The organism is Sphingomonas oligophenolica, from assembly GCF_006438955.1.
GTDB lineage: Bacteria > Pseudomonadota > Alphaproteobacteria > Sphingomonadales > Sphingomonadaceae > Sphingomonas > Sphingomonas oligophenolica_A.
In genome coordinates, this window is sequence record NZ_RCZK01000005.1 from 113,402 (window position 1) to 169,507 (window position 56,106).

Sequence of the window (56,106 nt, forward strand, 5' to 3'; positions counted from 1 at the left end):
TCTCGTACCCGAAATAGCCGACCAGGCACGACAGCGCGCGTGGCAGCTCGGCGGGAACGTCGCCGCGGCATTCGGCGACGAGCGCGCGCAGCGCGGCGAGCGTCGGTGCGCCCGCGGCCGCGAAGGCGGTGCGGTCGGTCGCCCAGTCGCGGTTGATCTCGGCGGCATCGCCGTGCGCGCGCAGCACGAGATCGGGGGCGAGCCCGATCAGGCTGTGGCGGCCCCGCGTCTCCCCCCCTTCGACCGATTCGAGCAGGAAATCGCCGCGCCCCGGCTCGATCAGTTTCAAGGCGGCGGCGACCGGGGTTTCGGTATCCGCGACCTGGACCCGCCACACGAAGCCCGGCCGCCCCGCCGCCAGGCTGGCGCGCGCGTCGATCATGCCGGCGTCAATTGGCGACGCCCCCCGCGAGATCGGCCTTCACCTTGGCGACCGCCGCCGGGTCGGTCTTGACCCCGACCGCATCGCGCATCGCCTTGGCGAACTGCTGCGCATATTCGCGTCCGACCGTGCGCGCGATGTCGCTGCGCGCCGCGCTGATGACGTTCGCCTTGCCGCGCGCGTCGCCCGGGGTGACATCGTCGAGCTTGATGACGAACCAGCCGGTGTTGTTCGGCGCTTCGAGCATCTTCGCCGATCCGCGTGCCATGCTGAACATCAGCACGAGCGGCGGCGGCGCGCCGCGCGGGTTGGCGGCAAGCTGCGCGCGAGTCGCCTCGATCGGGCGAACCGGGGGCAAGGGCTTGCCCGCGCCGTTCATCGCGGCAGCGAGCGCAGCGCCCTTGTCGACCTTGGCGACGACCGCCTTGGCCACCGCGCGCGCCGCCTTCATGCTGCGATCGGTTCGCACATCGGCCACGACCTGATCGCGGATCGCGGCGAGCGGGCGCGGCGCGGCGGGGACGATCCGCGCGAGACCGACCAGCGCGAAGCTGTTGTCCTCACCCAGCGGCACGATTTGCGGGGCGTCGCCCTCTTCGGCCTGGAACCCCGCCTGGACGACTGGCGCGAGCTTGGGGTCGAGCTTTTGATCGGGGTGTTCGGGATCGATTCCCTGCGCGGTGAGCGTGGGGGTCGCCATCGGGGAGAGCTTTTGATCCTTCACGATCTCGTCGAAGGTGCCGTTCGACGACAGCGCGTTATCGACCGAGTCGCGCGCGGCACTCAGCGCCGCGCTGAGCTTGGTCTTGGCCAGCGCGTCGCGAATTTCCGTCGTTGCCTGCGCCAGCGTCTTGCCGGGGACCGCGGTGACCGCGTCCACCTTCGCCACCGCCCAGCCCAGCGGCGTCCTGATCGGACCCACGACCGCGCCCTGCGTCGCGGCAAAGGCGGCATCGGCGAGCGGTTGCGAGGTTGTGGCGGCGAGCCCCGCCTTGTCGAGATCCTTCGACTGGCGCGATTCGAGACCCGCGGCCTTGGCGGCATCGGCGATTCCGGTTCCCGCCTTCGCCTTGGCGGCGATCGCGGTGGCGCCGGCCTGATCCGCGACGATGACGCTGGTCACGCTGCGGTGTTCGGTGGCGGCGTAGCGATTGCCTGAATCCTTATACGCCTGCGCGATGTCGGCGTCGGTAGGGACCGCCTTGGTTCCCATCATGTCGGGCGTGACGACCGCGTAGCGCATCACCCGCCGTTCCGGCAGCGTGTAGCGCGCGACGTTCCGCTTGTAGAAATCGGCGATCTCGGCATCGGTCGGCGCCTTCGCATCGTCGAACGCGCGGGTCGGGACGAAGCCGATCTGGCCCTTGCGATGTTCGAGCAGCAGCGAGGCATAGGGGAGCGCGAGTTGTTCGGGCACCTGGCGTGCACTGATAACCGGCGCCAGCAGGAACTGCCCGATCGTCTCGCTGGCGATATCGCCGCGGACCTGCGCGTCGGTCAGGTGGCGCTGGGCGAGCAGGCGCTGATAGATCGCGGGATCGAATTTGCCGGTGGGGCCTTGAAGCCCGGGAATGCCCGCGATCTGGCCATCGACCGACCGTTTGCTGGCCGCCATGCCGGCGTCATGCCCGAACTTGTCGAGCGCGATCGAATTGGTGATCTGTTCGAGGATGCTCTCGAGGCCGTTCTGTTCGAGGAATGACGCCATCGTCAGCGTCGGATCGCGCTGGCGGGCGGATTCGATCGCGCTGTTGGCGCGCTGTTTCAGGTCGGCGGTCGTGATCTTTCGCCCATCGACCGACGCGACGTCGCCGCTGCCGACCGTGCTGCCGCCGCCACCGACCCGCGATATATCCGTCCCGGCGAAGGCGAGCGCGATGATGCCGAGCACGATGAACGTGACGACGATGCCGACCTTCGAATTGATCATCCGGCGAAAGAAACTGAGCATGGGGCGAGTGGGTCCGACGATGAGGCCCGTGCGGGCTGATGGCGGGAGGCTTTAAGCGGCGGGCGGCTTGCCTTCAAGCGCGGTCGGCGGCATCGCGGCTGCGAACACCCGAAGGGAGAGAGCATGACGCGACGCAAGTTCGTGGCGGGCAACTGGAAAATGAACGGATCGCGCGCGACGCTGGGGGAGCTGGACGCGATCGCGGCGGCGGCGCGGGAGGCGTCCGCGGTCGACGTGGCGGTCGCGGTGCCGTTTACGCTGATCGATCCTGCCGCGACGCGGGTGCCGGGCTTGGCGATCGGTGCGGAAGACGTCCACGCGGCGGCGAGCGGCGCGCACACTGGCTGCGTCTCCGCCGCGATGGTGAAGGAGGCTGGCGCGCGCTTCACGATCGTCGGCCATTCGGAGCGCCGCGCCGACCAGCACGAAACCAGCCACGACGCCTGGGCGAAGGCCACCGCGGCGCATGCGGCGGGACTGACCGTCATCCTGTGCTGCGGCGAAACCGAGGCGGAGCGCGACGCCGGGCGCGCCGAGCGCGTGGTGCAGGCGCAGATCGAAAAATCGGTGCCCGATCATGCGGCGGGCGACTGGTTCACGCTGGCGTACGAGCCGCGCTGGGCGATCGGCACCGGGCGAACCCCGACGATCGACGAGATCGAGGCCATCCATGCGATCGCCCGCGCCAAGCTGCGCCAGATGGTGGGGGATGCCGCGGATCAGATCCGAATCCTGTATGGCGGATCGGTGACGGGCACCAACGCCGCCAGCATCCTCGGCGCGGCCAATGTCGATGGCGCGCTGGTCGGCGGGGCGAGCCTGACCGCGGCGAAGTTCGTCCCGATCATCGATGCCGCCGCGTCGCTGGCGCCCAATGAGCGCGGGCCGATGAGCGCGGGTCGATGAAGGTCGCCGCGAACGGGATCGAGATCGAGGTCGAAAGCTTCGGCGCGGACGATGCGCCCGCGATGCTGCTGATCATGGGGCTCGGCGCGCAGCTGACGCGGTGGTCGATCCCGTTCGTCGAGGCGCTGGTCGCACGCGGCTATCGTGTGATCCGTTACGACAATCGCGATGTCGGGCTGTCGACCAAGTTCGACGCGGCGGGTGCGCCCAAGCTGGCGCGAATCATGGGGCTCGCGATGATCGGGGTGAAGGCGCGGGTGCCCTATACGCTCGACGATATGGCGGCGGATGCAATCGGGGTGCTCGATGCGCTGGGGATCGATCGCGCGCATATCGTCGGCGCATCGATGGGCGGGATGATCGCGCAACTCGTCGCGGCGCACTATCCCGAACGGACGCTGTCGCTGACCTCGATCATGTCGACCACGGGGAACCGATCGCTGCCGCGCGCAACCAAGGAGGCGACCGCGGTGCTGATGGATCGGCCCAAGACACGCGACCGCGAGACCATCATCGCGCATGCGGTGCGCGCGGCGGCGGTGATCGGCAGCCCTGGCTATCGAGTCGAGGCCGGGGAATTGCGCGCGAAAGTGGTCCGGGATTTCGAGCGGATGCACTATCCTGCGGGGTTCGCACGGCAGATCGCGGCGATTACGGTCGGGGGCGACCGCCGCAAGCGCCTCGCCGCAATCACCGCGCCGACGCTGGTGATCCACGGGACCGACGATCCGCTGGTGCCGATCGCGGGCGGACGCGATACCGCGGCCAGCATTCCGGGTGCGGTGCTCCACGAAATGCCCGGGATGGGCCACGACCTGCCCGAACCGCTGATCCCGACGGTGTGCGACCTGATCGACGGGATCGCGCGGCAGGCTGAGGCGATTCGTTAGGCGATCTCGTTACATGGCCCGTTCGTGCTGAGCTTGTCGAAGCACGGTGAGACTGACCGCCCTTCGACAGGCTCAGGGCGAACGGGATCGGTGCGTTCAGCGGGCGGGGTAGCGGGCTTTGAGCATCTGATACACCGCGCGCAGGCCGAGCGCTTCGCCACCCTTGGGGCGACCGGGCTTGGCGGACGGACGCCACGCGAAGGTGTCGATGTGGACCCAAGGCGTGTCCTTGGGGACGAAGCGGCGGAGGAACAGCGCGGCGGTGACCGCGCCTGCGAACCCGCCGTCGGGGGCGTTGACGAGATCGGCGATGTCGGATGTGAGCATCTCGTCATAGCCGTCCCACAGCGGCAGTCGCCACATCGGGTCACCGACTTCACTTGCTGCGGCGAGGAGATCGGCGGCGAGCGCGTCGTCGTCGGTGAACAGCGGGGGCAGATCGGGGCCGAGCGCGACCCGCGCCGCGCCGGTGAGGGTCGCGAAATCGATGATGAGCGCAGGTTTGTCCTCGCCCGCCTTGGCGAGCGCGTCGCCGAGGATCAGCCGACCCTCGGCATCGGTGTTGGTGTTCTCGACGGTGAGGCCGAGGCGGGTCTGGAGCACGTCGCCGGGGCGGAAGGCGTTGCCCGCGATCGCGTTCTCGACCGCGGGGATCAGCAGGTGGAGCCGGACCGGGAGCCGCGCGGCCATCACGAGCCCGGCGAGCGCGAGCGCGTGCGCCGCCCCGCCCATGTCCTTCTTCATCAGCCGCATTCCCGCGCCCGGCTTGATGTTGAGTCCGCCTGAATCGAAGACGACGCCCTTGCCGACGATTGCGACGCGGGGATGCGCGGGATCGCCCCATTCGAGTTCGATCAGGCGGGGCGCGCGGTCGCGGGTGGCGGCCTGGCCGACCGCGTGGATCATCGGATAGCCGGTCGCGAGCGCGTCGCCGCGGGTGACGGTGAGCGTCGCGCCGTGGCGCTTGGCGAGCAGTTCCGCCTCCGCCTCGAGCTCGGCGGGGCCGAGATCTGACGCACCGGTGTTGACGAGATCGCGGACCAGCGCGGTCGCGGCGGCGAGCCGGACGGTGTCGTCGATCCGCGCGGCGTCGTCGGTCAGGAGGACGCGGGGGCCGACCGGATCGCCCTTGGTGTAGCGATCGAAGCTATGTTGCGCGAGCAGCCAGCCGAGCCCGGCGCGACCGACCTCGCCGGTGGCGAGCCGGTACGTGCCCTCGGGCAGCGACGCGCCGAGCGAGGCAATCCGCCACGGCGAGGCGACAGGGTCGTTGCAAACCAGCAACATCGCCCAGTCGTCGGCGGTGTCGCCGGGCAGGATCGCGCGGTCGCCGGGCTTGCCGCGGAGGCGGTGCGCGGCGACCGCGGTGCGGACGCGGGGCGGCTGGGCGGCGAGCCACGCGTCAAAGCCGTCGGGACGGACGACATGGATCGCGCGCGCGGGCTGGCCGCGATCGGGCAGGAGGCGGTCGGTGAAGTCGATCATTGTGCGGGGGCCACCAGATATTGTTCGAACGCGCCGTCTGCGCCGGGCAGGGCATAGGTGCTGATCGCGAGCGTTTGCGACGGGTAGGTCGCGCGATAGGTGCGGTTGACGAAGCCGCCGCGCAGCCGGGTCTTGCCGACCTGTTCGAAGCTGGTCGGCACCCCGAGTTTGGCGAGGCTGGCGCGATAATCGGTGAGCGCGGTGGGGGTGAAGTAGAATCTGGCATCCTCGGTCAACTGGGTGCGATCGAGCGTGCCGCGACGGAGTTGGGCGAAGACGGTTCGCGCCCTGGCGAGCGCGGCGGTGTCCGCGGTGTCGGTGGGCGCGGCGGGGAGGACGATCGCGGTGATGCCCTTGGTGATGCGCTGGAAGGCATCGCTGAACCAGCTGTTGGTGAGCACGACGATCGCGACATGATCGTCGGGGAAGACGACATTTTCGCTGAGGAAGCCGACCGCCTCGCCGCTGTGTTCGATATAGCGGTGGCCACCCGACGCGCCGGTCGAGACGCCGAGGCCGTAGCCGTTGGTCGATCCGTCGGCGAGCTTGACCGGGGTTTCCTGAAGCCGCCAGTCGGCGGCAGGAAGGACGCTGCGGGTGAGGCGCGCGACGTCCCATTTGGCGAGATCGGCAGCGCTCATCGACAATTCGCCTGCGGCGAACAGCCAGCCGTGCGCCGCGGGGGTTTCGACGCGGACCGGGCCGAGCGCGAACCGTTTGTACCCCGAGGGATAGTTGGGGCCGATCGCAAGATCCTGGTCGATCGCCTTGATGTCGAGCGGCGTGAAGATGCGTTGCTGGAGGAAGGCGAGGAGCGGCATCCCGGCCACCTTCTCGACGATCAGCCCGGCGACGACATAGCCGGTGTTGGAATATTGCCACTGGGTGCCGGGGGCGAAATCGAGCGGCTTCTTGGCCCAGCGATCGACGATCTGCTGCGGGGTGACCGGGGTCGCCATCGCCTTGAAGCTGTAATCCTGCGGCCAGTAATCCTGCAGCCCCGAGGTGTGGCTGAGCAGCTGGCGGATCGTGATTTTGTCGCCGTCGGTGATCCCGGGGACGTATTGCGAGACGGTGTCGTCGAGGCTCAATTTGCGCTCGTCCTGGAGCAGCAGGATCGCGGCGGCGGTGAATTGCTTGGAGATCGAGGCGATCTGGTACGGGGCCTTGGCGTCCGCGACCGCGCGGGTTTCGGATTGCTTGCCATAGGCCTTGGCGAGGACGATCCGGTCGCCGCGGACCACCGCGATCGACGCGGAGGGGACGCCGGTGTCGGCGAGCGACTTGGCGACGATCGCGTCGATCCGCGCGGTTTCGGCAGGGGTCAGCGCCTGGGCGAGGAGGGGGGTGGGCAGGACGAGCAGCGCGGCGGCGACGAAGCGGATCAACATGGCGGCACCGTCCCAGAATCCGCGCGCGCGCGCAACCGCGGGGTCAGCGAAAGCGGAGGAGGGGAAGCTTGCCGGGGCGTTGGCCGGCGCACATCGCGAGACTGTGGTCGATCATCCACGTCAGCCGGTCGCGGCCGCTGGCGAGGTCGGCAGGGTCGTCGCCCAGATTGCGCGTTTCGAAGTTGAGATAGGCGAGATGATGGGTCACCGCATAGTTGGAGAGCGAGCCGTCGCTGCCGACGACGCGTTCGAAGACGATGTTGTAATCCGCCGCTTTCATCTGGGGGGCGCAGAAGGCGTCGTCGGGCTGCTGAGTGGCGAGGTAGGTCGCGAAGGCGACGCTGTCATCGTCGTCGAACGGGTAGGCGCGCGACACCGAGGCGCGAGGGCGGAGCACCGTATCGCAGTAGCGGATCGAGATGATCCCGGTGCCCGAGGTGTCGCCCTCCTTCGGGCACAGGCTGTCGGTGGAGTCGTAGCCGGGGGCGTTGGTGTGGAGCGCGATGATCGGCCAGCCGCCGTGGTTGATGCTGGCGAGCACCTGGCTGGGATAGCGCGGCAGGCCGTCGTGGAAATTGCGGTTGGGGTCGATCGCCGGGCCGAACGCGACCGCGGCGTTACGCCGCCGCGCGTCGCTGTCGACCACGATCATCGTGCCGCCGTAACGGCGCAAAGCGACCAGCCCAGCCTCGAATCCGGCGTTCTCGTTGTCATGGGGGACGAACCAGAGCGGGCCGTTGCGGTGCCCGGGCTTGGTGATGCGGAACAGGTGCCAGCGCGCGCGCTCCTCGTCGAACGCGATGTCGTCGACGCTAAGGCCGGTCCAGTCGGCGGGATCGCGGTGGCGGGCGAAATCGTCGTCGTCGACGGTGAGCGGATCGACGCGGGTGACGACGATCGGGCCGGGGTTGTAGGCGCTCAACAGGAGCGGCGCGGCGAGCACGGCGAGGGCCATAAAACACCCGAACCGCCGTTCGTGCTGAGCCTGTCGAAGCACCGGATGTTCCTTGTCAGCCACGCCCTTCGACCAGCTCAGGGCGAACGGGTTAGGGGGGGGGCACACCGAACAGATCATGCTCGTCGGCATCCTCGATCTGGACCGGCACGATGTCGCCGAGTTTGAGGCCGGGGGCGTCGCGTAGGAAGACTTCGCCGTCGATCTCGGGGGCGTCGGCGTAGCTACGCCCGGTCGCGCCACCGTCATCGTCGACCGCGTCGATGATGACATCGAGCGTCCGCCCGATCTTCGCGGCGAGCTTGGCGGTGCTGATCGCGGCGGTCTTTTCCATGATCCGGGCGTAGCGCTCCTCCTTTACCTCCTCGGGGACGTGATCGGGGAGCGCGTTGGCGGCGGCACCTTCGACGGGTTCGAAACGGAACGCGCCGACCCGGTCGAGTTGTGCCTCGTCGAGCCAGTCGAGCAGATAGTCGAAATCCGCTTCGGTCTCGCCGGGGAAGCCGACGACGAAGGTCGAGCGGATCGCGATGTCGGGGCAGATGTCGCGCCACGCGTGGATGCGTTGCAGGACCTTGGCGTCGTTGGCGGGGCGCTTCATGCGTTTCAGGACCGAAGGCGCGGCGTGCTGGAACGGGATGTCGAGATAGGGGAGGATCAGCCCGTCGGCCATCAGCGGGATGACCTGATCGACATGCGGATAGGGGTAGACATAGTGGAGGCGGACCCACGGCGCGATCTTGCCCAGCTCGCGGGCGAGATCAGTCATATGGGGCACGACCTCGCGGCCATGCCACATCCGGGTCTCGCGGCGGATATCGACGCCATAGGCTGAAGTATCCTGGCTGATGACCAGGATTTCCTTGGTCCCCGCGGCGACGAGCTTTTCGGCCTCGCGCAGGATGGCGTCGGGGCGGCGGCTGACGAGATCGCCGCGCAGGCTGGGGATGATGCAGAAGGCGCAGCGGTGGTTGCAGCCCTCCGAAATCTTGAGATAGCTGTAGTGGCGCGGGGTGAGTTTCAGTCCGGCGTCGGGGACGAGGTCGAGATAGGGTGACAGGTTCGCGGGCGCGGCCTCGTGGACCGCGGTGACGACCTGTTCATATTCATGCGCGCCGGTGATCGCGAGCACCTGCGGGAATCGCGCGCGGATGACGTCGGCTTCCTTGCCGAAACAGCCCGTCACGATGACGCGGCCATTCTCCGCGATCGCCTCGCCGATCGCCTCGAGCGATTCCTCCTTGGCGGAATCGAGGAAGCCGCAGGTGTTGACGAGTACGACGTCGGCGCCCGCATAATCGGCTGACATCTGATAGCCGTCGGCACGCAGCTGCGTGAGAATGCGTTCGCTGTCGACCAAGTTTTTGGGACAGCCGAGCGACACCATGCCGATTTTCGGCGGGGAGGGGAGAATGGTTGCCATGGGGAAGCCGCGCACATAGGCGGATCGGCGGTATTTTACCAGCATGTGTAATGGAGGGGAATGATGCTCGCGATCGGCCTGATGTCCGGAACCTCGCTCGACGGGATCGATGCCGCGCTGATCGAGACCGACGGCGAGAGCCTGACGCGAGCGATCGCGTTTCGCGGCGAGGCCTATTCAGATGTGGCACGCGGCGAACTGGCGGCGGCGACCGCGCTGGCGCTGACGTTCGACAAGCCGCGCGCGAGCCCGACGATCGTCGCGGCGGGCGAACTGATCGTGCGGACGCATGTGTTCGCGGTCCACAAGCTGCTCGCCGAGGCCGGAGTGTCGGCTGGCGATGTCGACGTCATCGGCTTCCACGGCCAGACGATCGCGCATCGCCCCGATCGCGGCTGGACATGGCAGATCGGTGACGGCGCGGCGCTGGCCAGCGCGACCGGGATCACGACGGTGGCGGACATGCGTTCCGCCGACGTCGCGGCGGGCGGGCAGGGCGCACCGCTGCTGCCGATCTATCATGCCGCGCTGGTCGCGGGGCTCGACAAGCCGGTTGCGGTGCTCAACCTCGGCGGGGTCGCCAACGTCACCTATATCGGCGTCGACGGCGCGCTGGTCGCGTTCGACACCGGGCCGGCCAACGGGCTGATCGATAGCTGGGTCGAGGCGGAGACGGGCGCGCGGTTCGATGCGGGGGGCGCGCTCGCGGCGCAGGGGCGGGTCGACGAGACGGTGCTGACCGCGATGCTCGACCATCCGTATTTCGCAAGCCCGCCGCCCAAGTCGCTCGACCGGAGCGATTTCACGATCCAGCCCGCGCGGGGGCTGTCGGCGGCGGATGGGGCGGCAACGCTGACCGCGTTCACCGCGGCGAGCGTGGCGGAGGGGATCGAGCGATTGCCGATGCGCCCCACGCGGCTGCTGGTGGTTGGCGGGGGGCGACACAACCCGACGATGCTGGCGATGATCGCGGCGCGGACCAAGCTGACGCCGGAGCCTGCCGACGCGCTGGGCTGGAACGCCGATTCGGTTGAGGCGGAGGGCTGGGCGTACATGGCGGTGCGCGCGCTCAAAGGGCTGCCGATCAGCTTTCCCAGAACGACCGGGTCACCCGAACCGATGACCGGCGGCGTCATCCACCGCATCTGAGGCACATTAGCGTGATGGCCCGGTATCTTGTTGAGACCGGGCGCTTTGACACACATCAAGTGCACGCGCATGTTTTGCCCAGCATCGGCTGAAACGACTCGGACCGATCGATCGTTCTTGGGGTGGGACTGTATGGAATCCGATCGACGCTATTACGAGCGACGCTTGAAAGCCGAAGCACTCGCGGCCGGTCGCGCCTTGACCGACGCGGCGCGCCAACGACGGTTGCAGCTGGTAGAGAGTTATCAGCAAAAGCTCGAGGCGGTGTGCGCCTGAACCGCGCCTAGCGGTGGACGCCAGGCCCGCGGCGTAGGACGACCGGGACAGGGCATCCATCGAGCGTACGCAATACCGCCAGATATTGGTGCGCCGGAGGTTCTTCTCCGAGCTTATGAATACCGATTTGCGGCTTTTTGCCGTCTATCACCGTGGCATTCGGCGTTGCACATGACTTGGTGATCGGTGCTTTGTTGGCCTGAGCAACAGCCACGCTCGCAATTGGCATTAGTCCGGCGGACAGGATGACGATCAGGCGGGTCATGATGGTTCTCCAACTAGGAGCGTAGCAAAACCCGCCCGAATCGGCAACGTTCAGGCCTTGGCGGCGGGCTTCTTCGCCACGGGTTTCTTCTTGGCGGGCTTTTTGGCGAACGGCGCCGCGATCGCGGCGGCACCGGCGGCCAACACCGCGACGCCGACCGCGGCTGCCGTCTTCGGGTTGTTCTTTACCGCCTTGGTTGCCTTGCCCGCCGCCTTTTCTGCGGCATCGCCAACCGCCTTGGCCTGGGTCTTGGCGCGTTTCGTGAACGATTCGGGCTTGTCGGCCTTGTCGGTCGTGGTCTTGGCGTGGGGCATGGCGGACGTGGGGATGCTGGACATCGATATTCTCCGAGTGGGTAAAGGGTTGCACATCAACCGTATCGCAGCCGAAATAGTTCCCGCTCGCGGTCCCGCCGCGGTTCGCCCGATCAGCGTTTGCGGGTCAGTTCGCGCATCGCATCGTCGAGCCCCGCAAGCGTCAGTGGGTACATCCGGTCGTTGAGCAAATCGCGGATGATCTTGGCCGATTGCGAATACCCCCATTGCTCCTCGCGAACCGGGTTGAGCCACACCGCGGCGGGGTAGGTGGTGGTGAGGCGATGCAGCCAGACCGCGCCCGATTCCTCGTTGAAATGTTCGACCGATCCGCCCGGATGCGTGATCTCGTACGGGCTCATCGCGGCGTCGCCGACGAACACGAGTTTATAGTCGTGGCCGAATTTGTGAAGCACGTCCCACATCGGGGTGCGTTCGGCGAAGCGGCGACGGTTGTCCTTCCAGACGCCCTCGTATGGGCAATTGTGAAAGTAGAAGAATTCGAGGTTTTTGAATTCGCTGGTCGCCGCACTGAACAGCTCTTCGCAAAGCTTGACCCACGGATCCATCGAGCCGCCGACGTCGAGGAACAGCAACAGTTTGACCGCATTGCGGCGCTCGGCGCGCATGAAGACGTCGAGCCAGCCCTGGCGCGCGGTGCCGTCGATCGTGGCGTCGATGTCGAGTTCGTCCGCCGCGCCCTCGCGCGCGAAACGGCGCAGGCGGCGCAGCGCGATCTTGATGTTGCGGGTGCCGAGTTCCTTGGTGTTGTCGAGATTCTTGAATTCGCGCTGGTCCCACACTTTCAGCGCGCGCCCGTGTTTCGATTCGCCGCCGATCCTGACGCCCTCGGGATTGTAGCCCGAATTGCCGTAGGGGCTGGTGCCGCCGGTGCCGATCCATTTGTTGCCGCCCTGATGCCGCTTTTCCTGCTCGGCGAGCCGTTGCTTGAGCGTCTCCATGATCTCGTCCCACGAGCCGAGCGATTCGATCGCCGCCATCTCCTCGGGCGTCAGATATTTCTCGGCGACCGCCTTCAGCCAGTCGAGCGGGACGTCGGCATTATCGGTACCGAACGTCGTCGAGATCCCGCGGAATACCTTGGCGAAGACCTGATCGAACTTGTCGAGCAGCCCTTCGTCCTTCACGTACACCGCGCGGCTGAGGTAGTAGAATTGTTCGGGGGTGCGATCGATCACGTCGGCGTCGAGCGCCTCGAGCAGGAGCAAATGCTCCTTCAGGCTGGCGGGAATCCCGGCACCGCGGAGCTCGTCAAGGAAGTTCAGGAACATACAAAGGTAACGAAGGTAACGCGACGTGGCAGCGAAACTGCGACGAACCGAGCCCGATCGAGCGGGGTGTCGGCGGGGTGGCGGTCAACAGGCATCGTCATCGGCGCGATTGTGGCAGATCGCCGCGGAGTAGGACAGCCCCGGCGTGGCGACCCGGCCCGCGCCGGTCAGGATCCCAGCCCGTAGCGTTTGGCGCGGTCGGCGACCCGCGGGTCGATTGCGAGTGCGGCGGCTTTGTCGGCATCGGCTTGCGCGACGTTGCCAGCTCTCCGCGCGGCGATGCTGCGGACGTAACGCGACCACGCGTTCCCCGGTTCGATCGCGAGAGCGGCATTATAATCGGCAAGCGCCCTGGCGAGCTCGCCGCGACGCAGCCGGACGAGCGCGCGGCTGTCGAGATAGGCGGCGGTGCCAGGGCGAAGCCGGATCGCGGCGTCGCAATCGGCCAACGCCTGATCGAGATCGCGGTTCAGCTTCGCGCGCGCCCAGCAGCGGCCGTTGAAGGCGCTGGCGCGGTCATGATCTTCGGGATGCGTCTTCAACCAGCTATCGTAGCTGGCGAGCGCGGCGTCGGGCACCTCCGCGGTGTCGTACAGGCCAGCGAGGCCCAGCCGAGCGTCGGAGGACGGCGCGAGCGCGGCGTCGGCAGCCTTCAGGTCGACTAGCGCGCCGGTCGGATCATCGGCCCCGAGCTGCATCTGCGCGCGAGTAATGCGCGCCCGCGCGTTGGTCGGTTCGAGCGCGAGCGCTTTGTCGAGATCTTGGGTCGCCAGCAGCGGCTGGGCGTTGCCGAGATGCGCGAGCGCGCGCTGATAGACGAAGTCGGATACGGTCGGCGCCATCGCCACCGCTTTGTCGAGATCGGCGAGCGCTTCGGCGAACTTGTCGTGCGCGGCGAGCAGCGCGCCGCGGCGGCTGTAGCCTGCGGCATCGGTGGGCGCGGCGGCCTTGTCGGTGAGGTCGAGCCGCTTGCCGGTGTGATCGATCGCGCCGGTGGGCGTCAGCCCGAACAGCGGCCCGCCCTCATACGTCACGAACATGCGGTGATTGCGGTTGTCGACATAGATATGGTGGGTGAGGAAGAAATCGATCCCCACCAGTAGATCGGCATCACCGACCTGCTGGTCAGCAAAGGCAATCCAGGGATTGCGGATCGCTTCCCCGCCGATATCGATCGACTTGAAGCGCGCGCGCCAGGCCTGCGACTGGCCCTGGCCCAAGCCGTAGGCGAAACCCTCACCGACGACACCAGGGTCGTTGGGCTTCACCCCGAGCCGCCGCGCCGCGGACAAGGTGAGAAGGGATGTCATCGCGCCGGTATCGAACACGGTCTCGATCTTCTTGCCATCGATCAGCACGGTGCCGATGGTGTGGCGCTGGGTGTCGCTCATCGATTGAAGCGGGACGATCGTGAACGGTTTGGTCCCCGCCCAATAGGCCATGCTGGCACCCTTGCAGTCGGTGCCTTTCATGATCCGGACGATGCCGTGCGGCAGATCATATTCGACATCGGCGAGTCCGAGAATGTTCTGGCCGAGCAGACCCGCAAAGCCGGTGTCGCTGCCGCCGACCGCGAATTCGACGTGGGAGATCGCATTGCCGTCGATCCGCACCTCCTTGGCGGTCGCAACCCCCAGCGAGGTGTCGCCGCCGATGCCCTGCAACCGCGCGCCGGACAGGTCACTGATTTTGAGTCCGTATTCGAGCGCATTGGCCTTGGCGATGGTGCTGAAGAAGGCACCGCTGTCGAGCATGAACCGTGCGTCGCGGCCGTTGATCTGGATCGTCACGATCGGCTGCTTGCCGACCATCGTCACCGGCAATTCGAGATATTTGCCGATTTGGCATGCTGCGACCGCGGGCGTCGGCGCCGCTACAAGAGCCAAGCCCATTATCGCTACGCCGCGCCACCGAATCATCATTTGCCCCATCCCCGTTCGACCGATGGTGGCGATGATCACAATAATTCTTCACGGTGCCAAGCCGAATACTGGTGCGGTTATGACGAATAGTGCGTCGTATCGGAGGTCCCCGACCTACGCGCGACGAAGACGTGTAATGATGGTGGTTTTATCAGACCTACAACCGTTCGCCCTGAGCTTGGCGAAGGGCCTGCTTCTAACCGTGCTTCGACAAGCTCAGCACGAGCGGGTCCTTCCGCACGTTACCGCGTCGAACCCGCCCCCGGGACATAGGCGTCGATCAGCGCGCCGACATAGTCGGGGTTGCGTGAACTGATCCCCGACGCGGGTGCGCCGGCGGGGTAGATGAAACCATCGACCGGGTAGATGCTGCCGCCGAGGCCATCGACGTCGCGATACCAGACCTTCACCTCGCTCCAGTCGTTGTCGCGTGACACGTCGTAGAGCGTGACATCCTGTTCGGCGTGGCCGCGTTCGCCGTTGACGCGCGACCAATTGGCGTGGGTGAGCATGACGACGCGATCGTCGACGATCCGGCTGACCACCGCGACATGGCCGAGCCGCAGCTTGGCACTTTTGGCGAAGACGATGACCGAACCGGCTTTCGGGGCGTGGCCGCGATTATATTTGCCGTTCGCGCCGTCCCACCACGTCCATGCGTCGCCATAGATCTCGATGCCCGAAGCTTCGCGCGCGAAGGGCACGCACTGGCCGACGTAATCGAGGAGCGGGGTGGCGGCACGGGCGGGAGTCGGGGCCATCGCGGCGAGGGAAATAACCAAGGCGGCGAGTCCGATGCGCATGGCCTCGGCGTAGCCGCGAAGCGCTACCAGAGGATTGCGGGCAATAGTTAACGGTCTGTGACGGCAAGTTTTTAACGCGGTGCGCGGGTGATCTCGGCGAGCGCGGCAAGGAGCAGGTCGACCTCGTCGATCGTGTTGTAGTGGCAGAAGCCGACGCGGACGAGCCCGGTCGCGTCGGCGAGATCGAGTCGCGCCAGCGTCTCGACCGCGTAGAAATGGCCCGACCAGACGAAGATGCCGCGCGCCGCCAACGCCTGCGCGACAGCGCTCGACGCGACCCCTTCGATGACGAACGCGAAGGTGGGGACGCGATCCGCCATGGTGGCGGGGCCGACGAGGGTGATCGCATTGCTCTGGGCGATACCTGCGAGGAAGCGCTCGCCGAGCGCGTGTTCGTAGCGCGTGCAGCCGTCGAGCGCGGCGCGCAACCGACCGCGGCGGTCGGGCTGGTCAGGAGCGACCTCGCCGCCCAACCAGTCGAGATAGTCGACCATGCCGACCACCCCCGCCTGCGCTTCGAACGACGGGGTGCCGGTTTCGAAGCGACGCACGCCTACATTGCCCGCGGGACGGACCTTGTACGCGTCGATCCGGTCGGCGAGCGCGCGCCGGACCCAGAGCACGCCGGCGTGGGGGCCGAACATCTTGTAGGGCGAAAAGGCGACGAGGTCGCAGCCGAGCGTGCCGACGTCGATCGGCAGGTGCGGCGCGGACTGGACCGCGTCGAGGTAGATCAGCGCATCGGGCGCGGCGGCGCGCACGATCTCGACGACGCGGGGGATGTCGTTGACCGTGCCGAGCGCGTTGCTCGCGCCGCCGACCGCGACGAGGCGGGTGCGCTCGCCCAGGAGCGTGGCCAGCGAATCGACACGGAGGCGACCGTCGGCGGAGTCGAAATCGAGCCAGCGCACGGTCATGCCGCGATCCGCCGCCACCGCGAGCCACGGCGCGACGTTGGCATCGTGATCGAGCCGGGTGACGACGAGTTCGTCTCCTTCGCGCCAATCGCGGGAAAGCGCGCGCGACGCGGCGAAGGTGAGCGAGGTCATGTTGGGGCCGAACGCAATCTCGTCGGGGTCCGCGCCGATCAGGTCGGCGATCGCCTCATGCGCGGCGCGGCTGGTCGAGTCGGTCGCGATCGAGGTCGCGAACGCGCCGCCGGCGTTGGCAGTGCCGTGCGTAAGGTGGCGCGTCATCGCATCGATCGCGGGGGCGCACGCCTGAGTGCCGCCGGGGGCGTCGAGGTAGATGCGCGCGCGACCGTCGTCGGTGACGTGGAGCGCGGGAAAGCGCGCGCGGACCGCGTCGATCGGGAAGCTCATCGCGGGCGCGCTCAGCCCTTGTTCGCCTGGCGCTTGGCCATGAAGGCGAGGCGTTCGAACAGCATCACGTCCTGTTCGTTTTTGAGCAGTGCGCCGTGGAGGGGTGGAATCGCCTTGGTGGGATCGCGGTTCTGGAGGATCTCGAGCGGCATGTCCTCGTGCAGTAGCAGTTTCAGCCAGTCGAGCAGTTCGCTGGTCGAGGGTTTTTTCTTGAGGCCGGGGACATCGCGGACGTCGTAGAAGATGTCCATTGCCTTGCTGACCAGGATCTTCTGGATCCCGGGGAAGTGGACGTCGACGATCGCCTGCATCGTGCCGCGATCGGGGAATTTGATATAGTGGAAGAAGCAGCGGCGCAGGAACGCGTCGGGCAGTTCCTTTTCGTTGTTGCTGGTGATGACGACGATCGGGCGTTCGGCGGCGCGGACCGTCTCCTTGGTTTCATAGACGTGGAATTCCATCCGATCGAGCTCCTGGAGCAGATCGTTGGGGAATTCGATGTCGGCCTTGTCGATCTCGTCGATCAGCAGAACGGGGGGCTTGTCGCGGGTGAACGCCTCCCAGAGCTTGCCCTTGCGGATGTAGTTGGAAATGTCGTGGACGCGCTCGTCGCCGAGCTGCCCGTCGCGGAGCCGCGCGACCGCATCATATTCGTAGAGCCCCTGCTGCGCCTTGGTCGTCGATTTGACGTTCCATTCGATCAGCTCGGCATCGATCGCCTTGGCGATTTCATAGGCGAGGACCGTCTTGCCGGTGCCCGGCTCGCCCTTGACGAGCAGCGGGCGGCGCAGCGTGACCGCGGCATTGACCGCGACCTTGAGGTCGTCGGTCGCGACATAGCTTTGCGTACCCTCGAAGCGTTTCATGATGGTCCGTTCCCGTTCGAATATCGGGTACGGGATTGGACGATTGCGCGCGGTGGCGCAACCCGTCAGGCGTCGCGCGCGCTGGCGCGGGCTTCGAGGAGGTCGAACAGGCCGCGGTGCTGGGCGAACAGCTGCTGCGCGCCGAAGCTGATCGCGCGTTCGACGCCGGGGGTGCCGCCGAGCATGCCGACCCAAGTCGCGGTTTCGGCGTCGAGCGGGAGCGAATCCGGTGCGACATCGGCGCCGAATCGGCGCGCGGCGCGATCGAGCACGCCGCGGATCGAGCGCCAATCGGTGACGAGTGCGGCGACCGCGCCGGTGGCGCAGCCGCGCCGGCCGGATCGGGCGAGCGTATCGAGCGTGTGCCGCTGGCCGATCATCGCGGCTTCGCTGGCGGCCTGGGCCGGGGTCGAGGGCGCGGGGCCGACCGCGGCGGTGAGCGTGGCGAGATAGGCGCGTTCGGCGACGAAACCGCTGGCGACCGCATCGAGCCAATCGGCGGCCTCGGGCTGGACGCCGTGCGTAAGCGCCTCGTCGGCGATGCCGGGCTGATGGCCGTGGACCGCGCACAGCGCGTGCACCGCGTCGGACAGGTCGCGCGCCGCGGCGTCGCCGCCGATGAGATGCGAAAGATAGCGGTGGGTCGCGCTGCCGTCGGCGTCGCCGAGGCGCGTGACGAGGCCCCATGCCCCATCCTGCCAGCCCGCGCGTGCGATATCCGAAACCATATTTCCCCGGCGTCCTGCCCCCACCGCAATTGGTGGACGGCGACCATCATGACCTGCTGATCTATACCGAAGCGCGTAAAGACGAGGTTTATGGGCCGGTAAGCTTAGGGCAACAGAGCTTTACGGCAGCACGTCTCGTCGCGATAACGGCGCAGATGCCGGCGGTCGCCGGGGATTTGTTCACGGAGATACGGGATGCGTGCATGGTTGCTGGGACTCGCTTTGGCGTCGGTGGGGAGCGCCGCGATGGCCGCTGACAAGACGCCGCCCGCCGCCACGGATCCGGGTGGCGAACTGACGCTGGCGCGGGTGTTCGGGAGCCCCGATCTGTCGGGCTCGCAGCCGCGCGCGTTGAAGCTGTCGCCCGACGGGACGCTGCTGACGTTCCTGAAACCCCGCGCGGACGAGAAGGAGCGGCTCGACCTGTGGGGGCGCGACACGCGGACCGGTTCGGAGCGGATGCTGGTCGATTCGAAGAAGGTCGGCAGCGGGGCGGAACTGTCCGAGGCGGAGAAGATGCAGCGCGAGCGCGCGCGGATCGGCGGCAGTAGGGGGATCGTCGCGTACGACTGGGCACCCGATGGCAAGACGATCCTCGTCCCGCTCGACGGCGATCTGTATCTGGCGGGGCTCGATGGCAAGACGCGGCGGCTGACCAATACGCCCGGCGGCGAGCTGAACCCGGTAGTCAGCCCGCAAGGGGGCTATGTCAGCTTCGTACGCGACCAGAATCTGTTCGCGCAGCCGCTCGGCGGGGGGGACGCGACGGCGATCACCACGGGCGGGGGCGGTACCGTCCATTTCGGCGAGGCGGAGTTCGTCGCGCAGGAGGAAATGGATCGCCGCACCGGCTATTGGTGGAGCCCCGACGATCGCCACATCGCGGTCGAGCGGTTCGACGAGAAGCCCGTTCACGTGTTCACCCGCGCGTCGATCGGCGCGACGGGGACGAGCGTGTACGACCAGCGCTATCCCGCGGCGGGGACGCCCAACGTGCTGGTCGACCTGTATGTGATGAAGCCCGATGGCTCGGGACAGGTGAAGGTCGATCTGGGGAATGACCCCGACATCTATCTCGCGCGGGTCAACTGGACGCCCGACGGACGCACGTTGCTCGTCCAGCGTGAGAGCCGTGACCAGCGGGTACTCGACATGCTGCGCGTTGACCCCGAAACGGGCAAGGCGACCGTCATGTTCACCGAAAAGGCGGGGGCGAAGAGCTGGCTTAACCTCAGCGATGACTACAAGGCGATGAAGGACGGCAGCCTGATCTGGCGCTCCGAACGCGACGGTTTCGGGCATCTGTACCTCTACAAGAACGACACGTGGACACAGCTGACCAAGGGGCCGTGGGTCGTCACCAACCTCGTGGGTGTGGATGAGGCGAAAGGACGCCTGTGGTTCACGGGAACCAAGGACGACGTGCTCGAACAGCAGCTCTATTCGGTCGATATCGCGCGCCCGAACGTCATCACCCGGCTGACCGAGCCCGGCTATACCAACGGCGCAAGCATGGATGCGAACGCGACGCGGCTGATCGTATCGCGCTCGAGCCCGACCCAGCCGTCGCAAGTCTATCTGGCGGACAATGCGGGCAAGCGGATCGAATGGATCAACCAGAACGCGGTCGTGCCGGGGCATCCCTATTACCCCTATCTCGCGAGCCATCGCCCGACGCAGTTCGGGACGATCAAGGCCGCCGACGGCACCCCGCTCTATTGGGAGATGATCACGCCCAAGCTGGAACCGGGCAAGAAATATCCGGTGTTCTTCCAGCATTACGGCGGGCCCGGCACCGGGCAGCAGGTGACGCACGGCTGGATGGGGGCGTTGCCGCAATATCTGGTCGACCAGGGCTGGATCTTCTTCCAGATCGACAACCGTGGCTCGTACAATCGTGGCAAGGCATTCGAGGACCAGATTTTCCACGCGATGGGGACGGTCGAGGTCGCCGACCAACTGGCCGGCGCGAACTATCTTAAGACGCTGCCGTTCGTCGAGCCCACCAAGATCGCAACCTATGGCTGGTCGTACGGCGGTTATATGTCGCTCAAGATGCTCGAGAAGACGCCGGGCGTCTATGCCGCGGCGGTGGCGGGTGCGCCGGTGACCGACTGGCAGCTTTACGACACGCATTACACCGAGCGGTATCTGGGCGATCCGGCGAAGGACCCCAAGAGCTATGCATCGTCGGCGGCGTGGGCGGACACCGCCAAGATCACGGATCCGCTGCTGATCGTCCACGGGATGAGCGATGACAACGTCTTCCTCGACAACAGCCTGAAGGCGATCGCCGAGATGCAGAAGACCGATACGCCGTTCGAGATGATGCTGTATCCGGGCTATACCCACCGCGTTGGCGGGCCGGGGATCAGCGAGCATCTGTGGGGAACGATCATGGGGTTCCTCGACCGCGAGGTGAAGGACAAGCCGACGCCCGCAAAGTAGAGCTTGCTGGCGCGGCGGACGCCCCGCGGCTAAGCCGCGCCAGCAATCGAAGGACGGACATCATGGGTTATCGGATCGTGGTCGCGGGCGCGACGGGCAATGTCGGGCGCGAGATGGTCAACATCCTCGCCGAGCGCCAATTTCCCGCCGACGAGATCGCGGTGCTCGCGTCGTCGCGCAGCCAGGGCAACCAGATCGAATATGGCGACACCGGTCGGATGCTCAAGGTCCAGAACATCGAGCATTTCGATCCCGCGGGCTGGGACATGGCACTGTTCGCGATCGGCAGCGAGGCGACCAAGGTCTATGCGCCGAAATTCGCCAAGGCAGGCTGCACCGTGATCGACAATTCGTCGCTCTACCGGATGGATCCCGACGTGCCGCTGATCGTACCCGAGGTGAACGCCGCGGCGATCGACGGCTATCGCACCAAGAACATCATCGCGAACCCCAATTGCTCGACCGCGCAGATGGTCGTGGCGCTCAAGCCGCTCCACGACGCCGCGACGATCCTGCGCGTCGTCGTTGCGACCTATCAGTCGGTGTCGGGCGCGGGAAAGAGCGGAATGGACGAACTGTTCGAGCAATCGCGCAATATCTTCGTCGGCGATCCCGCGGTCGCCACGCTTTTCACCAAGCAGATCGCGTTCAACGTGATCCCGCACATCGACAGCTTCCTCGACGACGGATCGACCAAGGAAGAATGGAAGATGGTGGTCGAGACCAAGAAGATCCTGGGCGCGAAGATCAAGGTCAGCGCGACCTGCGTGCGCGTACCGGTGTTCGTCGGCCATTCCGAGGCGATCAACATCGAGTTCGAGCGCGAGATGAGCGCCGCCCAGGCCAAGCGTATCCTGCGCGAGGCGCCGGGCATCATGCTGATCGATAAGCATGAGGACGGCGGCTACATCACCCCGATCGAAGCCGCGGGCGACGACGCCACCTACATCAGCCGCGTCCGCGACGATCCGACGGTCGAGAACGGCATCAACCTGTGGTGCGTCAGCGACAATCTGCGCAAAGGGGCCGCGCTCAACGCGGTGCAGATCGCCGAGTTGCTCGGGCGCCGGCATCTCAAGAAGGCGGCTTAGGGCGCGGGCGGAGGACATGGCGCCCGCGATCCCGTTACTGGCGGTGAGCGGGCGGTTCTATCGCAGCATGATCGCGACGCGGGCGGATGCGGTGATTGATGCGCCGGGGCCGATCAGCGCAGGCCGCTATCATCGACCCGGCGAGCCCGCGCTTTACATCACGCGCGAGCCCGAATGGGCGGGTATCGCGGTTCGCCGCTACAGCGTCGAGGACGGCCTGCCGCGCGTGATCGTGCCGGTCGACCTCAGCGAGGCGCGGGTGTTCGACCAGCGCGACGCGGCGGCCTGCGCCAGTCTGGGGATCGACCCCGACCGGTCGAACCAGGACTGGCGCGCTGCGCTGGCAGCGGGGGAGGAACCGGGGTCATGGGTGGCAGCGGACCGCGTGCGCCGGATCGGTGCCGACGGCATCGTCGATCGATCGCGCAGCATCAATGGCGGCTGGCACGTCGCGCTGTTCCGGTGGAACGGGATCGGCGGGCCGACCGTCACCGTGGCGGGTGCTGCCGTGCCGTGCGACTAAGCTATCGGCCGTGGGCGGCTGAGGCGACCCCACCGCGCTTGCGTTGCGCCGTATCGGACTCGTGGTCGGGGAGACAGGATTCGAACCTGCGACATCCTGCTCCCAAAGCAGGCGCGCTACCGGACTGCGCCACTCCCCGACGCGAGCGGGTGACTAGGCGGGAAGGGGGCGGGGCGCAAGCGGCAAACCGCTGTCGCGACACATGGAAGTCGCGTCGGCGCTGGTGGGCCCGGCAGGACTCGAACCCGCAACCTAGCCGTTATGAGCGGCCAGCTCTAACCATTGAGCTACAGGCCCCACCGTGCCGTGTCCCGCCGCATCGCGCGAAGGAGCAACCGCATAAAAAAGGCGCTCCCAAGGGAACGCCGCCACATGCAATCCAAGCGGACCGCGCGTCAATCCATCAGTGTAGGGTGTCGACCTTCGCGTCGGCCTGGTCGCGGACATTGTCCGCGGCGGCATCGATGCCGTCGGCGGCGTTGCGCAAGGCGATTGCCGCGCTGTCATTGGCCATCGCATCGGCCATCGCGTCCATATTGTCCGCGCGCGCCTCGAGATCGCTGGCGAGCAAATCGGCCTTGTTCTCGACCGACCCGACGTCGGGAGATTGATGGCAGGCCGCGAGGGGCATCAGCCCCATCGCGACCGCCAGCGTTGCTGATCTGATCATGCGCATCGCGCCATCCATCATTTCGGCAACGACTTGATTACATGTTGTCCGCCTTTTCCTCGGCGGCGTCGCGGACGTTGTCGGCGGCGTCGTCCATATTCTCGGCCATCGCCTCGGTATTGTCCTTGGCGGTCGGATCCATCGTGGTGTTCGACATATCCATCATGTTGTCGGCCTGCATTTCCATGTTGTCAGCCATCATGTCGCCGTTGTTTTCAACGGCTGCCGCCTCTGGCGACTTCGAACATGCAGCGACGGACATCAGGCCGGCGGCAGCGAGAACGAAAGCGATCTTCTTCATTCGGTTGCTCCCCAAAAAAGCAAAATTATTCGCAGCCGACCCGATTGCCGATGCGAAGCGGCCCGCATAGCGCACGGTTCGACACGGTCAACCGCATTAATTCATCCGCGAGCAAGGTTCATGGCGAAAATGCCTTATTTACGCGGGGTTACCTTGCCGATGTCCTCGGGTGCATTTGCGACGATCGCCAGCATCGCGGTCCAGGCCGCGACGTTTTGACGAAGCTGTTCCGGGTCGATCCGGTCGAGCACGTCGTCGGGGGTATGGTGGGTATCGAAATAGCGGATTCCCGATTGGTTGAGGTCGATCGCCGCGACGCCGAGCGCCATCGTCGGGCCGACATCGGTGCCGTCCCCGCCGACCCCCGCACCGCGGCTGATCCCGAGCGGCGCGAGCGCGCTGGCGAGGCGATCGCCGACCGGCTTGGCGCTGTCGGGCAGGTTGGTCTCGAACCGCCACACCCGATCGGCGCCGAAGTCGCTTTCGCCCGCGGCGGCATGGGGTTCGCCGCCATGGACCCGTGCATAGTCCTTGCCGCCGTAGCCGCCGGGCTCTTCGGCGCCGAACCAGACGACGCGGATCGTCCGCCGCGGCGTCCCCGCATCCATGATCCGCTTGGCGGCGGCGGTGGTGATCGCGACGCCGCTGGCATCGTCGATCGCGCCGGTGCCGAGATCCCAGCTGTCGAGGTGGCCGCCGATCAGGACGATTCCCGCGCCGGGGTCGCTGCCCGGCACATCGGCGATGACGTTGCCCGAGGTGCCTTGCCCGGCAAAGCGCGGGGTCAGTGTCAGGTGCATCGTGATCGGCTTGCCGCGCCGCGCGATCCGTTCGAGCAATTCGGCGTCGGGCACCGACAGCGCGGCCGCAGGGATCGGCTTCACGCCTTCCGGCCAGTTGGTACCTCCGGTGTGCGGGTTGCGGTGATGGTCGGTGCCGATCGACCGGATGACGACCGCCGCCGCGCCCTTCGAGGCGGCGAGCGCTGGCCCGACGAAACGCGCAGGCCCGTATGCGCCATAGCTCGACCCATCCTGGGTCGGCTCCATCGCGTTGCCGATATAGGCGATCTTGCCGGTCAGGCTGCCCGCGGGCGCGTTGGCGAGGTCGCCATAGGTCTTGAAGATCACCACCGGCAGCGTGACCCCCGCCGCGGGGGTGGCCCCCGAATTACCGAGTGCGACGAGCTTCAGATCGTGGGGGAAGGGCGCGGTGACGGTCGCGGTTTCGACGCCGCGCAGCCAGACCGGCATCGTATAGGTTTCGACATGGACGTTCTTGAATCCGAGCGCGGTGAGTTTCGCCACCGCCCAGGTCCGGGCGCGCGCCTCCGCCTCGGTCGCGGCAAGCCGCTGGCCGACCTCGGTCGTCAGCCCTTCGACGATGTCATAGGCCAGGTCGTCGGTGAGCGCGGCGTCGCGCAACGCGGCGACCGTCGCGTCGACGGGTGCGGGCGCGGCGGGGGCGTCGCGCTGCGCGAAGGAGGGGGCGGCGAGGGCGGAGGCGGCGAAGGCCGCGGCGAGGATGCGATGGTTCATGGCGGAAGCGTACGGGCGTGCGGCGGGTTTGCCAACGGGCGGGCGCGACCCTATGTCGCGCGCACCGAATTCCCTCTTCACGAACACCCGAACGGAGACCCCCGTGGCCGGCCAATATGCCTATGTCATGAAAGACATGACCAAGACTTTTCCCGGCGCGAACAAGCCGGTGCTGTCGAACATCAACCTGCAATTCTATCACGGCGCGAAGATCGGCATCGTCGGGCCGAACGGCGCGGGCAAATCGACGCTAATCAAGATCATGGCGGGAATCGACAAGGATTATACCGGCGAGGCGTGGCCGGGTGAGTATGTTACCGTCGGCTACCTGGAACAGGAGCCCGAACTCGACGCGACCAAGACCGTGCTGGAGAACGTCAAGGACGGCGCGCGCGCAACCGCCGACATGGTCGAGCGCTTCAACCAGATCGGGATCGAGATGGGCGAGGACGGCGCGGATTTCGATGCGCTCGGCACCGAGATGGGCGATCTCCAGGAAAAGATCGACGTGGTCGACGGCTGGAGCCTCGACAACCAGCTCGAGATCGCGATGGAGGCGCTGCGCTGCCCGCCCGGCGACTGGCCGGTCGACAGCCTGTCGGGCGGTGAGAAGCGCCGCGTCGCGCTGACGCGGTTGCTGATCCAGAAACCCTCGATCCTGCTGCTCGACGAGCCGACCAACCATCTCGACGCCGAAAGCGTCCAGTGGCTCGAAAACCACCTCAAGGAATATGCCGGCGCGGTGCTGATGATCACCCACGATCGCTACTTCCTCGACAATGTCGTCGGCTGGGTGCTCGAACTCGATCGGGGCAAGTATTTCCCCTACGAGGGCAATTACTCGACCTACCTCGAGAAGAAGGCCAAGCGGCTCGAGCAGGAGGATCGTGAGGAATCGGGTCGCCAGACCGCGATTCGGAACGAGCTCGAATGGATTCGCCAGGGATCGAAGGCGCGCCAGACCAAGTCGAAGGCGCGGATTGCGAATTTCGACCGGCTCGTCGCCGCGCAGGAAGGCCGCTCTCCCGGCAAGGCGCAGATCGTCATCCAGGTGCCCGAACGGCTCGGCGGCAAGGTGATCGAGCTCGACAATGTCTCCAAGGCCTATGGCGACAAATTGCTGTTCGACAATCTCAGCTTCACGCTGCCCGCGGGTGGCATCGTCGGCGTGATCGGCCCCAACGGTGCGGGCAAATCGACGCTGTTCAAGCTCATCACCGGGCAGGAAGAACCCGACAGCGGCACGATCGAGAAGGGCTCGACCGTTCGCCTCGGCTACGTCGACCAGAGCCGCGATCATCTCGACGGGTCGAAGAACGTCTGGGAAGAGATTTCCGACGGACTCGATTCGATGAAGGTCAACGGTTTCGACCAGTCGACCCGTGCCTATGTCGGCGCGTTCAACTTCAAGGGTCAGGATCAGCAGAAGAACGTCGGCAAGCTGTCGGGCGGCGAACGCAACCGCGTCAACATCGCCAAGATGCTGAAGCGCGGCGGCAACGTCTTACTGCTCGATGAGCCAACCAACGATCTCGACGTCGAAACGCTCGGTGCGCTCGAGGAAGCGATCGAGAATTTCGCGGGTTGCGCGGTGGTCATCAGCCACGACCGGTTTTTCCTTGATCGCCTCGCGACGCACATTCTGGCGTTCGAGGGCGACAGTCATGTGGAGTGGTTCGAGGGGAATTTCGAAGCGTATGAGGAGGATAAGCGGCGTCGTCTGGGCGATGCGGCGGACCGGCCGACGCGGTTGGCGTATAAGAAGCTGACTAGGTGAAGTGATCCTGAGAGGCCTCGACGAGGAGCTGCGCGCGCACAAATACTCGCATGTCGAGCGCGAGCGCCGGTTTCTCGTTGATCCCATTCGGCGCCCCGACCTAACGGCCGCGCCGCATCTGCTGATCGAGGATCGCTATATCGACGGGTCGCGGATGCGCCTCCGGCGGATGACCCACAGCGACACCGGGCGCGTCGTGCTGAAGCTGAGCAAGAAATACGACGTCGCCGATGTGCTCGCGCGTCCGATGGTGACTGCGTATCTCGACGAGGCAGAATATGCGCTATTGGCAGAGTTACCCGCGCGCGCGCTTACCAAGCGCCGCCATCCCGTTGATGCGCCCGGCGGGTGCTTTGGATTTGATCGGTTCGAAGGTTCGCTAGCTGGACTCGAACTGGCCGAGATCGAATTCGACGATCCGGCGATCGGTACCGCTATTCCAGCGCCGGCGTGGACAGTCCGCGAGGTTTCGTACGATCCCAGGTTTCAGGGCGGCGCCCTAGCCTCGCTCGATCACGCCGCCACGCGGGCGTTGCTCGCGGCGCGATAACCGATCGGTCTCGATCGTCAATCCGTCGACGGCCATCGCGGTGATCCGGTCCCCAAAGCTAACCTCGCGTCGCTCGGCATAGGTCTCGCAGTCGGGCGACCACGTCTTGTGGATAAGGGCGTTGCGGCCGTCGACGACCCAGTATTCCGGCACACCTTCGCGCGCGTAAATTCTGCGTTTGCGGTTCAGGTCGTTGCGCAGCGTAGCATCCGCCACCTCGATGACTAGACCCATTCGCCCGATTGTTGCGATGAAGAAGCCCCTCATTGGGACCCGAAGAAAGTAGCCAAGGATTTCGATTGGCCTACCTCGACCAGGCAGCACCAGATCGTCTCACGAACGCCACTCGCTACTCCTCGTCAAGTCCGAACAAGCGGTAAGCCGCTGCCCTAATCCCCTCCAATCGCGGATCGTTGTCACCCACGACTAGCCACTGCCCCCCCACCATCGCTGCATATTGCAGGAAGGCCTGCGAAGCGGGATCGTCCAGCTCCGGCCGCAGCATGGCGACGAGCAATGAGAGGGCGTCATCCTTGCGGGACATGAGACTACGACGCTTGCGCTTACCTGGGCGCTGTTCCTGGTAGCTTCGCACCCTCCTACGGCCGAACGCCTGCGCGCCGAAGCGGTTGAGGTCGCAGGGGAGCGGCCGATTGGGCCAAAGGATGTTGCTCAGCTGCGTTTCACGCGACAGGTGATCTCAGAAGCCATGCGGCTGTCTCCGCCCGCATTCATCCTGACGCGCATCGCGCGTCAGGATACGGAATTGGCCGGACACCGCGTGCGGGTGGGGCAGCGGGTCAACGTGCCTGTCTACGCCATGCATCGTTCGCCCGAGCGATTTCCCGATCCGCATGCCTTCGACCCGGACCGTTTCGCCGAAAACCGACCGCACCAGGACCGCTACTCATTTCTACCGTTCGGCGCCGGCCCGCGCATTTGCCTGGGGGCGTCCTTTGCGATGGCCGAGTCCGTCACCGTGTTGGCTACCTTGGCGCGCGCATTCGACCTAGTGCCGGCAGCCCCTAAGCGAGTGTGGCCGGTGGCGCGTCTGAGCTTGCGGCCGAGAAACGGCATGCCCATGCGTGTTGCGGTTCATAAGCCGTTTTGGAGGCAAGGCAGTTAGCCCGATCTCGGCAACCCAAAGACGCAATTGGGTGACGGAAACGGCCGGGTATGACACGGGCCATCGGCTGAGCATTCTAGGCTTGAGACTGCGTCAAACCGTGGCTCATAGCGTCCGCTTTTAAGAGGCCCGCAAATCGTGAGGAACGTCGGATTTGGGCGCAAAGCTGTCGTTCCGGGGGAACTGCCTTATCGCCAAATTCTCGACCAGCGATCCAAATTGGCCTCACATCAGCCCACCAAAGCGCGCGCATTGTGTGGGATGACGTGTGGAGCTGGATATGCTCCGTGATCCGAAAAATACCGAACATCAAGCACTTGGCGCTTGACAATGGTGACCCCTACGAGAATCGAACTCGTGTTTCAGCCGTGAGAGGGCCGCGTCCTAACCGCTAGACGAAGGGGCCGTGCCAGGAAGAGCGCGTCTACGGGGCGGTCGGCACGCCGTCAAGACGCGAAACGGGGTTGGATGGCACCATCTGCCATCCAACCCCGCCGTTCTTCGTCCGATCAGTTCGCCGCGCTGGTGCGGATCGTGCCGTTAACACCGGCTGGGAAGAAACCGCCCGTGCTGACCGCGGCGTTGTTCAGATACACGATGTTGAGTACTGCACCCGTCGTTCGACTGTACACGATGCCGTTGTTATCGGTCGGCACAATATTTGATTGGGTCGGATCGCTACTCGTGATCCCCTGATCGTCGTCACTCGGCCCGTCGAGGCTGTCACGCGCATCGGAAATCTGACCCGCGATTGTCCTCAGGCTCGGCGTCGCCATGCCCTTGACATAAAGGGCCGTGCGGACCAGCCCGGCATGATAAGCCTCGGCGGCCAGGATACCGGCGGCGGCCTCGAGATAGGTCTTGTTGGCGAGCAGGGGCGCAGCGCCCTTATATGCGGTGACGCCGACGTCCTCGAAAATGAACGCGCCCAGCAGGAAATTCTCGTCCGACGCATAGGGATCGAACGTGCCGGTCGCGGGCACAACCTTGGCAGCTCGTGCCGCAGCCGTGAAGGCACCGGTGGCGCTGCCGTCGATGTTGATCGAGGGCATCGCGACCTTGGCATTGCCGAGTGCCGAACGGAGGAAGGCGACATGCGAAATCTCGTCAGCGGCGATTTCCCGAGCGTAGGCAGCAACCAGAGGGTCCTGGAAAACGACCTTTTTGCCGCCAGTTACCGATCCCTGCGTACCGATTCCGTCCAGCATGTTAGCTGGCAAACCAGTGCCAAACACTGCGTACGAGTAGAACTGCGCTTCAAGATATTCGAGGTTCAGCGCGAAGTTGAGCACGTCGCCATCGCCAATCGTAGCGGTCGTCGGTGGCGGTGTCGGTGTCGCGGCGATGGGCGAATCGTTGTTATTGCCATTACCGCATGCGGACAGCAGCGTTAGGCCGCCGGCAGCGGCGACCGCGCCGCCCGCCATGCGGAGAAACCCGCGTCGCGCATCGCGGCGTTCGGCCGAGCGTTCGAGGACTTCAGTCAGAATAGGGATCGTGTGCATCGGGAAACTCCCTGAAAATTGGTTGGTCGAGGGCGGTCGATTAGGACTGCGCCGTGCTCGTCTTGATCGTGCCGTTCATACCGTTCGGGAAGAAACCGCCCGCGCTGACCGCTGCCTTGGTCAGATAAACGATGTTCAATACCTGACCCGTCGTCCGGCTGTACGCGAGGCCGTTGGCATCGAGCGGGACGATGTTCGAGTTGGTTGCGTCACCAAGACCCTGATCGAGGTCGGTCGATCCATCGAGACTGTCGCGCGCATCGGAGATCTTCGTCGCCGCGGCGCGGGTGTCGACGCCCTTAGCGTAGAGGACGGTACGAACGATACTCGCGTGATAGGCCTCGACCGCGAGAATGCCGGCTGCTGCCTCGAGATACGCCTTATTGGCGATCAGCGGCGATGCACCCTTATAGGCGGTGACGCCGACATCTTCGAACACGAATGCGCCGAGCAGGAAGCTGATATCGTCCGCATAGGGATCGAACGAGGTCGGTGCACCCGCCGTCGACGGGCCAATGAGCCCGGCAGCGCGCGCCGCGCTGCTGAACGCGCCATTGGGATCGGTACCGACGTCGACCAACGGCTGGGCCACCGCCGCCGAGGTCAGGGCAGAGCGCAGGAAGTTGACGTGGTTCAGTTCGTCGGCCGCGATCTCACGCGCATATTGCGAGACGATCGGATCGGTAAAGACGACCTTGCGCGCATTGGCGTTGTAGACCACGCCGTTCTTACCGACGGTCGGCGTCGCGGGGGCGAACGTCCCGGTGCCAGCGGTTGACGTCAACGGGATCGGCATGCCGAATACCGCATAATAATAGAAATTGGCCTCGAGATATTCGAGGTTCAACGCGAAATTCAGGACGTCGGCATCGGTGACGGTTTGCGCCGCGGCGGGGCTCGCGAAGGCGAACGCACCGGCACCGACCGCAGCGGCGCCAAGGACCATCTTGAACATCTCGCGACGATCATTGCGCCGCTGGACGCGACCATCCATCGTCTCGATCAGCAGATCACTCTCGGTCATAATGGCACCCTCTATTGTATAGCGACAAATCGGCTTTCCGGCGTCCCATCCGTCCAAGCCGAACGGGTGACACAATTTCTTGGCCAGTCGCAGTAACGTGCCGGTCGATCGAAAGATGCGCGGGCTAATAATAATTTACCAACTTATGCCGCCGATCGTAAGCCTGCCGAACATTCGATCATGACGGCATTGCCCCGGTCGCAGGCGCCCGCTAGCAATCGAGCGTGGTGGTTACCGATTCAGAGGAAGCGAAGGCTGCGCGACAACGCCTTACCGAGGCGCTGGTGGCGACCGCCGCCGAGGATCGCAGCGCGTTCCGGCGGCTGTATCGGCTGACTTCGGCGAAGCTTTTTGGCATCTGTCTGCGTATCTGTGGCGAAAGGCAGGCTGCGGAAGACGTGTTACAGGATGTATATCTCATCATCTGGCGCCGCGCCGGCGGCTACGAACCCGGTCGCGCGAGCCCGATCAGCTGGCTCGCGACCATCGCGCGTAACCGCGCGATCGACTGGCGGCGCGCCAAGGGCGTCCGCCCGACCAGCAACATCGTCGATGCGAACGATATTGCGTCGGGGGACATGTCCGCGATCGACCGACTGTTGGCCGAAGAGGACGATCGTAAATTGCATCTATGCCTCGATTCGCTCGACGATCCACAGCGACAGGCGATCCGCACCGCGTTCTTCGATGGCCTGACCTATGCCGAATTGGCGCAGCGGCAGAACGTGCCCCTGGGGACGATGAAGAGCTGGGTCCGACGCGGGCTCATCCGCCTCAAGGATTGTCTCGATGACGACAGCTGAGGATCGCGCCGCAGTGGCGGCGGAACTCGCGCTCGGCGTGCTGGAGGGCGACGAACGCGCCGACGCGATGCGACGCGTCCTCGCCGAACCTACGTTTGCGCGCGAGGTCGAGGCCTGGCGCGCGCATTTCGCGCTGCTGTTCGCCGCGTGGCCCGACGCTGCGCCGTCGTCCGATGTCGAAGCGCGGCTGGTACGGCTGATCGATCGATCCGGCGAGGCCGCCGCAAACGATGATGCGGTCGTCCGACGCAGCCCCTGGATGTGGTCGACCGGGGTGGCGACGCTGATGGCCGCGTGCCTGGTCCTGGCATTGGCGCTGCGCCCTGAACGCACCGTAACAGTGGCGGCTCCGGTCACGGTGGCGACCACGGCACCGCTGGTCGCGGCCATCACACCGACCAAGGATGACGCGGATGCGAAACCGTTCGCGGCGGCCTATGATGCCAAGACTGGCGAAATTCGCTTCGCGGGCGGGGTCACCGTGCCAACCGGACGCAGCGCGGAGCTATGGGTGATCGGTGCCGATGCCGCGCCGCATTCGCTCGGCCTTCTGGCAGGTCCGGCGTCACGCGTGTCCATCGGCGGCAGGAACCTGCGACGGATTACCGCAGGTGCGACGCTGGCGGTGACGATCGAACCAGAGGGTGGTTCGCCGTCTGGGCTGCCGACCGGTCCCGTCGTCGCATCGGGAACGCTCGCCAAGGTTTGATCGTCAAAGTTCGATCCCGAGAACGCGTAGGATCAAGCCGCGGCTTTCTTGCGCTCCGCCATCTCGGCATTCAGCATTTCGGCCAGCAGGAAGGCGAGCTCGAGGCTCTGCCCCGCGTTGAGCCGCGGGTCGCAATGCGTATGATAGCGGTCAGCGAGCGATTGTTCGGTGACGTCGACCGCGCCGCCGGTGCATTCGGTAACGTTCTGCCCGGTCATTTCGGCATGGATGCCCCCGGCGTGGGTGCCCTCGGCACGATGGACCGCGAAGAAACCGCGCACTTCGGCCAGGATCCGGTCGAACGGCCGGGTCTTGTAGCCATTCGCGGCCTTGATGACGTTGCCGTGCATCGGGTCGCAGCTCCACACCACCGGATGCCCCTCGCGCGTCACGGCGCGAACCAGCCTGGGCAGCGCCGCTTCGATCTTGTCATGGCCGTAGCGGGTAATCAGCGTCATCCGTCCCGGTTGGCGTGCCGGGTTCAGGGTGTCGAGCAGCGCGAGAAGCGCGTCGGGCTCCAGGCTCGGTCCGCACTTCACACCGATCGGGTTGCCGATCCCCCGCAGGAATTCGACATGCGCCGATCCCACGAACCGGGTGCGATCGCCGATCCACAGCATGTGCGCGCTGGTATCGTACCAGTCGCCGGTCAGCGAATCCTCGCGCGCCATCGCCTGTTCGTAGGGCAGCAGCAGCGCCTCGTGGCTGGTGTAGAAGCTGGTCTGTGCGAGTTGCGGCACGGTTTCGGGGTCGATCCCGCACGCCGCCATGAATTCCAGCGCGTCGCCGATCCGGTCCGCGGTCTCGGTATATTTCTTCGCCCACGGGCTGCGGCCCATGAAATCATGCGTCCAGCGATGCACCTCCTGCAGGTTCGCATAGCCGCCTTGCGCGAACGCGCGCAGCAGGTTGAGCGTCGCGGCCGACTGGTTGTAGCCGCGGATCATCCGTTCGGGATCGGGCGCGCGGCCAGCGGGGGTGAAGGCGATATCGTTGACGTTGTCGCCACGATAGCTCGGCAGTTCCTCGCCATCGATCGTCTCGGTCGGGGTCGAGCGCGGCTTGGCGAACTGGCCCGCCATCCGGCCGACCTTCACCACCGGAAGCTTCGAGGCATAGGTGAGGACCACCGCCATCTGCAGGATCACGCGAAAGGTGTCGCGGATGTTGTTGGGGTGGAATTCGGCGAAGCTTTCGGCGCAATCGCCGCCCTGGAGCAGGAACGCCTTGCCCGCCGCGACCTCGGCCAGCGCGCCGGTCAGGTTGCGCGCCTCGCCCGCGAAGACGAGCGGCGGGAAGCTGCGGATCGTGTCGGTCGCCGCGGTCAGCGCGGCGGCGTCGGGATAGTCTGGTTGCTGTCGCGCATCGGCACGGGTCCAGCTGTCGGGGGCCCAGTTCGCGGCCATCATCGTCACCTCTGTGTTCGGATGCGGCCATGCGACGAAACGAGCGGAGGCGCAACGAAGTTAAGCTTGAGGGGGGAGAGGCCCGACGCCAACGCCGCCGTTTGCTGGGCCGCCGCGCATAGTCGTTACCCCGCGACCCAATTGCCGTGAAATCCCGGCGGCACGCGGTGCGGGATGCGGACGCTGGCGACGGGGTCCGCGCCCAGCCGCCGCGCATCGAGGATCACCAGGTCGGTGCGATCGCGAGGCAGGTCGACGACGAGCCCGATCAGATAGCCCTCGTCCTCCGCCGCGTCGTCATGCGCGGGGACGAACACGAACTCACCGGGATGGCGTCCCGCGCCGAATTCATGCGTGCTGCGCGCGCCGGTTTCGAGGTCGTGCTTGTAGAGCGCCGTCGCGCCGATCTGGAACTCGTCCGCGGGGAGCGCCATCGTATAGGCATAGCGATAGGGTTGGCCGAAGCGGCGCTCGTCGGCGCGCGGGAATTCCTGCGGCGAGGCGTCGATCGTCCGACGCGTGACCGTCCTGGCGATCGGATCGACAGTCCAGCGTTCGAGGCCGCGCGCCGCCGCGTCCGGCCCCTGCGTACCGTCCGCGAACATCGTGTCGTACGCGACGACATCGATGACGACGCCGCCGTCCGCGGCATCAAAGGCATTCGCGACGTGAAAGACGTAGGACGGATCGACATCGCACCAGATCACGTCGGCGGCAGTGCCGTCGCGCGGCAGCAGACCGACGCGCGCCTGATGGCTCGGGTTCCAGCGATAGGGAAAATGCCCGCCGAGGTAGAATTTCATCGAAAAGGTGACCGGCAGGTCGAGGATCACCGCATAGCGCCCGGTAAAGGCGCAATCGTGGATCGAGGGGCCGTGTTTGACCGCGATCGGCTCCTCGCGGACGACGAGTCCCGCGGGCGACAGCACGACGTGTCGGACGGTGTCGGGATCGGTCGCTTCATAGGCGATCGCGTGATGTTCGCCGGTCAAGGGGTCGCGATGCGGATGCGCGGTGAACGATCCGGCGAGCGTGTCGTCGAAGGGATTATAGGTCTGTTCGTCCAGATCGTCGGACAGTTCGACCGGATAGCTGCCGGCCTCGACCAGCGCCCAGGTCCGTCCCGCGATCCCGATGACGTTGGTGTTGACGGTGTCGAACCCGCCATGGCGCGGACCGGGGGCAGGGGGGACGTCGCGCAACGCGCCCACCGCCTTCGATCGGATGAAACGGTTGCGATACCAGATCGCCTTGCCGTCCTTCAGCGCGATGCCGTGAACCATCCCGTCGCCCATGAACCAATGGTAGGAGGCGGGGTCGGGCTCGATCGGGTTGGGCCCGATCCGCAGATAGCGGCCGTCGAACACCGGCGGAATCGTCCCCGTGACCGCGAGGTCGTCGAGCGTCAGTTCCTCGGTCATCGGCGCGTGGATGCCCGCGAGAAAGGGATGCGCCTTGGCGGGTTCGGGCAACCGTTTGCGGTTGAAGTCGGCCAGCAGCTCGATCCCCTTCGACAGGGTGGACCGGACGATGGTTTCTACGGCACTAGCCATGACGACTCGTTCCTCAAATGTTTACGGTATAAACATAACCGATATGCTAACAGTGTCAACATGAATGTGAGGGCCTATCACCACGGCGACCTGCGCGCCGCGCTGGTCAGCGAGGGAATGGCGCTGCTCGTCGAGCGCGCCGCCGACGCGGTGTCGCTGCGCGAGGTCGCCCGCCGCGCGGGGGTCAGCGCGACCGCGGTCTATCGCCATTTCCCGGACAAGGAGGCGTTGATGACCGCGCTGGCGAACGAGGGGCTCGCCCGGCTCGCGGCGGCGCAGCACGCCGCGTTCGAGGCCAAGGGCGGCGGCGTCGACGGGTTCAGCGCGACCGGCGCGGCCTATGTCCGCTTCGCGCTCGCCAACCCCGCCTTATTCCGGATGATCTTCGCGCATCATTCCCCCGGTGACCTGACGGCGGGCGACACCAGCGACGACGCGATGTCGTTCCTGCTTCAGAATGCCCGCGCGCTCGCCCCGCCGGGCACCGATCCGCGGGCGTTCGCGCTGCAATGCTGGTCGCTCGCGCATGGCCTCGCGCTCTTGATGCTCGACGGTCATGTCCCCGTCGACGACGCCGCGATCGACCGGATCGTCGACGTCCGCGCGATGACGGGCGGCCACGTTCAGCCTGGCGAAGGCTTCGATCGTCCAGGGACATGCGCATGAAATTTCGACATCTGGGTCCGATCCTCGGCGTGCTTGCGCTCGCGACACCATCGGCGGCGGTCGCGGCCGATCGCGAGCCCGCCACCAACGCGGCGACGTTCGAGGCGCTGCGCAGCGTCGATCTGCGGATGGCGACGATCGCCTATCGGCTGACGACCGCCAACGCCGCGCTGTGTCGGCGACTCGCGCCGACGCCGGGCTGGGTGATCCATTCGCTCGGCCAATATGATCCCAAGTTGCGCGATGTGGCGCGGCAGGTGTTCGGGTTCGCGACGCCGATCGCGGTCGAGGCGGTGGTGCCGGGCGCGCCCGCCGCGATGGCGGGGGTCGCGGCCAATGATTCGCTTGCTTCGGTCGGCGGCGCTGCCTTTGCGGCCACCGATCCGGGGAATGCGGACGCGACCAGCGCGACCCGCGACGCCGCGCTTGCACAGATCGCACAGACGCCCGTCACCGCGCCGCTGACCGTAACCGCGGTGCGCGGCGAGGTGCGGCGCACCGTCGCGATTCCCGCATCGCCGGGGTGCAAGAGCAATTTCGAGGTTCTCCTCGGTCCCGAGCTGGACGCGTCCGCCGATGGATCGATCGTCCAGGTCGGCGTCAAATTCTTCGAGAAGTACGGCGACGACGATCTTGCGGTCGTGATCGCGCATGAATTGTCGCACAACATCCTCAACCATCGGGCGCGGCTCGACGCGGCGAAGGTCAGCCGCGGGCTGCTTGCCGAACTCGGTCGCAACGGCCGATTATTCCGCCAGACCGAGGACGATGCCGACCTGCTCGGCATGTATCTGCTGCGTAACGCGGGGTACGACCCGCAGATCGCGGTGCGGTTCTGGGAGGGGCATGGCGGCGATATCGACGGCGGCCTGTTCCGCAGCCGGACGCATCGCTCGGCCAGCGCGCGCGCGCAGCGGATCGCCGACGAAATCGCGCGGATTCCGGCCGATGCTCCCACCCCCTATATCCCGCCGATCCTCGCGACTCGCGACCAGCCGCTTCAGTAGCCGCGGCGGCTAATAGCCGGCGTCGAGATCGACGACGTTGGTCATCGGTTCGCCCGCGACGAAGGCGTGCGCGTTCTTGACGAACAAGTCGGCGGCGCGGTGGAACATCTTGGTCTGGCTGCGTCCCGACAGGTGCATCGTGATCATGCAGTTGGGCGCGCTCCACAGCGGATGTTCGGGGGGCAGCGGTTCGGGGTTGGTCGGATCGAGGAACGCGCCGCCGATCTTGCCCGCTTCCAGCGCCGCGATCAGCGCGTCGTCGTCGATCATGTCGCCGCGCGCGATATTGATCAGCCACGCGCTGTCCTTCATCGCCGCCAGTTCGTCCGCGCCGATGATCGCCTTGGTCGCGTCGGTCGAGGGCGCGGCGAGGATCACCCAGTCGAACGCGCCGAGCTTCGCCTGCCAGGCGTCGGGCATCAGCGTGGCGTCGCGGCCCGATCGCGTCACCCCGGTTACGTCGACCCCGAACGCCGCGAGCCGTTCGCCGATCAGCCGCCCGATCGCGCCATAACCGACGATCAATGCGCTGGTTTCGAACAGCTCGACCTTGCCCGGCGCATCCTTCGGCCATTCGTGTGCATCGTGCGCGCGGATCACCTCGTCGAAGCGCTTCGCCCCCGCGAGCACCCCCATCACCGCATATTCGGCGACCGCATAGGCGTTGATCCCCGCGCCGTTGGTCACGGTGACCTCATGGTCGCGCAGCCAATCGAGCGGGAAGGCGTCGAGCCCCGCGTAGAGCGTCGATACCCATGTGAGCTGAGGCCCGGCGGCGCGGATCGCGTCGGCAACGAGGTGCGTCGGTTGCATGTCGACCCAGGCGATGTCGGCGTCGGCGATCATCGCGTTCGCTTCGTCGGGTTTGGTGAACCACGCCGCCTCGATCGCGGCGGGCAGCCGTGGTTCGAGCAACGCGCGGGCGATCGCGGGCAGGACGGCTTTCATAACTCTATTCTCCAATCCCAGCGGAGCGGGTCGCCATCCATCACCTCGACCCCCGCCGCGGCGAGCTCGTCGCGAATCGCGTCAGATCGGGCGAAATCCCTTGTGGCACGCGCCTGGTCACGGTCGTCAAGGCGACGCTCAATTTCGATTTCGGAGATCGTTGAAGAGGCGGGGGTGACTCGAAGATCGGCACGCGACAAGGTGGCGAGGGAGAGGCCTAAGGTATCATCGAATACCTGAAGCATCTCTTCAAAACGCGCTTGGGGAAACTTGCTGTCAGACAAAACGGCGTTAACAACCGCAAGCGCCCGAGGCGTGTTCAGGTCATCGCTCAGAGCGTCGTCGATCTCTTTAAGCCGCGCCTCGAAAAGATCGTCATCTTTAATTTCGTCGACGGTTCGGCTTCGTGCCTTCTCAACCAATATAACAAACCTGGTAAGGCGCACGAATGCGGCGGACAGGTTTTCCCAACTGAATTCAAGCTCCGACCGGTAATGCGCTTGGAGGCACATGAGGCGATACGAGAGGGGGTGGAAGCCACGGTCGATCAGGGCCTGGAGTCGCAGAAACTCCCCTGAGGATTTGCTCATCTTTCCGGTGCGATCGACCAGGAAGTTGTTGTGCATCCACAGCTGGGCGCCGGTATCGGGGGTGCCGCTCATCGCCTGGTTCTGCGCGATCTCGTTGGGGTGGTGGATCTCGCGATGGTCGATCCCGCCGGTGTGGATGTCGAATCGGTCGCCCAGATACTGGCGGCTCATCACCGAACATTCGAGGTGCCAGCCCGGTGCGCCCCGCCCCCACGGGCTGTCCCATTCCATCTGACGATTCTCGCCAGGCTTCGACGTCCGCCAGATCGCGAAGTCGGCGGGGTGGCGCTTGCCCGCGACCTCGTCGATCCGGCTTTCGCCGACGTCGTCGCGCGATCGGGCAAGACGGCCGTAGTCGGGCACCGTCGTGGTATCGAAATACAGGCCGTCAGCGAGTCGATAGCAATGATCCGCCGCGATCGCCTCGCCGAACGCGATCATGCCGGGAACATGATCGGTCGCGAGCGGGAAACGGGTGGGGTCGGCTATGTTGAGCGCGCTCAGATTGTCCTTGAACGCATCGGTATAATGCTTGGCGATCGCCCAGATATCCTGGCCCGACGCCTTGGCCGCCGCCTCCATCTTGTCGTCGCCCGCATCGGCGTCGCTGGTCAGATGACCGACATCGGTAATGTTGATGACGTGGGTGAGCGGATAGCCTTTCCACCTCAGCACGCGCGCCAGCGTGTCGGTGAAGACATAGGCGCGCAGATTGCCGATATGCGCGTAATGATAAACCGTCGGGCCGCACGAATAGACACGGACGTTGGTGGGGTCGATCGGCACGAACGCCTCGGCGGCGCGGGTCAGGCTGTTATAGAGGGTCAGCGGGGTCATCCTCGCGCTGTAGCCTCGCCGCGCGGATCGCGCCACGGCTTCCGCTGGCCCCGCGGTTGCTTGCCATCGCGGATCGGTTTTGCTAGGCGGCCCGTTCACACGGCGCGGACCTGGTCCGTGGCCGCGCTATTCGTTCGATCCGGAGTCAGTTGGTTTTATGCAGATCATCGTTCGCGACAACAATGTCGACCAGGCCCTTCGCGCGCTCAAGAAGAAGCTGCAGCGCGAAGGCGTGTATCGCGAGATGAAGCTGCGCCGCCACTATGAGAAGCCCAGCGAGAAGCGCGCGCGCGAGCGCGCCGCTGCGGTTCGCCGTGCCCGCAAGCTCGACCGCAAGCGTGCCGAGCGCGACGGCGCGCGGTAACATCCCCGGTCGCCCGCGTCGCGGGTCGACTTGGTGTGAACTTTTGTGACCTTTAAACCGGTGGCGGCCGGCCCGGCACCCCTACTCCAGGTGTCCCTATGTCGACCGTCACCGCCGTGCCGCTCCAGCCCGTCAAGCGGAGCTACCTTATCTATCTGTGGCTCGGGATCGCGATCGCGGTAATCGCGGCGTTCCTGTTGGCGATGCAGGGCGAACCCGCGCTGGCGCGCGAGGCCAAGGCGAGCGATGTCGTCACCACCGCATCCGGCCTGAAATACAAGATCATCCAGCCCGGGCAGGGCGGGGCGCATCCCACCGATACCGATGTCACGCTGGTGAACTATGAAGGTCGCCTGCTCAGCGGCACGACCTTCGACAAGTCGCAGCAGCCCACCCCGATGCCTGTTACAGGCGTCGTTCCTGGCTTCGCCGAAGCGCTGAAGCTGATGACCAAGGGCGAGAAGGCGCGGTTCTGGCTTCCCCCCGCGCTCGGCTATGGCGCCGACGCAAAGGGCCCGATTCCTGCCAATTCGACTTTGGTATTTGACGTCGACCTCGTCGATTTCATCCCCGAACAGGTGCTGCGCCAGATGCAGATGCAGCAACAAATGGGGCAGGCACAGGGTGTGCCGGGCGTAGCGCCTCCAGCTGAGGCGCAGGGTAAGCGCTGAGCGACCAATCACGGTTTGCGCGAGAAGGGGGCACCCGCCGCCGGCGTAAGTACGAACCAGCGGAGGATGGGCGTTTCTTGCGACACGCCGCTGCGCCGTCCTAGTCGTTGACGCCTGTCGGTCGCACTGCAGATGCGCGATTTGGGAAGGGCGTGCGATGGCGTCAACACGGGCATCGTGGATTTTTCGAACGGCGTAGGCGTCGAAAAGGCGTTGGCGCGTGGCGGCTTACGATACCGCCCAGCTAGGTGTGTGGCTGGGCAGGCCACTCGGCGGTGGAACGATCGTCTTCTGGTTCGTCCGCATCGCCGCAACCCGCGGAGACACCCCAGAGCGCAGGCAAAAAAATAGCGGCCAACAGGCCGCTATTTTCTCAACTGTCTAACAGCTTAGCGGCTGGTAGGCGTATCCTTCGAGTCGGCGACGATGATGATGCCGGCGATCACTGCAGCGGCAGCCACGATTGCGACGATGACGCCACCGCTGGTCAGATCATTCTTCTTAGCCGAGGTCGAACCGGTGCGAACCGACTTCGAAATCGACAGGCTGGACGCCGGATTAACCGGTGCTGCCATCGCCGGTGCTACAGCCATCGTCGCTGCCGCAGCCGCCGCAAAATAAGTCCCAAGGCGCATTCTAAACTCCCTTTGTGCAATTCCAGATGTCTGGTGACAGCGAATCGCGATCGGCGCAACCCTTAATCGCCCTTTGCGGTGACGCTTCTCGTGATTTGCTTGCGGTGTCGCAAGCACCCGGGGCGGTCGTGGTCGGCGGAGCGGCGCTAAGCGCAGTTTAGTACCGTGACATCTTCTACGTCGAAAGGCACCATCTCTCAGTATCTTGCAAACCGATCGCGGTGAGCCGACCGGTCGCATAGGCGCCCGTGTCGATGCCGATGCGATGAGGGCGCTGTTCGACCGCGTCGCTGATGGTGTGGCCATGCACTACGATCTTGGCGAGTCCGCGCGGAAAACCGAGGAACGGTTCGCGAATCCAGCGAAGGTCGCGCGTATCCTGATCTTCGAGGGCAACCGATGGGCGGACGCCGGCATGAACGAACGTGTAGTCGCCGATCGTGATCATGTCCTCGAACGTTGCCAGAAAATCGCGATGCGCCTTGGGGATTTGTGCGTCCAATGCGTGTTGCAACTCGTCATAGTCGCAACGATCATATTGCTCGACGCCGACGCCGTAGCTCAGCAGCGTTTCTCGACCGCCGATCCGCGTGAACATGCGTAGCGCCTTGCTGTCGCCAGCGAGCGCGCCGAGGAAAATTTCCTCATGATTGCCCAGGATCAGCCGGAGCATGGGGCGTTCTTGCTTCAAGACGCGCAGACGTTCGACCACCTTGGCCGAATCGGGGCCGCGGTCGACCAAGTCGCCCAGGACGATGACGGTCGTGTCGGCGGGGCCGCGCGCGGCGTCATCGGCGTCGATCGCGTCGATCAGTTCGCCGAGGAGCGTGTCACACCCGTGGATGTCGCCGATCGCATACACCCGATGCCCGGGGGGGATCGCTGCCTGGGGAAGGCGATTTCCCCGGCGTTTCAGAAACTTCGTAAGCATAATGGGGATCGGCTGATGGTGATCCGACGCCTATAGGGGCAGGCACCCCGTGGAGCAACGACCTTACGGTGCGTCTGACGCCATACGCGGGTTTGCTCCGGCGAACGTCCCTCGATAAGCGGGATCGAGCAACAAGAGGGTGGCATGACGATCAAGCGGGTACGCAAGGCGGTATTCCCGGTGGCGGGGCTGGGGACGCGGTTTCTGCCCGCGACCAAAGCGATGCCCAAGGAGATGCTGACCGTCGTCGACAAGCCGCTGATCCAATATGCGGTCGAGGAGGCATTGCAGGCGGGAATCGAGCAGATCATCTTCGTCACCGGGCGCAACAAATCCGCGATCGAGGATCATTTCGACATCGCCTATGAACTCGAGGACACGATGCGGTCCCGCGGCAAGTCGCTCGATCCGCTCGCCGGCATCCGCCAGAAACCGGGCTCGCCGGTCTATATCCGTCAGCAAGAGCCGCTCGGGCTCGGTCATGCGGTGTGGTGCGCGCGTGAGATCGTCGGCGACGAGCCGTTTGCGGTGTTGTTGCCCGATGAGCTCATGGTCGGTACCCCCGGTTTCCTCGCGCAGATGGTCGGAGCGTACGAGCGGGTCGGCGGCAATGTCGTTGGCGCGCTAGAAGTGCCCGATTGTGATACCGATAAATACGGCATTATTTCCCCCGGCGCACGCGATGGGCGGCGGACCGAGGTGGTGGGGCTGATCGAGAAGCCGAAGGGCAAGGCGCCGTCCAACCTGATGATTCCCGGACGGTATATTTTGCAGCCCGAGGTGATGCGCATTCTCGAGCATCAGGAAAAGGGCGCAGGCGGCGAGATCCAGTTGACCGACGCGATGGCGCAATTGATCGGCAAACAGCCATTCCACGGCTTCACTTTCGATGGCGAGCGCTATGATTGCGGCGACAAGGCGGGTTATATCCAGGCGAATCTGGCGCTGGCGCTGGCGCGCGAGGATATCGGCCCCGCGGTGCGCGCGTTCGCCCAGCGGCTGATCGGATGACGATTTTGGTGACCGGCGCGGCGGGGTTCATCGGCGCGCATGTCGCCGGTGCGTTGGCGGCGCGCGGTGAGGCGGTGGTCGGGATCGACGATCTCAACGACTATTATGCGCCGTCGTTGAAACGCGATCGGCTGGCGAGCCTGGCCGCGGACGCGCGCTTCATCCGGTGCGATTTTGCCGATGCGGCGGCGCTGGCGGCGGCGCTCGACGGCATCGAGATACGCCGGATCGTCCATCTCGGCGCGCAGGCCGGGGTGCGCTATTCGATCGATAATCCCGCGGCTTATGCTCGCGCCAATCTGGTCGGACACCTCAACATCCTCGAACTCGCGCGGACGCGGCGGGTCGAGCATCTGGTCTATGCGTCGTCGTCGTCGGTCTATGGTCGCAACGCGGCGCTGCCGTTCAGCGTCGAGAATCGCGCCGATCATCCGGTGTCGCTCTATGCCGCGACCAAAAAGGCTGACGAGCTGATGAGCGAAAGCTACGCCAGCCTGCATCGGTTGCCGCAGACGGGGCTGCGCTTCTTCACCGTTTATGGGCCGTGGGGACGCCCCGACATGGCGCCGTGGCTATTCACCGATGCGATCCTGGCGGGGCGTCCCATTCGGGTGTTCAACAACGGCGACATGCAGCGCGATTTCACCTTCATCGACGATATCGTCACTGGGGTCCTTACCGCGCTCGACCGCGCTCCCGCCCACGATGATATGGTCAAGCCGGGCGGGTCGCACGCGGCGCATGCAATCTATAATCTCGGCAATCATCGCCCCGAGCCGCTTGGGCGGTTCATCGACCTGATCGAGGCGGCGTGCGGGATGCCCGCGATCCGACAATGCGAGCCGATGCAGCCCGGTGACGTCCCCGCTACCTATGCGGACATCGCCGCGACGACGCGAGACCTAGGGTTCGTGCCGACCGTGCCGCTGGACGAGGGGATCGCGCGGTTCGTCGCGTGGTTTCGGGACTATACCGGGCGCTGATCGCCGCACCAGCGGCAGCCCGGATCCTTGGGCAGCGCGATCGTCCTGAAGCGCAGCGACAGCGTGTCGGCGACGAGCAGCTTGCCCGCGCTGTCCTCGCCGAACGACACGATCGCGCGGATCGCTTCGAGCGCGGCCAAGCTCCCGAAGACGCCCGCGACGGGGCCGAGGATGCCGTCCTCCGCGCAACTGCCCGCCTCGCGATCGGGCGACGTGCCGACGAAGCAGCGATAGCAGGGGCGATCCGGCTCCCAGCCGCGGAACACGCCGAGCTGGCCGTCAAACTGGCCGACCGCGGCGGAGACCAGCGGCACGCGATCCCGCAGCGTCTGATCGGCGACGATCAGCCGGGTGGCGAAGTTGTCGCAGCCGTCGAGCACCACGTCGGCGCCCGCCAGCAACATGGCGACGTTGGCCGCCTCCAAGCGCACCGGGTGGGTGTCGACCGCGACACGAGGGTTGAGCGCGCGCGCGGCGGCCGCCGCCGCGGCCACCTTGGGCATGCCGATATCGGTCGTCGCGAAGATGGTCTGGCGCTGGAGGTTGGAGAGGTCGACACGGTCGTCGTCGATTAGCGTCAACCGACCCACGCCCGCTGCGGCGAGATACTGGATCGCGGGCGATCCGATGCCGCCCGCGCCAATCACTGCAACCCGCGCCGCCATCAGCCGCTTCTGCCCCTCGCCACCGATTTCCTTGAGAACGATGTGCCGCGCGTAGCGGACGAGGTCGTCGTCGATCAGCGTCAACCCGGCCATGCGAACGCCATGCTGGTCTTGTACCAGGCGTCGGTCACCAAGCCCTCGGTGGCGATGTTGCCGGTGGCGCGGCTGAACGCGAGCCCCGCGGCATATTGCTCGATTGAAGGACAATGGATCGCGCGCGGTACCGTGCGGCGGACGAGGCCTTGCGGGGTGACGAGCACCGCGACGTCGATCGTCAGCACCCAGCCAGTGTTGGTCCTGCGCTGTGCGGCGCAGCGCCGGTGCCTGATTTTGGCACGGACGAAATCGGCCAGCCTCGGGCTAGCGATCACGGGTTTCACGAAGCGGATCGACGGCAGCGTCGACCAGTTTGGTGGCGGCAAGGGGGCGGCGGCCGGGGCGGTCGCGGCCTGCGCCATCAGCGCAAGCGCGGCGATCATCGCCCGGTCGATCCGAAGCCGCCCGCGCCGCGGAGGGTGTCGTCGAGCGACTCGACCTCCTCGATCCGCGCGCGCTGAACGGGGGCGGGGACGAGTTGCGCGATCCGATCGCCCCGCGCGATGGCAAAGGGCGCATTGCCGAGATTGGCGAGGATCACCTTCACCTCGCCGCGATAATCGCTGTCGATCGTGCCGGGGGTGTTGAGGCAGGTAATGCCGTGTTTGAGCGCGAGTCCTGAACGCGGGCGAACCTGGACCTCGTAGCCAGCGGGGATCGCGATTGCGAAGCCAGTCGTGACCGCGGCCCGCGCGCCGGGAGCGAGCGTCAATGCTTCGGCGGCGACGACGTCCATGCCGGCTGCACCCGGGGTGGCATAGGCGGGGGCGGGGAGGCCATCGCCATGGGGCAGGCGTTTGAGCGCCAGGCGAATGTCGGTCATTGGTCGCTTCCTAGCGCGTCGGCGATCCGGTCCGCCAGCCGCGCGGCGACGGCGTCCTTGGGGAGCCGCTCCCAGGCCTCGCTGCCGGTGGCGGTGACGAGATGCACGGTATTCGCATCGCCGCCGAACACATCGCCCGACACGTCGTTGGCGACGATCCAGTCGACGCCCTTGCGGGTCCGTTTGGCGGTGGCGTGTTCGACGACCTGCTCGGTCTCGGCGGCGAACCCGACCAGGAGCCGCGGGCGGCGCGGGCTGCGCGCGAGAGTGGCGAGGATGTCGGGGTTTTCGGCGAACTGGAGCGTCGGCGGCACATCGCCCCTTTTCATCTTCTGCGGCGCGGCCTCGACCCGCCAGTCGGCGACCGCGGCGACCATCACCGCGGCATCGGCGGGCAACGCGGTCGCGACCGCATTCGCCATGTCCTGCGCGGTGTCGACGTCGACGCGATCGACTCCGGCGGGGGTGGGTAGCGCGACAGGTCCAGCAACGAGCGTGACGCGCGCGCCGACCCGCGCCAGCGCAGCGGCGATCGCGAAGCCCTGGCGCCCCGACGACCGGTTCGCGATGTAGCGGACGGGATCGATCGGTTCGTGGGTCGGGCCGGCGGTGACGAGGATGTGCTTGCCGGTCAGGCTGCCGGCCGCGGGCGATGCGCCGAGCGCGAAGTCGACCGCGTCGGCGATCTCGGTCGGTTCGGGAAGTCGCCCCGCGCCATATTCGCCGCAGGCCATCGGGCCTTCGGGGGGCTCCATCACCGTGACCCCGTCGGCGCGGAGTTGCGCGACGTTGCGGCGGGTGGCGGCGTGGCTCCACATCCGGACGTTCATCGCGGGCGCAGCGAGGACGGGCTTGTCGGTCGCGAGCAGGAGCGTGGTGGCGAGGTCGCTTGCCTGGCCGGTCGCCATTTTCGCCAGCAGGTCGGCGGTCGCGGGGGCCACGACGACGAGGTCGGCCTCGCGGCTCAGCTGGATGTGCCCCATCTCGGCCTCGTCCTTGAGATCCCAGAGCGTGGTATAGACCTTCTCTTCGCTCAGCGCGGCCAACGTCATCGGGGTGACGAAATGGCTGCCGCCGTCGGTCAGGACGCAGCGGACCGCGTGGCCACGCTTGCGGAGCAGCCGGACGAGCTCGCACGATTTATATGCGGCGATGCCGCCGCCGACGATGAGCAGGATGCGCGTCATCGCACCACCCGCCGGACGGTAATCCGGCGCTGGTCGAGCGCGGCATGGATGAGGTCGCGGACGCCATCGACCGCGAACGCGATGCCGACGAGCATCGCGGGTGCGACGAGCAGTCCCCAATAGAAGGTGTCGGTGCGGCCAACGACTGCGAGAATCGCGGCATAGCCCGACAACAGCGCGAGCATCCGGATGCCGAGATCATCGGCCCAGGCCGCCCAGCCAAACAGTGCAATGCCGACGAGGGGCGCCGCGAGCCACAGCGGCACGAGCGCGAGCGCGGTCGAGATCGCCATCGTCTTCACGAAGAAACCGAACCCGAGCATCCCAGCCCAACCCGGCGAAGCGGGGTCGAGCGGGTGGACGACCTGCGCGACGGCGTGGGCATGAGCGCCGAGCGCCGCCGCGAGGACGGCCAGCGCCAGTCCCCACGCTGCGGCTTCGCGCCGACTGCCTTCGAGAATCGCGAAGAATGCCATCAGGACGAGATAGGGCGCCGCGGTCTCGCGTACCAGCACTGCCGCGAGACCGAAGGCGACCGCGGGCAGCCAGTCTTCGCGACGACGCAGCGCGAGCGACAGCGCGATAAAGAGTCCTGCCCAGACTTCATGGAAATAGCGCAAATCGGCCTGGATGAAGGTCACGAGCCCCGCGGCGAGCACTAGCATCGCGACGATCCGCGGGGATGCGCGGACGAAGGCGGAATTAAGCCGTTTCCACCAGGCGAGCGCGGTTGCGGCAACGAGCGCATAAAGCAGCGCGATCATCGCTGCGTCGGGCAGCGCGGCTTCGACCACTGCGAGAGTCGGTAGGCGAAACACGACGAAGGGGCGCAATGGATAATCGCCGCCCCGCAAAGCCTCGGCAGTGACGCGATAGTAGTTGCCGCCGTGACGGACGTTGCCCACGACCGTCTGGTACAGGACGATATCGGTTTGATCGCCGGGCTCGGGCGCGGGATCGCGCGGGGCAAGCGGCGTGCCGAGCGCCAAGAGGGTCGCGACTAGCAGCACTGCCAGCGCGAAAAGTGCTGCCCGCGCCTGGATTGGGGTCAGCGTCGCGAAGCGCGAGGGTCGGGCGAGCCATAATGGGGCCAGCGGGCGGGCGATCATCGCTGGGGCATCCTAGAACGCCCTGACTTCCCCCACGCCCGTTCGTGCTGAGCTTGTCGAAGCACGGTGAGGTTCAGGCCCTGCGACACGCTCAGGGCGAACGGTTTAGGGTCTGATCGATCTGACGCCATCATGGCCTAAAGGACGAGCAGCGTCGCCGCGATCCCTGCCGCGGCGGACAGGATCGCGACCGCCAAGTAGCGCCAGCCGCCACCGATCCGTACCACCTCGATCTCGGCGAGCGGCGGGGTCGGGGGCGCGCCGCCGGGGGCCGGATAGCGCGCCTCGATGCGGCGGACGAGTTCGGGGAGGCGGACGAGGGTGCGGACATCCTCGATCAGCCGGTCGGCGACCGCGGCTTCGGGGCCGAGTTCAGTGCGGATCCACTCGCGCACGAACGGGGCGGCGGTGTTCCACAGGTTGATGTCGGGATCGAGCGCGGTCGCAACGCCTTCGACCATCACCATCGTCTTCTGGAGCAGCAGCAGGTGGGGTTGGGTGACCATGTCGAAATCGCGGGTGATCGAGAACAACCCGTCGAGCATCATTCCGATCGACATGTCCTTGACCGCAAGACCGCGCATCGGCTCGCCCACCGCGCGCAGCGCGGTCGCGAATTCGCCGACGTCATGATGCGCGGGAACATATTCCGCCTCGAAATGGATTTCGGCGACGCGTTTGTAATTGCCGGTGATGAGGCCGTAGAGGATTTCGGCGAGCCAGACGCGCGCGCGGCGGTCGATCCGCCCCATGATGCCGAAATCGATCGCGGCGATGCGGCTGCCCGGCAGCGCGAACAAATTGCCCTGATGAAGGTCGGCGTGGAAGAAACCTTCCGCAATCGCCTGGCGCAGAAACGCCTGGACCAGCGTGTTGGCGAGATGCGGCAGATCATAGCCCGCGTCGACCAGCGCCTGGCGATCCGACAGCTTGATCCCGTCGACCCATTCGATCGTCATCACCTTGGCGGTCGAGCGCTGCCAGTCGACCGCGGGGATGACGAAGTCGGGTTCGGCGGTCATCGATTCGGCGAGTTCGGAGGCAGAAGCCGCCTCGCGCCGGAAATTGAGTTCGCGCGCGGTCCAGCGTTTGAAAGTCTCGATCGTCAACCGCGGGCGGAGGCGGCGCGCTTCGGGGCTGATCGCCTCGAGCTGCGCGGCGGCCCATTCATAGGTGTCGATCGCGCGCGCGAATTCGTCCTCGACCCCGGGGCGGAGCACCTTCACCGCCACCGTCCGGCCGTCGAGCGTCACCGCGCGATGGACTTGCGCGATCGAGGCGGCGCCAACGGGTTCGGCTTCGATACTCGCGAAGAACGCGGATGGCGGGCGGCCCATGCTCGCCTCCATCGCGGCGCAGATCGTCGCGAAGGGGACTGGGGGGAGGTTATCTTGCAGGCGGAGCAGGTCGCGCGCGGCCTCGTCGCCGACGAGATCGGGACGGGTCGCGAGGGTCTGGCCGAGCTTGATCGCGGCGGGGCCGATCGCCTGAAACGCGTCGGCGTAGCGCGGGGTCTTGGGCACCCGCGCGCCGAACCGCGCGATCCGCGCGAGGCGTCGGACCTGCGCGGGGGTGTTGGGGTCGCGTTCGATGCCGCGCAGCGCGCCGTGGCGCGCGAGGATGCGGCCCCATTTGAGCAGGCGCCAGGTATGCGTGAGAGGAGAGGTCACGGCCAACCCCGCAAAGTACGACTTTGCGAGGACCCCGGCAGAGGCTTCATCAAATTTTCCAGCCGCTGTGGATCGCGACGAGCCCGCCGAGCAGCGGTTCGACCCTGGTGCGGACGAACCCCGCCTCGCCGATCATCGCTTCGAAGGTCGGCATGTCGGGGAAACGGCGGATCGATTCGACAAGGTAGCGATAGCTGTCGGCATCTTGCGCCAGCAGTTGCCCGAGCTTGGGGACCATCTTGTGCGAATAGGCGTCGTACACCTCCTTGAACCCCGGCCACAGCGTCGTCGAGAATTCGAGGCAGAAGAACCGCCCGCCACGACGCAGGACGCGGTGGGCTTCGCGGAGAGCGGCGGGGATGTCGGTGACGTTGCGGATGCCGAACGCGATCGTATAGGCGTCGAAGAACTTGGCTGGGAAGGCCAGCGTCTCGGCGTTCGCCTCGGTCCACACCAACCCGTCGATGCCGCGCTTCTGCGCGCGCTCCATGCCGACTTCGAGCATCGCGGGGTTAATGTCGGCCACCGTGATCGCCGCGCCCGACGGCGCCATGCGGAACGCGATGTCGCCGGTGCCCCCCGCCATGTCGAGGATCTGCTCGCTGGCGCGCGGACCGACGCGGCGGACGAAGCGGTCCTTCCACAGCCGATGCATGCCCCCCGACATCGCATCGTTCATCAGGTCGTACGAGCTCGCAACGCTCTTGAAGACGCCGCCGACGCGCGCGGTCTTTTCGGCGGGGGCGACGTCTTCGTAGCCGAAGGAGACGGTGTCGGTCATGCGCTCGTTCTCATCGGGGAGGCTCTAGCCGCGCCTTGTGGCGCGGGCAAACGCAACCTAGCAGGGGGCGTGCCAGAGCTCCCCGAAGTCGAGACCACCGTGCGCGGGCTGACCCCGGTGCTCCAGGGCCAGCGCCTCGCGACCGTCGAACCGCGGCGCGCCGACCTGCGCAAGGCGATTCCGGTCGACCTGCGCCAGCGGCTGACCGGGGCGACGATCATCGGTCTGGGGCGGCGCGCCAAATATGGGATGATCAACACTGATCGGGGCGACACGCTGATTTTCCACCTCGGCATGTCGGGGCGGTGGCGGGTCGATCCCGGCGCGTTGCAGGCGCACGATCACCTGCTGATCGAAACCGATTCGGGGCGTCGGCTCGCGCTCAACGATGCGCGGCGATTCGGCTTCCTCGATCTATGGTGCACCGAATCGATCGCGGATTATCCCGCGTTTGCCGCGATGGGCCCCGAACCGCTCGGCGCCGATCTGAAGGCGGCGTATCTCGACCGGGAGCTCGCGGGGCGCAGCGCGTCGATCAAGGCGATGCTGCTCGACCAGCGGATCGTGGCGGGGCTGGGCAACATCTATGTCTGCGAGGCGCTCCACGTCGCGGGAATCGCGCCGTCGCGCGCCGCGGGGCAAATCGCGACCGCGCGGCTCGACCGGCTGGTCATCGCGATCCGCGAGGTTTTGCTCGCCGCGATCGAGGCGGGGGGATCAACCTTGCGCGACTTCGCGCACCCCGATGGCGAACTAGGGTATTTCTCCAAGCAATTCCTGGTCTATGGTCGCGAGGGCGAGCCATGTGTGTGCGGGGGAACCGTACGGCGGCGCACCGAGAATGGGCGGTCGACCTTCTGGTGCCCCAAGTGCCAGCGCTAACTTGACGATTCGCGTGTCGTTGACTAAGAGCAGCGCCTTCCGGGCCGGGAGCGATTCCCGCGCCCTTTTCATTTGACCACAGATCCGAGGACTTCATGGCGAACACGCCGCAGGCAAAAAAGCGTATCCGTCGCAACCAGCGTCGTACCGAAGTGAACGGTGCGCGGGTCGGCCGCATCAGGACCTTCATCAAGAAGGTCGAAGCGGCACTGGCGTCGGGCGACAAGGCTGCGGCGGCGCAGGCGCTGCACCAGGTCCAGCCGGAGCTGGCGCGCGGCGTCGCCAAGGGCGTGCTTCATAAGAACACCGCAAGCCGGAAGTTCTCGCGACTGACCAAGGCGGTTTCCGCGATCGCCTGAGTCGATTCGCGATTGAATTGAATGAGGCCCGTCGGGATCGTCCCGGCGGGCTTTTTCGTGACTACGCGCGGCGGATGGCGCGATCGCGAAATCCTAGCTTCCCCCGCGATTCGAGCCTGACCCTTGGCGTTTCTGCAGAGAAAACGACTATTAAACAGTGGCTTATAAGATTTTCGACGCATTTCCTTGGCTGATTCCGAGTCAAGCCAATATTTCAAGAATGTTACCTTGATCGACTCGCGCCAAAGCTCATAGTCGACCCGCGCCGCGACGGTGTTCATCGTCTGGGGCCACTGAACAGGGCGGAATGCCGGACGGCCCCTTCGGGCCGCGAGGGGGGGACGTTTCGAGACAATCGGGCGCTCCGCGCGACGTATTGCGCGGAAACGGGAGAGGTGTGCGTGGAGGGATTGCAGGGGACGTCGGCACCAGGGGAGGCGCGCAAGGCGTGGACCCGAGTGCGCGCGAACCTGCGCGAATCGGCGGGGATTCGACTGTTCGAGCAATGGCTGAAGCCGATGGAGTTGATCGACGGCGACGGCAATAGCGATGACGGCGACACGATCCGGCTCGGGCTGCCATCGGCGTTCATGACCAATTGGGTCCGCAGCCATTATGCCGACCGGTTGATGATGGAATTCAAGGCGCTGCTGCCGCGGGTGCGCAGCGTGTCGATCGAGACGCGAATTGCGGGACCGACGCCGGTCGTATTGACGGCGGAGAGCGGCACCGCCGCCCCCGCATCGCCGACGGTGGCATCAGCGGTGCCGCCAGGTCCGGTTGCGATTCGCCCCGTGCTCGATGCGCGCTTCACCTTCGATCGCTTCGTGGTCGATACGTCGAACCGGGTCGCGTTCAACGCCGCCCGGACGCTGAGCGAGCCCGGTCCGCCGCGGTTCAGCCCGTTGTTCCTCCACGCGGGGACGGGGCAGGGCAAGACCCATTTGATGCACGCGATCGGTCACGCGTTTTTAGAAGCACGCCCCGGCGCGACCGTAATCTGCATGTCCGCCGAGCGCTTCATGTACGATTTCGTCGCCGCGATGCGCGCGCGCGACACGTTCTCGTTCAAGCAGCGGTTGCGCAACGCCGATCTGCTGCTGATCGACGACCTGCAGTTCATCGCGGGCAAGGACGCCACGCAGGAAGAATTCTTCCACACCGTCAACGAGATCATGAGCGCGGGCAAGCGGCTGGTGATCAGCGCGGATCGCTGCCCGCAGGCGCTCGACGGGGTCGAGGCGCGGATCGTGTCGCGGATGTCGGCGGGGCTGGTCGCGGATATCAAGGCCCCCGATCTGGCGCTGCGCCGCGCGATCCTGACGCGCAAATGCGCCGACATCGACGCGGCCGTGCCCACCGCGGTGCTCGACCTGCTCGCTGCGCGAATCCACGCGAACATCCGCGAGCTCGAAGGCGCGCTCAATCGCGTCGTCGCCTATGCGCAGCTGACCGGAGATACGATCGACCTCGACTTCGCGGTCGCGACGCTGGGCGATGTCCTGCGCGGCGCGCAGCGGCGGGTGACGATCGACGAGATCCAGAAGCTGGTCTCGGCGCATTTCGAACTGAAGCCGCTCGACCTGATCTCGGCGCGGCGCAGCCGGGTCGTGGCGCGCCCGCGGCAGATCGCGATGTACCTCGCCAAGCGGCTGACGACGCGATCGCTGCCCGAAATCGGGCGCAAGTTCGGCGGGCGCGACCATTCGACCGTGATCCACGCGGTACGCAAGATCGAGGAACTGCGGGACACCGACCGCGACATCGATACTGCGGTCAGGGTATTCTTGCGGGAATTGGAAGCGTAGGGTAGCAAATTCTCCGTCGGCAGGTGGAGGTAGTGCGCGACTGTACATAGAACCGTTCGTGCTGAGCTTGTCGAAGCACGATGAGACTCACCGCCCTTCGACAAGCTCAGGGCGAACGGCGCAAACGCCGGATCAAGCTAACGTCATCACGCTTTAGGCTAGCAATCCCATCGCGTCCTGCGCGGCCTTGAGCGTGGGCGCGGCGAGCGCGCGGGCCTTTTCGGCGCCCTGGTTCAGGATCGAATCGATCGCGGCCTTGTCGTCGAGCAACCGGACCATCTCGTCACGGATCGGCGCGAGCGCGGCGACCGCGAGGTCGGCGAGCGCGGGCTTGAACGCGCCGAAGCCCTTGCCCGCATAGTCGCCGAGCACGTCCTGCGGCGCGCGATCGGCGAGCGCGGCGAAGATCGTCAGGAGGTTGCGCGCCTCGGGCCGGTCGGCGAGTTCCGCGACGGTCGCGGGGAGCAGGTCGGCATCGCTCTTCGCCTTGCGGAATTTCTCGGCGATCGTGTCGTCGCTGTCGACGAGCTTGACGACCGATTGTTCGGACGGATTCGATTTGGACATTTTCGTGGATGCGTCGCGCAACGACATGATCCGCGGCGCTGCGGCGCTGATGAGCGGTTCGGGCAGCGCGAAGAGGTCGGTCGCGTAATCGTTGTTGAATTTGGTCGCGATGTCGCGGGCGAGTTCGAGATGCTGTTTCTGGTCCTCGCCGACCGGAACATGGGTGGCGTTGTAGAGCAGCACGTCGGCGGCCATCAGCACCGGATAATCGTAGAGGCCGACGCTGGCGCCCTCGCGGTTCTTGCCCGCCTTGTCCTTGAACTGGGTCATGCGGTTGAGCCAGCCGACGCGGGCGACGGTGTTGAGCAGCCAGGTGAGTTCGCTGTGCTGAGGCACGCGGGTCTGGTTGAAGAGAATAGAGCGGTTTGGATCGATCCCCGCGGCGACCAGCGTTGCGGTCATCTCGATGGTCTGCGCGCGCAGATCGGCGGGAGCGATCCATTCGGTGGGGGCGTGGAGATCGGCGATGAAGAACAACGTCTCGCCGCCATCGGCCTGGACCTGGTTCTGCATCGCAACCCATTGCTTCACCGCGCCGAGATAATTGCCGAGGTGGAGGTTGCCGGTCGGCTTGATGCCGGACACGACCCTTTTGGCGGATGCGGACATATTACTTGGCCTTGGTGGGACGACGGATGAGCTGGCTGATATCACCGAGGCGAAACGCGCCGGTAACGAGGGTCGCGACCGCATAGACGAGGCCGCCGAGCGTCACCAGCGCGACCATCGCGCCCCAGCGTTCGAGGCTCGGTCCGGTGACATAGGGGCGGAACAGCCCTTCGGCGAACCACAGCGCGACTCCCATTGCCAGCGCCGCGACGCCGAGTCGCCAAATCCGGCGTTTGAGCCGGTCGTCGGGGACGAAATGGCCGCGCGCCCTCAGCGTGCGGTACAATAGCGCGACGTTGACGGTCGAGGCGATCGCGGTCGCGAGCGGCGGCCCCATGTGCTTGAGCGGCACGATGAACGCGAGGTTGAGCGCGAGGTTCACCGCCATCGAGATCATCGCGTAGCGCACCGGGGTCCGAGTGTCGGAGCGCGCATAATAGCCGGGGGTGAGAACCTTCACGAGGATGTAGCTCGGCAGCCCCAGCGAGAAGGCGGCGAGCGCCTGCGCGGTGAAGATCGTATCTTCAGGCGTGAAATGGCCGTGCTGGAAGAGCGCGGCGACGATCGGTGCGCCGCAAACGATCAGCGCGATGGTGGCGGGCAGCGTCAGGAACAGCGCGAGTTCGAGCCCACGGTTCTGCGTCGCCATCGCCTCCGCCTCGTCGCCGCGACCGAGTTGCATCGAGATCGTCGGGAGCAGCACAGTGCCGAGCCCAATGCCGATCAGCCCGAGCGGCAACTGGTTCAGCCGATCGGCGAAATAGATGTAGCTGACCGATCCCGACGCAAGGAAGCGGGCGGCGAGCGCGGAGGAAACGACGAGGTTGATCTGGACCGCGCCCGCACCCGCAGCAGCGGGGAGAATCAGCGACAGCAGCCGCTTCACGTCGGGGCCGAGCCGCGGAAGGCGGAGGTTGAGCGTCACGCCCGCGCGGCGGCACGCCCACCACAGCCAGAGGAGCTGAAAACCGCCCGACAGCGTCACCGCGATCGCCTGGTTGCGCGCGGTGAACAGCGGCTCGTGACGATGGAAGACGAGCAGCGCGGCGATCAGCGTCAGGTTGAGCAGGATCGGCGCGGCGGCGGCGACCCAGAAGCGGTGGAGCGAATTGAGGATGCCGCCGAGCAGTGACACGAGACTGATGAGGAGCAGATAAGGAATCGTGATCCGCGACAGCGTGACCGCGAACGCGAATCCCTCGTCGCTCACCCCGTTGAACCCCCCGGTGAGCAGCCAGGTGATTGGCCACGCGGCGACCTCCATCAGCACGATCATCGCGATCAGCACCGGTAGCAGCACCGACAGCGCGTCGGTGGCGAAGGCGATCCCGTCGGGCAGGCCGCCGCCGTCCTTGGCGGCGACCTTGCGGTTGAACATCGGGATGAACGCGGCGGTGAACGCGCCCTCGGCGAACAGCGCGCGGAACATATTGGGGAGGCGAAACGCGATCAGGAAGGCATCCGACGCAAACCCCGCACCGACATAGCGCGCGAACAGCGAATCGCGCACCAGCCCCAGGACGCGGCTGGCGAGCGTCAGCCCGCCGACCGATCCCAACGCTT

Annotated in this window: 55 protein-coding genes and 3 tRNA genes (2 of these 58 only partly in view); 20 read left to right on the forward strand and 38 right to left on the reverse strand. The window is 66.1% G+C overall.

What is annotated here, in order from left to right:
* Positions 1–382, reverse strand: the 5' end (the start) of a protein-coding gene (gene trpE / locus EAH84_RS07960) for an anthranilate synthase component I (protein ID WP_140870338.1). Its footprint begins 1,112 nt before the window's first position; 382 of the gene's 1,494 nt are visible here — the first part of the coding sequence; the start codon lies at positions 380–382; its stop codon lies off the left edge, out of view.
* A gap of 7 nt (positions 383–389) precedes the next feature.
* Positions 390–2,333 (reverse strand): peptidylprolyl isomerase, encoded by a 1,944-nt coding sequence (locus tag EAH84_RS07965; RefSeq protein ID WP_140870341.1) that lies wholly within the window; start codon positions 2,331–2,333, stop codon positions 390–392.
* Between the two features lie 123 nt (positions 2,334–2,456).
* Between EAH84_RS07965 and tpiA the strand changes: the two genes are divergently transcribed.
* Positions 2,457–3,239: a triose-phosphate isomerase gene (gene tpiA / locus EAH84_RS07970; RefSeq protein ID WP_140870344.1), complete on the forward strand. Its 783-nt coding sequence runs from the start codon at positions 2,457–2,459 to the stop codon at positions 3,237–3,239.
* A complete protein-coding gene (locus tag EAH84_RS07975) occupies positions 3,236–4,129 on the forward strand; it encodes an alpha/beta fold hydrolase (protein ID WP_140870347.1) in 894 nt (297 codons plus the stop codon). Before tpiA ends, EAH84_RS07975 begins: the two co-directional genes overlap by 4 nt.
* 96 nt (positions 4,130–4,225) lie before the next feature.
* Here EAH84_RS07975 and EAH84_RS07980 read toward each other — a convergent pair whose 3' ends face one another.
* The 4 genes from EAH84_RS07980 to rimO form a co-directional block, all read right to left on the reverse strand.
* A complete protein-coding gene (locus EAH84_RS07980; protein ID WP_140870350.1) occupies positions 4,226–5,614 on the reverse strand; it encodes a leucyl aminopeptidase family protein in 1,389 nt (462 codons plus the stop codon).
* Positions 5,611–7,005 carry a serine hydrolase domain-containing protein gene (locus EAH84_RS07985; RefSeq protein WP_140870353.1) on the reverse strand — a complete coding sequence of 465 codons (1,395 nt, stop codon included), beginning with the start codon at positions 7,003–7,005 and terminating at the stop codon, positions 5,611–5,613. Before EAH84_RS07985 ends, EAH84_RS07980 begins: the two co-directional genes overlap by 4 nt.
* A gap of 43 nt (positions 7,006–7,048) precedes the next feature.
* Positions 7,049–7,960 carry a hypothetical protein gene (locus tag EAH84_RS07990; RefSeq protein WP_140870355.1) on the reverse strand — a complete coding sequence of 304 codons (912 nt, stop codon included), beginning with the start codon at positions 7,958–7,960 and terminating at the stop codon, positions 7,049–7,051.
* 91 nt (positions 7,961–8,051) lie between these two features.
* A complete protein-coding gene (rimO, locus tag EAH84_RS07995) occupies positions 8,052–9,383 on the reverse strand; it encodes a 30S ribosomal protein S12 methylthiotransferase RimO (RefSeq protein WP_140870358.1) in 1,332 nt (443 codons plus the stop codon).
* A gap of 63 nt (positions 9,384–9,446) precedes the next feature.
* Between rimO and EAH84_RS08000 the strand changes: the two genes are divergently transcribed.
* Positions 9,447–10,532 carry an anhydro-N-acetylmuramic acid kinase gene (locus EAH84_RS08000; RefSeq protein WP_140870361.1) on the forward strand — a complete coding sequence of 362 codons (1,086 nt, stop codon included), beginning with the start codon at positions 9,447–9,449 and terminating at the stop codon, positions 10,530–10,532.
* A gap of 283 nt (positions 10,533–10,815) precedes the next feature.
* Here EAH84_RS08000 and EAH84_RS08005 read toward each other — a convergent pair whose 3' ends face one another.
* The 8 genes from EAH84_RS08005 to EAH84_RS08040 form a co-directional block, all read right to left on the reverse strand.
* Positions 10,816–11,073 (reverse strand): hypothetical protein, encoded by a 258-nt coding sequence (locus tag EAH84_RS08005; protein ID WP_140870364.1) that lies wholly within the window; start codon positions 11,071–11,073, stop codon positions 10,816–10,818.
* A 50-nt stretch (positions 11,074–11,123) separates the two neighbouring features.
* A complete protein-coding gene (locus EAH84_RS08010; RefSeq protein WP_206663955.1) occupies positions 11,124–11,411 on the reverse strand; it encodes a hypothetical protein in 288 nt (95 codons plus the stop codon).
* Positions 11,412–11,500: 89 nt separating this feature from the next.
* Positions 11,501–12,679 carry a vWA domain-containing protein gene (locus tag EAH84_RS08015; protein WP_140870367.1) on the reverse strand — a complete coding sequence of 393 codons (1,179 nt, stop codon included), beginning with the start codon at positions 12,677–12,679 and terminating at the stop codon, positions 11,501–11,503.
* A gap of 167 nt (positions 12,680–12,846) precedes the next feature.
* Entirely contained in the window at positions 12,847–14,571 is a 1,725-nt protein-coding gene (locus EAH84_RS08020) for a retropepsin-like aspartic protease (RefSeq protein ID WP_241656507.1), read from the reverse strand.
* A gap of 272 nt (positions 14,572–14,843) precedes the next feature.
* Positions 14,844–15,404, reverse strand: a complete 561-nt coding sequence (locus EAH84_RS08025; RefSeq protein WP_140870370.1) for a CHAP domain-containing protein — start codon at positions 15,402–15,404, stop codon at positions 14,844–14,846.
* 71 nt (positions 15,405–15,475) lie between these two features.
* Entirely contained in the window at positions 15,476–16,726 is a 1,251-nt protein-coding gene (locus EAH84_RS08030) for a cysteine desulfurase-like protein (RefSeq protein ID WP_140870373.1), read from the reverse strand.
* A gap of 11 nt (positions 16,727–16,737) precedes the next feature.
* Positions 16,738–17,592: an AAA family ATPase gene (locus EAH84_RS08035; protein ID WP_140870376.1), complete on the reverse strand. Its 855-nt coding sequence runs from the start codon at positions 17,590–17,592 to the stop codon at positions 16,738–16,740.
* 65 nt (positions 17,593–17,657) lie between these two features.
* Complete coding sequence (locus EAH84_RS08040) at positions 17,658–18,320, reverse strand: DUF6975 family protein (protein ID WP_140870379.1); 663 nt, start codon at positions 18,318–18,320, stop codon at positions 17,658–17,660.
* A 195-nt stretch (positions 18,321–18,515) separates the two neighbouring features.
* On the opposite strand from EAH84_RS08040, the gene EAH84_RS08045 reads away from it, so the two are divergent.
* The 3 genes from EAH84_RS08045 (at position 18,516) to EAH84_RS08055 (ending at position 22,382) form a co-directional block, all read left to right on the forward strand.
* Positions 18,516–20,768: a S9 family peptidase gene (locus EAH84_RS08045; protein WP_140870382.1), complete on the forward strand. Its 2,253-nt coding sequence runs from the start codon at positions 18,516–18,518 to the stop codon at positions 20,766–20,768.
* Positions 20,769–20,830: 62 nt separating this feature from the next.
* Positions 20,831–21,859, forward strand: coding sequence for an aspartate-semialdehyde dehydrogenase (locus tag EAH84_RS08050; RefSeq protein ID WP_140870385.1), 1,029 nt, complete (start codon positions 20,831–20,833; stop codon positions 21,857–21,859).
* 16 nt (positions 21,860–21,875) lie between these two features.
* Entirely contained in the window at positions 21,876–22,382 is a 507-nt protein-coding gene (locus EAH84_RS08055) for an RES family NAD+ phosphorylase (protein WP_140870388.1), read from the forward strand.
* 62 nt (positions 22,383–22,444) lie between these two features.
* Here EAH84_RS08055 and EAH84_RS08060 read toward each other — a convergent pair.
* The 5 genes from EAH84_RS08060 to EAH84_RS08080 form a co-directional block, all read right to left on the reverse strand.
* A tRNA-Pro gene (locus EAH84_RS08060) sits at positions 22,445–22,521 on the reverse strand.
* Between the two features lie 82 nt (positions 22,522–22,603).
* Positions 22,604–22,679, reverse strand: a tRNA-Ile gene (locus EAH84_RS08065).
* Between the two features lie 106 nt (positions 22,680–22,785).
* The gene (locus EAH84_RS08070) at positions 22,786–23,058 is read right to left on the reverse strand and encodes a hypothetical protein (protein ID WP_241656508.1); all 273 of its coding nucleotides are present in this window, start codon (positions 23,056–23,058) and stop codon (positions 22,786–22,788) included.
* Positions 23,059–23,089: 31 nt separating this feature from the next.
* Positions 23,090–23,428 carry a hypothetical protein gene (locus EAH84_RS08075; RefSeq protein ID WP_241656509.1) on the reverse strand — a complete coding sequence of 113 codons (339 nt, stop codon included), beginning with the start codon at positions 23,426–23,428 and terminating at the stop codon, positions 23,090–23,092.
* 59 nt (positions 23,429–23,487) lie between these two features.
* Entirely contained in the window at positions 23,488–24,891 is a 1,404-nt protein-coding gene (locus EAH84_RS08080; RefSeq protein WP_140870394.1) for a M20/M25/M40 family metallo-hydrolase, read from the reverse strand.
* Positions 24,892–24,994: 103 nt separating this feature from the next.
* Between EAH84_RS08080 and ettA the strand changes: the two genes are divergently transcribed.
* Together ettA and EAH84_RS08090 are read left to right on the forward strand one after the other, a co-directional pair.
* Positions 24,995–26,668 carry an energy-dependent translational throttle protein EttA gene (gene ettA, locus EAH84_RS08085; RefSeq protein WP_140870397.1) on the forward strand — a complete coding sequence of 558 codons (1,674 nt, stop codon included), beginning with the start codon at positions 24,995–24,997 and terminating at the stop codon, positions 26,666–26,668.
* A gap of 1 nt (position 26,669) precedes the next feature.
* Complete coding sequence (locus EAH84_RS08090) at positions 26,670–27,218, forward strand: hypothetical protein (RefSeq protein ID WP_241656510.1); 549 nt, start codon at positions 26,670–26,672, stop codon at positions 27,216–27,218.
* Here the strand turns inward: EAH84_RS08090 and EAH84_RS08095 are convergent.
* Complete coding sequence (locus tag EAH84_RS08095; RefSeq protein ID WP_140870399.1) at positions 27,168–27,485, reverse strand: Uma2 family endonuclease; 318 nt, start codon at positions 27,483–27,485, stop codon at positions 27,168–27,170. The genes EAH84_RS08090 and EAH84_RS08095 overlap by 51 nt on opposite strands.
* Positions 27,486–27,747: 262 nt before the next feature.
* Here EAH84_RS08095 and EAH84_RS08100 point away from each other — a divergent pair, with 262 nt between their 5' ends.
* On the forward strand, positions 27,748–28,344 hold the full coding sequence (locus EAH84_RS08100) for a cytochrome P450 (protein WP_140870402.1): 597 nt from the start codon (positions 27,748–27,750) through the stop codon (positions 28,342–28,344).
* A 331-nt stretch (positions 28,345–28,675) separates the two neighbouring features.
* On the opposite strand, the gene EAH84_RS08105 is transcribed toward EAH84_RS08100, so the two are convergent.
* From EAH84_RS08105 to EAH84_RS08115, 3 genes are all read right to left on the reverse strand, one after another.
* Positions 28,676–28,750: transfer RNA gene (locus EAH84_RS08105), tRNA-Glu, on the reverse strand.
* Between the two features lie 103 nt (positions 28,751–28,853).
* Positions 28,854–29,849, reverse strand: a complete 996-nt coding sequence (locus EAH84_RS08110; RefSeq protein ID WP_140870404.1) for a ferritin-like domain-containing protein — start codon at positions 29,847–29,849, stop codon at positions 28,854–28,856.
* Positions 29,850–29,889: 40 nt separating this feature from the next.
* Complete coding sequence (locus EAH84_RS08115) at positions 29,890–30,873, reverse strand: ferritin-like domain-containing protein (RefSeq protein WP_140870406.1); 984 nt, start codon at positions 30,871–30,873, stop codon at positions 29,890–29,892.
* A gap of 227 nt (positions 30,874–31,100) precedes the next feature.
* Here EAH84_RS08115 and EAH84_RS08120 point away from each other — a divergent pair, with 227 nt between their 5' ends.
* On the forward strand, positions 31,101–31,676 hold the full coding sequence (locus EAH84_RS08120; RefSeq protein ID WP_140870409.1) for a sigma-70 family RNA polymerase sigma factor: 576 nt from the start codon (positions 31,101–31,103) through the stop codon (positions 31,674–31,676).
* A complete protein-coding gene (locus EAH84_RS08125) occupies positions 31,663–32,385 on the forward strand; it encodes an anti-sigma factor (protein ID WP_140870411.1) in 723 nt (240 codons plus the stop codon). The genes EAH84_RS08120 and EAH84_RS08125 overlap by 14 nt, the downstream gene beginning before the upstream one ends.
* Positions 32,386–32,417: 32 nt before the next feature.
* On the opposite strand, the gene EAH84_RS08130 is transcribed toward EAH84_RS08125, so the two are convergent.
* Positions 32,418–33,791: a class II 3-deoxy-7-phosphoheptulonate synthase gene (locus EAH84_RS08130; RefSeq protein WP_140870414.1), complete on the reverse strand. Its 1,374-nt coding sequence runs from the start codon at positions 33,789–33,791 to the stop codon at positions 32,418–32,420.
* A gap of 125 nt (positions 33,792–33,916) precedes the next feature.
* A complete protein-coding gene (locus tag EAH84_RS08135) occupies positions 33,917–35,344 on the reverse strand; it encodes a carotenoid oxygenase family protein (protein ID WP_140870417.1) in 1,428 nt (475 codons plus the stop codon).
* Between the two features lie 60 nt (positions 35,345–35,404).
* Here EAH84_RS08135 and EAH84_RS08140 point away from each other — a divergent pair, with 60 nt between their 5' ends.
* Both EAH84_RS08140 and EAH84_RS08145 read left to right on the forward strand, forming a co-directional pair.
* Entirely contained in the window at positions 35,405–36,010 is a 606-nt protein-coding gene (locus EAH84_RS08140; protein ID WP_140870420.1) for a TetR/AcrR family transcriptional regulator, read from the forward strand.
* Complete coding sequence (locus tag EAH84_RS08145; protein WP_140870423.1) at positions 36,007–37,017, forward strand: M48 family metallopeptidase; 1,011 nt, start codon at positions 36,007–36,009, stop codon at positions 37,015–37,017. The genes EAH84_RS08140 and EAH84_RS08145 overlap by 4 nt, the downstream gene beginning before the upstream one ends.
* Positions 37,018–37,026: 9 nt before the next feature.
* Here the strand turns inward: EAH84_RS08145 and EAH84_RS08150 are convergent, their stop codons facing one another.
* Positions 37,027–37,965 carry a D-2-hydroxyacid dehydrogenase gene (locus tag EAH84_RS08150; protein WP_140870426.1) on the reverse strand — a complete coding sequence of 313 codons (939 nt, stop codon included), beginning with the start codon at positions 37,963–37,965 and terminating at the stop codon, positions 37,027–37,029.
* On the reverse strand, positions 37,962–39,392 hold the full coding sequence (gene cysS, locus EAH84_RS08155) for a cysteine--tRNA ligase (RefSeq protein WP_140870429.1): 1,431 nt from the start codon (positions 39,390–39,392) through the stop codon (positions 37,962–37,964). The genes EAH84_RS08150 and cysS overlap by 4 nt, the downstream gene beginning before the upstream one ends.
* A gap of 157 nt (positions 39,393–39,549) precedes the next feature.
* Between cysS and rpsU the strand changes: the two genes are divergently transcribed.
* Complete coding sequence (gene rpsU / locus EAH84_RS08160; protein ID WP_022686405.1) at positions 39,550–39,756, forward strand: 30S ribosomal protein S21; 207 nt, start codon at positions 39,550–39,552, stop codon at positions 39,754–39,756.
* A gap of 98 nt (positions 39,757–39,854) precedes the next feature.
* Positions 39,855–40,427 carry an FKBP-type peptidyl-prolyl cis-trans isomerase gene (locus tag EAH84_RS08165; RefSeq protein ID WP_140870432.1) on the forward strand — a complete coding sequence of 191 codons (573 nt, stop codon included), beginning with the start codon at positions 39,855–39,857 and terminating at the stop codon, positions 40,425–40,427.
* Between the two features lie 389 nt (positions 40,428–40,816).
* On the opposite strand, the gene EAH84_RS08170 is transcribed toward EAH84_RS08165, so the two are convergent.
* Together EAH84_RS08170 and EAH84_RS08175 are read right to left on the reverse strand one after the other, a co-directional pair.
* Positions 40,817–41,179: a hypothetical protein gene (locus tag EAH84_RS08170; RefSeq protein ID WP_241656511.1), complete on the reverse strand. Its 363-nt coding sequence runs from the start codon at positions 41,177–41,179 to the stop codon at positions 40,817–40,819.
* Positions 41,180–41,237: 58 nt separating this feature from the next.
* The gene (locus EAH84_RS08175) at positions 41,238–41,993 is read right to left on the reverse strand and encodes a metallophosphoesterase family protein (RefSeq protein WP_140870435.1); all 756 of its coding nucleotides are present in this window, start codon (positions 41,991–41,993) and stop codon (positions 41,238–41,240) included.
* 144 nt (positions 41,994–42,137) lie between these two features.
* Here EAH84_RS08175 and galU point away from each other — a divergent pair, with 144 nt between their 5' ends.
* Both galU and EAH84_RS08185 read left to right on the forward strand, forming a co-directional pair.
* Entirely contained in the window at positions 42,138–43,004 is an 867-nt protein-coding gene (gene galU / locus EAH84_RS08180; RefSeq protein ID WP_140870438.1) for a UTP--glucose-1-phosphate uridylyltransferase GalU, read from the forward strand.
* Positions 43,001–43,987 (forward strand): NAD-dependent epimerase/dehydratase family protein, encoded by a 987-nt coding sequence (locus EAH84_RS08185; RefSeq protein WP_140870441.1) that lies wholly within the window; start codon positions 43,001–43,003, stop codon positions 43,985–43,987. The genes galU and EAH84_RS08185 overlap by 4 nt, the downstream gene beginning before the upstream one ends.
* On the opposite strand, the gene EAH84_RS08190 is transcribed toward EAH84_RS08185, so the two are convergent.
* The 7 genes from EAH84_RS08190 to EAH84_RS08220 form a co-directional block, all read right to left on the reverse strand.
* Positions 43,972–44,736 carry a HesA/MoeB/ThiF family protein gene (locus tag EAH84_RS08190; protein WP_140870716.1) on the reverse strand — a complete coding sequence of 255 codons (765 nt, stop codon included), beginning with the start codon at positions 44,734–44,736 and terminating at the stop codon, positions 43,972–43,974. The two genes, EAH84_RS08185 and EAH84_RS08190, sit on opposite strands and share 16 nt — an antisense overlap.
* Positions 44,733–45,131, reverse strand: coding sequence for a hypothetical protein (locus tag EAH84_RS08195; RefSeq protein WP_140870444.1), 399 nt, complete (start codon positions 45,129–45,131; stop codon positions 44,733–44,735). The genes EAH84_RS08190 and EAH84_RS08195 overlap by 4 nt, the downstream gene beginning before the upstream one ends.
* Positions 45,128–45,571, reverse strand: a complete 444-nt coding sequence (gene dut, locus EAH84_RS08200; protein ID WP_140870447.1) for a dUTP diphosphatase — start codon at positions 45,569–45,571, stop codon at positions 45,128–45,130. Before dut ends, EAH84_RS08195 begins: the two co-directional genes overlap by 4 nt.
* Complete coding sequence (gene coaBC / locus EAH84_RS08205; protein WP_140870450.1) at positions 45,568–46,758, reverse strand: bifunctional phosphopantothenoylcysteine decarboxylase/phosphopantothenate--cysteine ligase CoaBC; 1,191 nt, start codon at positions 46,756–46,758, stop codon at positions 45,568–45,570. Before coaBC ends, dut begins: the two co-directional genes overlap by 4 nt.
* Positions 46,755–47,867, reverse strand: coding sequence for a hypothetical protein (locus EAH84_RS08210; RefSeq protein ID WP_140870453.1), 1,113 nt, complete (start codon positions 47,865–47,867; stop codon positions 46,755–46,757). Before EAH84_RS08210 ends, coaBC begins: the two co-directional genes overlap by 4 nt.
* A gap of 137 nt (positions 47,868–48,004) precedes the next feature.
* Entirely contained in the window at positions 48,005–49,537 is a 1,533-nt protein-coding gene (ubiB, locus tag EAH84_RS08215; protein WP_140870456.1) for a 2-polyprenylphenol 6-hydroxylase, read from the reverse strand.
* Positions 49,538–49,586: 49 nt separating this feature from the next.
* Complete coding sequence (locus EAH84_RS08220) at positions 49,587–50,318, reverse strand: class I SAM-dependent methyltransferase (protein ID WP_140870459.1); 732 nt, start codon at positions 50,316–50,318, stop codon at positions 49,587–49,589.
* Positions 50,319–50,387: 69 nt separating this feature from the next.
* Here EAH84_RS08220 and mutM point away from each other — a divergent pair, with 69 nt between their 5' ends.
* The 3 genes from mutM to dnaA all read left to right on the forward strand — a co-directional run bounded on the left by mutM (position 50,388) and on the right by dnaA (position 53,367).
* A complete protein-coding gene (gene mutM / locus EAH84_RS08225) occupies positions 50,388–51,200 on the forward strand; it encodes a bifunctional DNA-formamidopyrimidine glycosylase/DNA-(apurinic or apyrimidinic site) lyase (RefSeq protein WP_140870462.1) in 813 nt (270 codons plus the stop codon).
* Between the two features lie 95 nt (positions 51,201–51,295).
* Entirely contained in the window at positions 51,296–51,559 is a 264-nt protein-coding gene (gene rpsT / locus EAH84_RS08230) for a 30S ribosomal protein S20 (protein ID WP_140870465.1), read from the forward strand.
* Between the two features lie 395 nt (positions 51,560–51,954).
* Positions 51,955–53,367: a chromosomal replication initiator protein DnaA gene (gene dnaA, locus EAH84_RS08235; protein WP_425326447.1), complete on the forward strand. Its 1,413-nt coding sequence runs from the start codon at positions 51,955–51,957 to the stop codon at positions 53,365–53,367.
* 153 nt (positions 53,368–53,520) lie between these two features.
* Here the strand turns inward: dnaA and trpS are convergent, their stop codons facing one another.
* Positions 53,521–54,543: a tryptophan--tRNA ligase gene (gene trpS / locus EAH84_RS08240; protein ID WP_140870471.1), complete on the reverse strand. Its 1,023-nt coding sequence runs from the start codon at positions 54,541–54,543 to the stop codon at positions 53,521–53,523.
* Between the two features lies 1 nt (position 54,544).
* Positions 54,545–56,106, reverse strand: the 3' portion of a protein-coding gene (gene murJ / locus EAH84_RS08245) for a murein biosynthesis integral membrane protein MurJ (protein ID WP_140870473.1). Its footprint extends 13 nt past the window's final position; the window shows 1,562 of its 1,575 coding nt (coding positions 14–1,575); the start codon falls outside the window, past its right edge — the gene reads right to left on this strand; its stop codon occupies positions 54,545–54,547.

Coding starts and splice junctions, on each gene's coding strand:
- EAH84_RS07965 (WP_140870341.1), bottom strand. CDS start 2,333: ATGCTCAGTTTCTTTCGCCGGATGATCAATTCGAAGGTCGGCATCGTC.
- tpiA (WP_140870344.1), top strand. CDS start 2,457: ATGACGCGACGCAAGTTCGTGGCGGGCAACTGGAAAATGAACGGATCG.
- EAH84_RS07975 (WP_140870347.1), top strand. CDS start 3,236: ATGAAGGTCGCCGCGAACGGGATCGAGATCGAGGTCGAAAGCTTCGGC.
- EAH84_RS07980 (WP_140870350.1), bottom strand. CDS start 5,614: ATGATCGACTTCACCGACCGCCTCCTGCCCGATCGCGGCCAGCCCGCG.
- EAH84_RS07985 (WP_140870353.1), bottom strand. CDS start 7,005: ATGTTGATCCGCTTCGTCGCCGCCGCGCTGCTCGTCCTGCCCACCCCC.
- EAH84_RS07990 (WP_140870355.1), bottom strand. CDS start 7,960: ATGGCCCTCGCCGTGCTCGCCGCGCCGCTCCTGTTGAGCGCCTACAAC.
- rimO (WP_140870358.1), bottom strand. CDS start 9,383: ATGGCAACCATTCTCCCCTCCCCGCCGAAAATCGGCATGGTGTCGCTC.
- EAH84_RS08000 (WP_140870361.1), top strand. CDS start 9,447: ATGCTCGCGATCGGCCTGATGTCCGGAACCTCGCTCGACGGGATCGAT.
- EAH84_RS08005 (WP_140870364.1), bottom strand. CDS start 11,073: ATGACCCGCCTGATCGTCATCCTGTCCGCCGGACTAATGCCAATTGCG.
- EAH84_RS08010 (WP_206663955.1), bottom strand. CDS start 11,411: ATGTCCAGCATCCCCACGTCCGCCATGCCCCACGCCAAGACCACGACC.
- EAH84_RS08015 (WP_140870367.1), bottom strand. CDS start 12,679: ATGTTCCTGAACTTCCTTGACGAGCTCCGCGGTGCCGGGATTCCCGCC.
- EAH84_RS08020 (WP_241656507.1), bottom strand. CDS start 14,571: ATGGGCTTGGCTCTTGTAGCGGCGCCGACGCCCGCGGTCGCAGCATGC.
- EAH84_RS08025 (WP_140870370.1), bottom strand. CDS start 15,404: ATGCGCATCGGACTCGCCGCCTTGGTTATTTCCCTCGCCGCGATGGCC.
- EAH84_RS08030 (WP_140870373.1), bottom strand. CDS start 16,726: ATGAGCTTCCCGATCGACGCGGTCCGCGCGCGCTTTCCCGCGCTCCAC.
- EAH84_RS08035 (WP_140870376.1), bottom strand. CDS start 17,592: ATGAAACGCTTCGAGGGTACGCAAAGCTATGTCGCGACCGACGACCTC.
- EAH84_RS08040 (WP_140870379.1), bottom strand. CDS start 18,320: ATGGTTTCGGATATCGCACGCGCGGGCTGGCAGGATGGGGCATGGGGC.
- EAH84_RS08045 (WP_140870382.1), top strand. CDS start 18,516: ATGCGTGCATGGTTGCTGGGACTCGCTTTGGCGTCGGTGGGGAGCGCC.
- EAH84_RS08050 (WP_140870385.1), top strand. CDS start 20,831: ATGGGTTATCGGATCGTGGTCGCGGGCGCGACGGGCAATGTCGGGCGC.
- EAH84_RS08055 (WP_140870388.1), top strand. CDS start 21,876: ATGGCGCCCGCGATCCCGTTACTGGCGGTGAGCGGGCGGTTCTATCGC.
- EAH84_RS08070 (WP_241656508.1), bottom strand. CDS start 23,058: ATGCGCATGATCAGATCAGCAACGCTGGCGGTCGCGATGGGGCTGATG.
- EAH84_RS08080 (WP_140870394.1), bottom strand. CDS start 24,891: ATGAACCATCGCATCCTCGCCGCGGCCTTCGCCGCCTCCGCCCTCGCC.
- EAH84_RS08095 (WP_140870399.1), bottom strand. CDS start 27,485: ATGAGGGGCTTCTTCATCGCAACAATCGGGCGAATGGGTCTAGTCATC.
- EAH84_RS08110 (WP_140870404.1), bottom strand. CDS start 29,849: ATGCACACGATCCCTATTCTGACTGAAGTCCTCGAACGCTCGGCCGAA.
- EAH84_RS08115 (WP_140870406.1), bottom strand. CDS start 30,873: ATGACCGAGAGTGATCTGCTGATCGAGACGATGGATGGTCGCGTCCAG.
- EAH84_RS08125 (WP_140870411.1), top strand. CDS start 31,663: ATGACGACAGCTGAGGATCGCGCCGCAGTGGCGGCGGAACTCGCGCTC.
- EAH84_RS08130 (WP_140870414.1), bottom strand. CDS start 33,791: ATGGCCGCGAACTGGGCCCCCGACAGCTGGACCCGTGCCGATGCGCGA.
- EAH84_RS08135 (WP_140870417.1), bottom strand. CDS start 35,344: ATGGCTAGTGCCGTAGAAACCATCGTCCGGTCCACCCTGTCGAAGGGG.
- EAH84_RS08140 (WP_140870420.1), top strand. CDS start 35,405: ATGAATGTGAGGGCCTATCACCACGGCGACCTGCGCGCCGCGCTGGTC.
- EAH84_RS08145 (WP_140870423.1), top strand. CDS start 36,007: ATGAAATTTCGACATCTGGGTCCGATCCTCGGCGTGCTTGCGCTCGCG.
- EAH84_RS08150 (WP_140870426.1), bottom strand. CDS start 37,965: ATGAAAGCCGTCCTGCCCGCGATCGCCCGCGCGTTGCTCGAACCACGG.
- cysS (WP_140870429.1), bottom strand. CDS start 39,392: ATGACCCCGCTGACCCTCTATAACAGCCTGACCCGCGCCGCCGAGGCG.
- rpsU (WP_022686405.1), top strand. CDS start 39,550: ATGCAGATCATCGTTCGCGACAACAATGTCGACCAGGCCCTTCGCGCG.
- EAH84_RS08165 (WP_140870432.1), top strand. CDS start 39,855: ATGTCGACCGTCACCGCCGTGCCGCTCCAGCCCGTCAAGCGGAGCTAC.
- EAH84_RS08175 (WP_140870435.1), bottom strand. CDS start 41,993: ATGCTTACGAAGTTTCTGAAACGCCGGGGAAATCGCCTTCCCCAGGCA.
- galU (WP_140870438.1), top strand. CDS start 42,138: ATGACGATCAAGCGGGTACGCAAGGCGGTATTCCCGGTGGCGGGGCTG.
- EAH84_RS08185 (WP_140870441.1), top strand. CDS start 43,001: ATGACGATTTTGGTGACCGGCGCGGCGGGGTTCATCGGCGCGCATGTC.
- EAH84_RS08195 (WP_140870444.1), bottom strand. CDS start 45,131: ATGATCGCCGCGCTTGCGCTGATGGCGCAGGCCGCGACCGCCCCGGCC.
- dut (WP_140870447.1), bottom strand. CDS start 45,571: ATGACCGACATTCGCCTGGCGCTCAAACGCCTGCCCCATGGCGATGGC.
- coaBC (WP_140870450.1), bottom strand. CDS start 46,758: ATGACGCGCATCCTGCTCATCGTCGGCGGCGGCATCGCCGCATATAAA.
- EAH84_RS08210 (WP_140870453.1), bottom strand. CDS start 47,867: ATGATCGCCCGCCCGCTGGCCCCATTATGGCTCGCCCGACCCTCGCGC.
- EAH84_RS08220 (WP_140870459.1), bottom strand. CDS start 50,318: ATGACCGACACCGTCTCCTTCGGCTACGAAGACGTCGCCCCCGCCGAA.
- rpsT (WP_140870465.1), top strand. CDS start 51,296: ATGGCGAACACGCCGCAGGCAAAAAAGCGTATCCGTCGCAACCAGCGT.
- trpS (WP_140870471.1), bottom strand. CDS start 54,543: ATGTCCGCATCCGCCAAAAGGGTCGTGTCCGGCATCAAGCCGACCGGC.